Annotated in this window: 36 protein-coding genes and 2 pseudogenes (1 of these 38 only partly in view); 26 read left to right on the plus strand and 12 right to left on the minus strand. The window is 63.2% G+C overall.

The features are described 5' to 3' along the window. Together LHU53_RS16685 and LHU53_RS16690 are read right to left on the minus strand one after the other, a co-directional pair. A protein-coding gene (locus tag LHU53_RS16685) for a TonB-dependent siderophore receptor (RefSeq protein ID WP_227333925.1) crosses the window boundary here: on the minus strand, positions 1-1,242 show its 5' portion. It extends 729 nt beyond the left edge of the window; only the first 1,242 of its 1,971 coding nucleotides appear in the window; it begins with the start codon at positions 1,240-1,242; its stop codon lies off the left edge, out of view. A 147-nt stretch (positions 1,243-1,389) separates the two neighbouring features. Then, positions 1,390-2,088 carry a pirin family protein gene (locus LHU53_RS16690; protein WP_227333926.1) on the minus strand — a complete coding sequence of 233 codons (699 nt, stop codon included), beginning with the start codon at positions 2,086-2,088 and terminating at the stop codon, positions 1,390-1,392. Positions 2,089-2,197: 109 nt separating this feature from the next. On the opposite strand from LHU53_RS16690, the gene LHU53_RS16695 reads away from it, so the two are divergent. The 4 genes from LHU53_RS16695 to LHU53_RS16710 all read left to right on the plus strand — a co-directional run bounded on the left by LHU53_RS16695 (position 2,198) and on the right by LHU53_RS16710 (position 8,414). Continuing rightward, positions 2,198-3,133, plus strand: a complete 936-nt coding sequence (locus tag LHU53_RS16695) for a LysR family transcriptional regulator (protein ID WP_227333927.1) — start codon at positions 2,198-2,200, stop codon at positions 3,131-3,133. An 81-nt stretch (positions 3,134-3,214) separates the two neighbouring features. After that, positions 3,215-4,270, plus strand: a complete 1,056-nt coding sequence (locus LHU53_RS16700; RefSeq protein WP_227333928.1) for an NAD(P)/FAD-dependent oxidoreductase — start codon at positions 3,215-3,217, stop codon at positions 4,268-4,270. Beyond that, positions 4,267-5,226 (plus strand): tRNA glutamyl-Q(34) synthetase GluQRS, encoded by a 960-nt coding sequence (gluQRS, locus tag LHU53_RS16705; RefSeq protein ID WP_227333929.1) that lies wholly within the window; start codon positions 4,267-4,269, stop codon positions 5,224-5,226. The genes LHU53_RS16700 and gluQRS overlap by 4 nt, the downstream gene beginning before the upstream one ends. Next, positions 5,223-8,414 (plus strand): EAL domain-containing protein, encoded by a 3,192-nt coding sequence (locus tag LHU53_RS16710; RefSeq protein WP_227333930.1) that lies wholly within the window; start codon positions 5,223-5,225, stop codon positions 8,412-8,414. The genes gluQRS and LHU53_RS16710 overlap by 4 nt, the downstream gene beginning before the upstream one ends. A gap of 103 nt (positions 8,415-8,517) precedes the next feature. On the opposite strand, the gene LHU53_RS16715 is transcribed toward LHU53_RS16710, so the two are convergent. Continuing rightward, positions 8,518-11,184, minus strand: a complete 2,667-nt coding sequence (locus LHU53_RS16715) for an EAL domain-containing protein (protein ID WP_227333931.1) — start codon at positions 11,182-11,184, stop codon at positions 8,518-8,520. Between the two features lie 69 nt (positions 11,185-11,253). On the opposite strand from LHU53_RS16715, the gene trmB reads away from it, so the two are divergent. From trmB to LHU53_RS16750, 7 genes and pseudogenes are all read left to right on the plus strand, one after another. Then, a complete protein-coding gene (gene trmB / locus LHU53_RS16720) occupies positions 11,254-11,997 on the plus strand; it encodes a tRNA (guanosine(46)-N7)-methyltransferase TrmB (protein WP_227333932.1) in 744 nt (247 codons plus the stop codon). A 76-nt stretch (positions 11,998-12,073) separates the two neighbouring features. Continuing rightward, positions 12,074-12,889 (plus strand): pseudouridine synthase, encoded by an 816-nt coding sequence (locus LHU53_RS16725; protein WP_227333933.1) that lies wholly within the window; start codon positions 12,074-12,076, stop codon positions 12,887-12,889. Between the two features lie 395 nt (positions 12,890-13,284). Next, positions 13,285-15,303: pseudogene (locus tag LHU53_RS16730) on the plus strand (FAD-dependent oxidoreductase); the annotation flags it as partial. Between the two features lie 108 nt (positions 15,304-15,411). After that, positions 15,412-16,209: pseudogene (locus tag LHU53_RS16735) on the plus strand (crotonase/enoyl-CoA hydratase family protein); the annotation flags it as partial. 105 nt (positions 16,210-16,314) lie between these two features. After that, positions 16,315-16,899: a hypothetical protein gene (locus tag LHU53_RS16740; RefSeq protein ID WP_227333934.1), complete on the plus strand. Its 585-nt coding sequence runs from the start codon at positions 16,315-16,317 to the stop codon at positions 16,897-16,899. A gap of 196 nt (positions 16,900-17,095) precedes the next feature. Beyond that, positions 17,096-19,822, plus strand: a complete 2,727-nt coding sequence (gene ppdK, locus LHU53_RS16745) for a pyruvate, phosphate dikinase (protein ID WP_227333935.1) — start codon at positions 17,096-17,098, stop codon at positions 19,820-19,822. A 141-nt stretch (positions 19,823-19,963) separates the two neighbouring features. Beyond that, positions 19,964-20,566 (plus strand): DsbC family protein, encoded by a 603-nt coding sequence (locus LHU53_RS16750; protein ID WP_227333936.1) that lies wholly within the window; start codon positions 19,964-19,966, stop codon positions 20,564-20,566. A gap of 16 nt (positions 20,567-20,582) precedes the next feature. On the opposite strand, the gene LHU53_RS16755 is transcribed toward LHU53_RS16750, so the two are convergent. Continuing rightward, the gene (locus LHU53_RS16755) at positions 20,583-21,485 is read right to left on the minus strand and encodes a DHH family phosphoesterase (protein WP_370632336.1); all 903 of its coding nucleotides are present in this window, start codon (positions 21,483-21,485) and stop codon (positions 20,583-20,585) included. A 110-nt stretch (positions 21,486-21,595) separates the two neighbouring features. Here LHU53_RS16755 and LHU53_RS16760 point away from each other — a divergent pair, with 110 nt between their 5' ends. After that, positions 21,596-21,889, plus strand: a complete 294-nt coding sequence (locus tag LHU53_RS16760; protein ID WP_227333938.1) for a 2Fe-2S iron-sulfur cluster binding domain-containing protein — start codon at positions 21,596-21,598, stop codon at positions 21,887-21,889. Positions 21,890-21,917: 28 nt separating this feature from the next. On the opposite strand, the gene ylqF is transcribed toward LHU53_RS16760, so the two are convergent. From ylqF to LHU53_RS16790, 6 genes are all read right to left on the minus strand, one after another. Next, entirely contained in the window at positions 21,918-22,871 is a 954-nt protein-coding gene (gene ylqF / locus LHU53_RS16765; RefSeq protein ID WP_227333939.1) for a ribosome biogenesis GTPase YlqF, read from the minus strand. Further along, on the minus strand, positions 22,871-24,304 hold the full coding sequence (locus LHU53_RS16770) for a diguanylate cyclase (RefSeq protein ID WP_227333940.1): 1,434 nt from the start codon (positions 24,302-24,304) through the stop codon (positions 22,871-22,873). The genes ylqF and LHU53_RS16770 overlap by 1 nt, the downstream gene beginning before the upstream one ends. Beyond that, positions 24,297-24,701 (minus strand): alternative ribosome rescue aminoacyl-tRNA hydrolase ArfB, encoded by a 405-nt coding sequence (gene arfB, locus LHU53_RS16775; protein ID WP_227333941.1) that lies wholly within the window; start codon positions 24,699-24,701, stop codon positions 24,297-24,299. The genes LHU53_RS16770 and arfB overlap by 8 nt, the downstream gene beginning before the upstream one ends. A 42-nt stretch (positions 24,702-24,743) precedes the next feature. Then, a complete protein-coding gene (gene yegQ / locus LHU53_RS16780; protein ID WP_227333942.1) occupies positions 24,744-26,132 on the minus strand; it encodes a tRNA 5-hydroxyuridine modification protein YegQ in 1,389 nt (462 codons plus the stop codon). A 151-nt stretch (positions 26,133-26,283) separates the two neighbouring features. Next, complete coding sequence (gene aroC, locus LHU53_RS16785; RefSeq protein ID WP_227333943.1) at positions 26,284-27,378, minus strand: chorismate synthase; 1,095 nt, start codon at positions 27,376-27,378, stop codon at positions 26,284-26,286. Positions 27,379-27,429: 51 nt separating this feature from the next. Then, positions 27,430-27,900 carry a CBS domain-containing protein gene (locus tag LHU53_RS16790; protein ID WP_227333944.1) on the minus strand — a complete coding sequence of 157 codons (471 nt, stop codon included), beginning with the start codon at positions 27,898-27,900 and terminating at the stop codon, positions 27,430-27,432. A 143-nt stretch (positions 27,901-28,043) separates the two neighbouring features. Between LHU53_RS16790 and LHU53_RS16795 the strand changes: the two genes are divergently transcribed. Both LHU53_RS16795 and LHU53_RS16800 read left to right on the plus strand, forming a co-directional pair. Then, a complete protein-coding gene (locus LHU53_RS16795) occupies positions 28,044-29,339 on the plus strand; it encodes an O-acetylhomoserine aminocarboxypropyltransferase (RefSeq protein WP_227333945.1) in 1,296 nt (431 codons plus the stop codon). 445 nt (positions 29,340-29,784) lie between these two features. Continuing rightward, on the plus strand, positions 29,785-30,621 hold the full coding sequence (locus LHU53_RS16800; protein ID WP_227333946.1) for an alpha/beta fold hydrolase: 837 nt from the start codon (positions 29,785-29,787) through the stop codon (positions 30,619-30,621). Here LHU53_RS16800 and LHU53_RS16805 read toward each other — a convergent pair. Both LHU53_RS16805 and LHU53_RS16810 read right to left on the minus strand, forming a co-directional pair. Further along, positions 30,615-31,217 (minus strand): outer membrane beta-barrel protein, encoded by a 603-nt coding sequence (locus tag LHU53_RS16805; RefSeq protein WP_227333947.1) that lies wholly within the window; start codon positions 31,215-31,217, stop codon positions 30,615-30,617. The genes LHU53_RS16800 and LHU53_RS16805 overlap by 7 nt on opposite strands. Positions 31,218-31,385: 168 nt before the next feature. After that, positions 31,386-32,624, minus strand: a complete 1,239-nt coding sequence (locus LHU53_RS16810) for a YihY family inner membrane protein (protein WP_227333948.1) — start codon at positions 32,622-32,624, stop codon at positions 31,386-31,388. Positions 32,625-32,645: 21 nt separating this feature from the next. Here LHU53_RS16810 and LHU53_RS16815 point away from each other — a divergent pair, with 21 nt between their 5' ends. From LHU53_RS16815 to LHU53_RS16870, 12 genes are all read left to right on the plus strand, one after another. Further along, positions 32,646-33,074 carry a DUF2069 domain-containing protein gene (locus tag LHU53_RS16815; RefSeq protein ID WP_227333949.1) on the plus strand — a complete coding sequence of 143 codons (429 nt, stop codon included), beginning with the start codon at positions 32,646-32,648 and terminating at the stop codon, positions 33,072-33,074. Then, on the plus strand, positions 33,055-34,488 hold the full coding sequence (locus tag LHU53_RS16820; RefSeq protein WP_227333950.1) for an FAD-binding oxidoreductase: 1,434 nt from the start codon (positions 33,055-33,057) through the stop codon (positions 34,486-34,488). Before LHU53_RS16815 ends, LHU53_RS16820 begins: the two co-directional genes overlap by 20 nt. Before the next feature lie 32 nt (positions 34,489-34,520). Next, a complete protein-coding gene (locus LHU53_RS16825; RefSeq protein WP_227333951.1) occupies positions 34,521-35,354 on the plus strand; it encodes a thymidylate synthase in 834 nt (277 codons plus the stop codon). A gap of 3 nt (positions 35,355-35,357) precedes the next feature. Next, a complete protein-coding gene (locus tag LHU53_RS16830) occupies positions 35,358-36,539 on the plus strand; it encodes an MFS transporter (RefSeq protein ID WP_227333952.1) in 1,182 nt (393 codons plus the stop codon). Positions 36,540-36,603: 64 nt separating this feature from the next. Next, a complete protein-coding gene (locus LHU53_RS16835) occupies positions 36,604-37,104 on the plus strand; it encodes a dihydrofolate reductase (protein ID WP_227333953.1) in 501 nt (166 codons plus the stop codon). Positions 37,105-37,183: 79 nt separating this feature from the next. Then, the gene (gene xth / locus LHU53_RS16840) at positions 37,184-38,002 is read left to right on the plus strand and encodes an exodeoxyribonuclease III (protein WP_227333954.1); all 819 of its coding nucleotides are present in this window, start codon (positions 37,184-37,186) and stop codon (positions 38,000-38,002) included. Positions 38,003-38,079: 77 nt separating this feature from the next. Beyond that, complete coding sequence (locus LHU53_RS16845; protein WP_227333955.1) at positions 38,080-38,796, plus strand: TetR/AcrR family transcriptional regulator; 717 nt, start codon at positions 38,080-38,082, stop codon at positions 38,794-38,796. Further along, entirely contained in the window at positions 38,793-39,935 is a 1,143-nt protein-coding gene (locus tag LHU53_RS16850; RefSeq protein ID WP_227333956.1) for an efflux RND transporter periplasmic adaptor subunit, read from the plus strand. The genes LHU53_RS16845 and LHU53_RS16850 overlap by 4 nt, the downstream gene beginning before the upstream one ends. Beyond that, positions 39,936-43,130, plus strand: a complete 3,195-nt coding sequence (locus tag LHU53_RS16855) for an efflux RND transporter permease subunit (protein ID WP_227333957.1) — start codon at positions 39,936-39,938, stop codon at positions 43,128-43,130. Positions 43,131-43,231: 101 nt separating this feature from the next. After that, positions 43,232-43,894, plus strand: coding sequence for a protein-L-isoaspartate O-methyltransferase (locus LHU53_RS16860; protein ID WP_227333958.1), 663 nt, complete (start codon positions 43,232-43,234; stop codon positions 43,892-43,894). 2 nt (positions 43,895-43,896) lie between these two features. Beyond that, on the plus strand, positions 43,897-44,238 hold the full coding sequence (locus LHU53_RS16865; RefSeq protein ID WP_227333959.1) for a rhodanese-like domain-containing protein: 342 nt from the start codon (positions 43,897-43,899) through the stop codon (positions 44,236-44,238). A 25-nt stretch (positions 44,239-44,263) separates the two neighbouring features. Next, positions 44,264-45,586, plus strand: coding sequence for a TolC family outer membrane protein (locus LHU53_RS16870; protein ID WP_227333960.1), 1,323 nt, complete (start codon positions 44,264-44,266; stop codon positions 45,584-45,586). The last annotated feature ends 316 nt before the right edge of the window (positions 45,587-45,902 follow it).

Here is a 45,902-nt window from a genome sequence, read left to right on the forward strand (position 1 = left end):
AGTGTTGCCGGTGACGCTGCTTTTTTCGGCCAGGGCACCCGCATTGAGCAGCCAATCGGGCGCCAGCCGCCACTCCAGATTGCCAAACAGGCGCAAGAACTCGGTGTCAAAGGCTGCACTGGTGTTGTACAGCGGCGCCGAGACAATCCGTTCGCTTCGGTATTCGCCACCCAGCACACTGCGCAGTGTGTTGCTGTGGCGCTGGGTGTACTGCACCGACACCGCGTTGCTGCTGGCACGGCCGTCGGCATTGACGCTATAAAAATCACTTGGGGTGAACGCCTGAAAACACGCCGCTTTATAGGGGTCCTTCAAACCTGGGCAGAGGTTGAGCAGACCAACCGGAAACTCTTCCCGGTAACGCTCCTGGCTACGCGACAGCTTGAACGCCACATCTTCTTCGCTACTCAGCGCCAGCTTGTAATCCAGTTGGGCGTAGGCCGAATCAAAACCAAAGGGCCGTTGCGGGTCAAGCGCCCAATTGGGCTGACCGCGACCCGCATCCAGGTTCAGGGCCCCCAGTCGCAGCTGCACCTCGTGACCAGGCGCCGGGTACAGGTCTGAGCGGAAGTTCACCCGGCTCACCGAATTGCGGTCATAAGCGCCTTCCAGACCCTCATCGGCCCGGCGGTCAACACTCAGCCTGAAGCTGCCAGAGCCAACGCCCCAGCCCACGCTGGCCAGCGCGTCATGGATGCCGTTTTCGCCAGTGGTGACCGCCCCCCGCGCACCCAGAGAGTCAGCGGTGTGGCGCGTCACGATGTTGATCACCCCCAAAAAGGCGCGGGCGCCATAAGCCGCCGAGTTGGAGCCGCGCAACACCTCGATGCGCTCAATGTCGTCCAGCGCGACCGTCTGCAGGCCCGGCGCAATGCTCCCAATGAAAAACGGCGAGTATGCCGAGCGACCATCCACGAGCAACTCCACCCGGTTGGAATAGCGCCCGAAGATGCCGTGGTAACCCACCTGCGGCGCCACACTTTCAAACGCATTGCTGACCCGAAACCCCGGCACCAGCCGCATCAGATCGGCCACGTCGCGCGCGCCGGAGCGGCGGATCATGTCGCGGTCCAGGATCGTCACCGCACCGGGCGTTTCGTCGAGGCGCTGCGGCAGGCGCGACACGCTCAGCACAATCGGCATGTCGCTCAGGAAATCGTTTTCAGACACCGACGTGACATCCTGTGCCAGGGCCGGGGCGAGGGCCAGCAGCCCCCCCGCTGTGAGGACGGCTGCATACAAGAGAGCTCTCGCCCTGGCAAGGGCGGGTGAAGTGGGCCACATGGCGTTCCAATCGTTCTGGTTGTTTTCCCAGATTTTGCCCTGCGCCACCCCCTGCCAACTGACACACGTCACAGAAGGAACAGTTGTCAGCTCACAGGCCACTCTTCAGTCAGCCAGGGCAAACACCAGCACTTCGGCATCGACCGCGTCGCGCAGTGTGAGCGCGGCCTCGTCGGCCAGCAGCGCGGCGTCACCGGTATGCAGTGTCAGGCCATTCACCACCAGCTCGCCGCGCACCAGGTGCACATAGGCCTTGGTCACACCGTCCAGCGCCAGGGACGCGGTTTGACCGGCATTGAGCAGCCCCGCGTACAACCGGGCATCGGCGTGGAGCGTGACCGAGCCGTCTGCCCCGTCGGGTGACGCCACCAGCCGCAGGCGACCCTGCTTGTCAGCATCCGTGAACATCTTTTGCTCATAACCGGGCGCGATGCCCTGCACATGGGGCTCGATCCAGATTTGCAGGAAATGCGTGTCGGTAGCGGCATGGTTGAACTCGCTGTGCTGCACACCCCGGCCCGCACTCATGCGCTGCACCTCGCCCGGCTGGATGGTTTGCACGTTGCCCAGGCTGTCTTTGTGCGCCAGGGCGCCCGACATCACATAAGAGATGATCTCCATGTCGCGGTGACCATGCGTGCCAAAGCCCTTGCCGGGTGCAATGCGGTCTTCGTTGATCACCCGCAAATTGCCCCAGCCCATGTGCGCGGGATCGTGATAGCCGGCAAATGAGAAGCTGTGAAACGACTTGAGCCAGCCGTGGTCGGCGTAACCGCGTTCTTGCGAGGGTCTGAGCGTGATCATGGGGCACCTGTTCAAAGGGGAAAACTTGACTTTAACTTTGCCAGCGTGGTGGCGGGACCAAGCGCTTTGATGGCATCATTCAAACGTTTCGAACAAAAAACCACCCAACATGCAAATCGCCCGCAAAGTCCTGACCCCCGACGCACTGGCCATGTTGCAAACCATTGCCGACACCGGCAGTTTTGCGGCGGCCGCGCGGGCGCTGGGCATGGTACCCAGTGCGCTGACCTACCGCGTGCGGCAGATGGAAGACGCGCTGGATGTGTTGCTGTTTGACCGCAGCTCGCGCCAGGCGGTGGCCACCCCCGCCGGGCTGGAGCTGCTGCGCGAGGGTGAACGCCTGCTGCAAGAGATCGACGCCGTGGCCAACCGCGTCAAACGTGTGGCCACCGGCTGGGAGCCGCAGTTCACCATCGCGGTGGACAGCATCATCGCCAAGACCACCGTGCTGGAACTGTGTGAACGTTTCCTGGCCGACGCACCACCCACCCGCATCCGGCTGCGCGACGAAACCCTGTCCGGCACGCTGGAAGCACTCACCAGTGGCCAGGCTGACCTGGCGCTGGGTGTGGCCGACCTGACGCAAAACACCGGTCTGCACAGCCAGCCGCTGGGTGATGTGCCGTTTGTGTTTGCGGTGGCGCCGCACCACCCGCTGGCCGGTGCCGCCGAGCCGCTGTGTGATGAAGAACTGCGCCAGCACCGCGTGGTGGCCGTGGCCGACACCGTCAGCCGGGGTCGCGGCATGAGCATCGGGCTGCTGGGCGGCCAGGACGTGCTGACCGTGGCGACCATGCACGACAAGCTCGACGCGCAGATGCGCGGCCTGGGCTGCGGTTTTTTACCCGAATCGATGATCGTGGACCACCTGGCCACCGGGCGTCTGGTGGTCAAAACCACCACCCGGGCGCCCCGGGTGATCAGCGTCGACTACGTCTGGCGCGCCACCAGCACCACGCCCGGGCGCGCGCTGCAATGGTGGCTGAACGTGCTGAGCAGTCAAAACACCCGCGCGGCGCTGCTGCACCGGCACCGGGGCGTGTAAAGTCGGTCCCATCGGCGTCGACACGCTTTCCATCTCAAATACAACACGACGCCCGCGTTTTTTACCTCTGGAGAACAACACATGAACAAATCCCCCCGCATCCGCCAACACATCGCCATCATCGGCGCGGGCATGGCGGGTGTCACCTGCGCACGCACGTTGACGCAGGCCGGCCACACCGTCACCCTGTTTGAAAAAAGCGCGGGCCTGGGCGGGCGCATGGCCACCCGCGACAGCGCTTTTGGCTCGTTTGACCACGGCACCCAGTATTTCACCGCGCGTGACCCGCGTTTTGTGATGGCGCTGGAAACCTCGCCCACCCTGGTCAAGCGCTGGAGCGCCAACGCGGTGCAAGTGATTGACGAAACCGGCCAGGTCAGCACATCGGCCTCGCCGGTCAACGAAGCGCACTGGGTCGGCGTGCCGGGCATGACGGCGCTGGTGGCCGGTTGGGCGCAGGAGCTGAAGGCGCCCAGCCAGATTGAGCTGCAAACCCGGGTGACCCTGATCGAGCCCGATGCGGTCAAACCCGGCCACTGGCAACTGCGCACCGAAGGTCCGGATGATGCGCGCCACGTGTACTCTGGCTTCAGCGCTGTGTTGCTGGCCATCCCCAGTGCGCAAGCGCAAAGCTTGCTACAAACCTCGAAGCTGGCCGAGGCCTGGATACCGCGGCTGGGCGAGGTCGAGATGGCGCCGTGCTGGACGCTGATGCTGGCTTTTCCGCAGGCCATGCAACCCGATCTGTCCACGCTGGGCCCGCAGTGGAGCGCTGCACGCAGCAAACACCACCGCATTGCCTGGCTGGCGCGCGAGTCCAGCAAACCCGGCCGCAGCCCGATCGAGCGCTGGACCGTACAAGCCAGCGCCGAATGGTCCAAGGAACATCTGCAGGACGACCCGGCGCGGGTGGAAGCCAAATTGCTCAAGGCCTTTGGCGAGGTCACCGGCATCCACGCCGAACCCGCCCATGTGGACAGCCAGCGCTGGCTGTACGCCAAAACCTCCCGCCCGCTGGGCCAAAGCCACCTGTTCAACGCCGACCAGGGGCTGGGCGTGTGCGGTGACTGGTGCCTGGGTTACCGGGTGGAAAGCGCCTTTGTCTCCGGGCTGGAACTGGCACTCTCGGTGGTGTGAACCCCTACACCGGTCGCTTCGCGCCCTCGCCCACCGGGCCATTGCATGCAGGCTCGCTGGTGGCGGCGCTGGCCAGCTGGCTGGACGCCTGCGCCCACGGCGGCCGTTGGCTGGTGCGCATCGAAGATGTGGACACCACCCGCTGCCTGCCCGGGTTGGACCGCATCATCCTGGCCCAACTGGCGCAATGTGGCCTGCACAGCGACCTGCCTCCGCTCTACCAGTCACAACGCAGCGCCGCCTACCAGCAGGCGCTGGAGGCGCTGGTGCAGCGCGGCTTGGCCTACCCCTGCGCCTGCACCCGCCAACAGATCCAAGCCGCGCTGGCGCAACACGGCACCGCCAAACCACGCCATGGCGAGCTGATTTACCCCGGCACCTGCCGCAACGGCCTGCACGGCGCTACGGCGCGGGCGTGGCGGCTGCGCACCGACCTGGCGCCCCCAACATCAGCCCTGACATCGTCGGTAAGCTGGGTTGACCGACGCCTGGGCGCCCAGCAGCAGGACGTGGCCTTTGACGTAGGCGACTTTGTCTTGAAACGCGCCGACGGCTGCTTTGCCTACCAGCTCGCGGTGGTGGTGGACGACGCGGCACAAGGCATCACCGACGTGGTGCGCGGCGAAGACCTGGCCGACAACACCGCGCGGCAGATCCTGCTGCAACGCGCGCTGGGCCTGCCCACGCCGCGTTACCTGCACACACCGCTGGTGCGGGGTGACAACGGCGAAAAACTCTCCAAGCAGAACGGCGCGGCGGCGCTGAACCTGCAAGACCCTTTGACCGCGCTGAACCAGGCCGCCCAGGCGCTTGGCCTGCCGCCACAGGCGGGCCCGGTGCCTGAAGCGTTGTTGTTCTGGAACCGCCAGTGGCAGGCCCTGTGGCAAGGGCGACAGGTTGCGGTTCCCAAAATACAAACGCCTGCACATAATGCGCTCGGGAGTACTCCAAAATGACACACCCTCTGGAAGCGACACTGTCCTTTGCCCGCGAGCCTGCACACTCTGTGACCGAGGCCAGCGAAGCCATTGTCGGGTTGCTAGGCTACACGGCGCGGCAATTTCTGGACGGATCGGTGCAATGGCACCAGCTGGTGCATGCCGATGACCAGGACATCATCGATTGGCTCTTTTCCCCAGACCTGACCCCCAGCCAGGGCATCTTCAACATCCGACTGCGTCACGCCGATGGCCGCATTCGCTGCCTCAAAGGTCACTACACCCTGACGCTGCCTGCAGACCAACCCGGCGACCTGCAACTTCGCCTGACAGACGTCAGAACCTTGCACCATGGCAGCCCGGCCATCTTTCTTCCCAACTTCATGGCGATGATGGAGAACACGGATGACTTCATCTACTTCAAGGACCGCAACCACGTTTTCACCGCAGCCAGCCAGACACTGGTGAGCGTCACCAAGGCCGCCAGACACTGGACAGACCTGATCGGTAAAACCGATTACGACGTGTTTCCCGAGGCTTATGCCGATTTGTATTACCGCCTGGAGAAACAGGTGTTTGTCGGCAACCCCATTGCCCACGAAGTTCAGGGCTACCTGGCCAACGACGGCCACGCCGGCTGGGTGGACAACCGCAAGTACCCCATGACCGACGCCCAAGGCAACATCATCGGCCTGTTTGGCATTGCCCGAGACATATCCGACCTCAAACGCGCCGAAAATACGCTGCTGGAGAGCGAACACAGCTTCAAGACAATTTTTGAGCAACTGCCGTCCATCTCGGTCCAGGGCTATGACCGCCAACGCCGGGTCATTTTCTGGAACCAGGCCAGCCAAACGCTATACGGATACACCCGTGAACAGGCACTGGGAAGTCAACTCGAAGACTTGATCATCCCGGAGCCGATGCGCGACACCGTCATCGGTTTGGTGGACGCGTGGTCCCGTGGCGGCCCGGCCATTCCGTCGTCTGAATTGACCCTGCAGAGCGCCAGCGGTGCACCAGTGGAAGTGTTTTCCAGCCACGTCATGGTCAACAACCACTCCGGCGCACCAGAGTTGTATTGCATCGACATCGACATCTCCGAGCGGAAAAAGGCAGAGGGCGCCATGCGCGCCAGCGAAACGTTTTTGCGCACCATCATTGACGAGATTCCTGACCCCTTGGTGCTCAAGGACGAGCATGGCAAGTTTCTGCTGGGCAACCGGGCCGTGGCGAATTTGTACAACACCACGCCCGAGGCCATGGTTGGCAAGGACGACGGCGACTTTGGCGTGCCTGCCGAGCTGGCGGCGTTTTTCCGGCAAAACGTGCTGGACATCATGGCCAAGGGCGACACCCAAGTGGTGTTTGAGGACAGCCGCGACGCCACGACCGGCCAGACCCGCCACTTTCGCTCCATCAAAAAGCCTTTCAAGAACGCTGAAGGCCGCAACCAGATTCTGGTGATAGCGCAAGACGTGACCGACCTGGTCACCGCCCAGCGCCAGGTGGCCGAGAGCGAGCAGCGCCTGCAACACGTGCTGGGCATCACCCGTGAAGGCATCTGGGACTGGCATGTCCCCACCAACCACGTCCAGCACAACCCGCAGTGGTACCAGACACTGCTCTACGCCGAGTCCGAGATTGCGCCCACGATAGAAGCGTTCACAACACTCATCCACCCAGATGACCGGGAGGTGGTCCACACCCGGATCGGCCAGCTGATCAGCGGCGCCACGTCCGCCTACTATTCCGAACACCGCATGTTGCGCAAGGACGGCCAGGTGCTGTGGGTGCAAGACCGTGGCCAGGTGGTGGAGCGGGACCCGCAGGGCCAGCCGGTGCGGGTGATAGGCAGCTTTGCCGACATCAGCTACCAGAAAGAGCATCAGAACTTCCTGGAACGCATCGCGCACTACGACACCCTGACCGGGCTACCCAATCGCGTACTGCTGGCCGACCGCATGCAGCAGGCCATGGTGCAGGCCAAGCGCCGTGGCACCCTGATGGCGGTGGCCTACCTGGACCTGGACGGCTTCAAAGCCGTCAACGACCGCTACGGCCACACCGTGGGTGACCAGCTGCTCACCTGCCTGGCGGGCCAGCTGCGAGCCATCATGCGCGAAGGTGACACCATGGCCCGACTGGGCGGTGACGAATTTGTCGCCGTGTTTGTGGACTTGCCCGAAATGCACAGCAGTGTGATGCTGATCAACCGCCTGCTGGAGGTGGCCGCGCGGCCCGTTGTGCTCCATGACGCGAGCCTGAAGGTCTCGGCCAGCGTGGGCGTCAGCTTCTATCCGCAGTCGGACGACACCGACGCCGACCAGTTGCTGCGCCAAGCCGACCAGGCCATGTACAGCGCCAAACTGGCGGGCAAAAACCGCTATCAGCTGTTCGACGCCGAACACGACCGCAGCCAGCGGGTGCGCCATGAAACACTGCAGCGCATCACGCAGGCGATGGCAGATGAAGAATTTGTCCTGTATTACCAGCCCAAGGTCAACCTGCGCACAGGCGAGGTGTTTGGTGCCGAGGCGCTGATCCGCTGGCAACACCCCCAACAAGGCTTGTTGGCGCCGGGCCGGTTTCTGCCCGACATCGAGAGCCATGCCATCAGCCTGGAGCTGGGCGAATGGGTGCTGCATACCGCCATGAAGCAATTGGCGGCGTGGGTGGCACAGGGGCTGAATCTGTCAGTGAGTGTCAACATCTCCGCCCACCACCTGCAACAACGCGACTTCGCCAGCAAGCTGCACAGCCTGCTGGCAGCCTACCCCGGGGTACCGCGCGATCACCTGGAACTCGAGGTGCTGGAGACCACGGCACTGGAAGAGCTCGACAACGTGGCCAGCGTCATCCGCGACTGTGCCAGCATGGGGGTGGGCTGTGCGCTGGATGATTTCGGCACCGGTTACTCCAGCCTGACCTACCTGAAACGCCTGCCCGCGCAGGTGCTCAAGATCGACCAGAGTTTTGTGCGCGACATGCTTGACGACCCCGAAGCCCGTGCCATTGTGGAAGGGGTGCTCGGGCTGGCGCGTGCCTTTGACCGCTGGGCGGTTGCAGAAGGGGCCGAAACCTTGGCCCACTGCGAGATGTTGTTAAACATGGGGTGTGACCTGGCGCAGGGCTACGGCATCGCCCGACCCATGCCCGCCGACCAGATGCCCGCCTGGGTGGCAGACTGGACAAGCCGGGTTTGAAGATGCAAAAACGGCTGTCATCCTTGGCTGTCATCCGGGGCACCGACCCAGCATCCACGCATTCGGGGCATGGCGAGCAGATCGCAGCCCACCCTGACCGACATCAACGCACCAGTTGCTGGTGGCGCACAAACACTTCAAATTCAGGCACCGGCAGCGGCTTGCTGAAGTAATACCCCTGCACCTCGTCACAGCCCTGCAGGCGCAGAAAAGCCAGCTGGCCCGCCGTTTCAACGCCTTCGGCAATGGTTTTCACGCCCAGGCTGGTGGCCAGGTTGATGATGGCGGTGACGATGGCCTTGTCATCCGGGTTGTCGCTGATGTCACGCACAAAACTCTGGTCGATCTTGAGCTTGGAGACATTGAACTTCTTCAGGTAGTTCAAGCTGGAATAGCCGGTGCCAAAGTCGTCAATCGACAGGCGGATGCCCTGATCACGCAGCTGGTTCATCAGCGCAATGGCGGCCAGCGGGTTGTCCATGGCCATGGCCTCGGTGAGTTCCAGCTCCAGGTACTCGGGCGGCAAGCCAGCCTCGTCCAGAATCTGCGTCACCATGGCCACCAGATTGGGGTGGCGGAACTGCACCGCCGACAGGTTCACCGCCACCACCATCGGTGCCATGCCCGCCTCGATCCAGCGCTTGAGCTGTGTCACCGCGCTGCGCAACACCCATTCACCCATGACCAGAATCTGGCCACTGTCCTCGGCCACCGGAATGAACTCAGCAGGCGACAAGCTGCCCAGCTCCGGATGCCGCCAGCGCAGCAAGGCCTCCGCCCCGATGATGTGACCGTCCTGCAGCGACAGCAGCGGCTGGTAATGCAAGCTCATCTCGCCACGCGCCAGGGCAAAGTGCATGGCGTTGACCAACTGCAGCTTGCGCGCTGCGTGGGACTGCATCTCCTGGGTGAAAAATGCAAAATTGTTGTGACTGGCCTGCTTGACGCGGTACATCGCGGTGTCGGCGTTTTTGGACAAAGTCTCAAAGTCCAGCCCGTCATACGGGTACAGCGCGATCCCGATGGACAAGGTGCTGACCAGCTCAGTGGTGTCGATCTTGAACGGTTCGTGCATGACGGCCAGCAGCTTCATCGCAATCTGACTGGCACTCTCCTCGGTCACCGAGGGCAACAGCAAAATGAACTCATCGCCGCCCATGCGCGACAGCGTGTCACCAGCGCGCAACGCGGCGCTCAGGCGCTGGGCCAACTGGACCAGCAGGCGGTCGCCCGTGCTGTGGCCCAGGGTGTCGTTGACATTCTTGAAGTGGTCCAAATCCAGAAACATCAGCGCAAGGCCCTCGCCACTGCGCTGCGCCAGTTGGCGTGCAAAGTCAAAACGCGCCTGCAACTGGCTGCGGTTGGGCAGGCCGGTGAGCTGGTCAAAGTGGGCCAGCTGGGTGATGCGTTCGTCCGCGCGTTTCTTCTCGGTGATGTCGCGGGTGATGGACAGAAAACAGTCCACATGGTCCAGACGCACCACGGCAACCGACATCAGCACCGTGATCAGCGTGCCATCCTTGCGGCAAAACTCTGCCTCCAGGTTGTTACAACAGCCCTCACGCCGCAAGCTATCGAGCATGCGGGTACGGTCTTCCAGGCAACGCCAGATACCGAATTCCAGCGAGGTTTTGCCAATCACGTCAGCGCGGCTCCAGCCGGTGAGGCGCTCAAACCCTTCATTCACATCAACGTAGGTGCTGTCAGACAAACGATTGATGTTCACCGCATCCGGGCTGGTGTGAAACGCCTTGCGGTAGCGCTCTTCGCTGTCGGCCAGGCTCAGCAGCGTGCGCCGACGATCCACCTCATCGGCAAAACGGTCCAGCGCGAAGCTGATGTCCATCGCCATTTCGAGCAACAGCGAGCGGGCCGCCTCATCGAAGGCATGGGGCTCGCCGGCATAGACTGTCAACAGGCCCGCCAGCTGGCCACGGCGACGCAGCGGCAAGGACGCGGCAGAACCCCAACCATACAGCTTGGTCCGGGCGTGGCAGACCTGGGCGGTCGGGTCATTGGCAAAGTCCTGAAACCAATAGGGTTCACCGTCACGCAAGGCCCGGTCAGACGGCCCCAGACCCTGGGCGCTGTCCGTGTCTGAGGCGATGACCAGGCCACTGAGGGCGTCAGCGCCCTCCCCCGACCAGGCCGCTGGCTCAATCATGCCGGTGGTGGCATCCATCAGCCCGATCCAGGCCAGCTTCATGCCACCAAACGTCACGGCAGCATCACAAATGGCGGGAAACAGTTCGGCCTCCGACTGGCAACGCACAATGGTCTGGTTGCACTGGCTCAGGGCGGCATACAGCTGGGTCAGGCGCTGCAGCTTGCGCTCGGCCAGGATGTGGGACGTCACGTCACGCGACAACACAATGAAGCTGACCGGCTGCCCCGGGCCGTTGTCTTTGCGTGACACCGACAGCTCAAACCAGGTCACGCCGCCAGGCAGCTTCAACTCGATGCGATGCCCGTGTGAATAACCCCGGCTATTGGCCTCCTGCAGTGCGGCCATGCATGCTTCGGCGGTGGCGGCTGGCAGCACCTCACGCATCGTCCTGCCCAGGAAATCCGCAGCCGGCGCGGCCAGCAGATCGGTGCGCGGCGAGTGGTAGTCCAGGTACCGGCCCTGCGGGTCCACCTCAAACATCAAGTCCGGCAAGGCATCCAGAATGGCCAGCAAGTGGCTCTCGGCCCGCACCACGGGCACGGCGGCCTGTGCTGGCAGGCTCGGCGCGTCGGGCGCTTGATTGAAGTCAAAAGGGTCGGTCATGGTGGTCGGCCCATTTTCATCGCTTTTTCCGGCAAATCTACAATCCGGCGCATATTGACTGCCCACACCATGACCCAAGACGCCGCCCCAGACTCCGCCCCCACCCACGCCACGCCCGAGCGGCGCGCCATCCGCAGTTTTGTCAAGCGTACCGGGCGCACCACCGCCGGGCAGACCAAGGCGCTCAATGAACTGGGGCCGCGTTTTCTCGTGCCTTACCAGTCAAGCCCGCTGGATTTTGCAGCGGCTTTCCAACAACCCCAGTCACCCCAGCCACTGGTGCTGGAGATTGGTTTTGGCATGGGCGAGGCCACCGCCCACATTGCCGCGCTGCTGCCCGACACCCACTTCCTGTGCTGCGAGGTGCATGACCCCGGCGTGGGCGCGCTGCTCAAACGCATGGGCGAACAAGACCTGAAAAACATCCGCATTTGCGCGCACGACGCGGTGGAGGTCATCGACCACATGCTGCCGCTGCAGTGCCTGGACGGTGTGCACATCTTTTTTCCTGACCCGTGGCACAAGGCGCGCCACAACAAACGCCGCCTGATCCAAAGCCCGCTGATCGCCAAGCTGGCTGCGCGCATCAAGGTGGGCGGTTATATCCACTGCGCCACCGACTGGCAGGAATATGCCGAGCAAATCCTGCAAGTACTGAGCGCCGAACCCTTGCTGAAAAACACCGCGCTGGCCACCCACCCGGAATTGTTGGGCTACGCCCCCAAGCCACATTACCGCCCGCTCACCAAGTTTGAAAACCGCGGCCTGAAACTGGGCCACGGCGTGTGGGACATCGTTTTTGAGCGGGTTTAAGCCGCCTGTCCGCAACGGCATCGGCCCCAGTTGCGTCGCCCTGCCCGGTGGGCCGTGGCCGACCTTGATCGATTTTTTGACTCAGCGCTTTCCCAACGTCAGCCCGGCCACCTGGTTACAACGCATGGCCCAAGGTGATGTGCTGGACGAATCGGGCACCGGCATCACGCCAGAGCGCGCCAGCCAGCCGCCCTACCCGGCCCACACCCGCCTGTTTTATTACCGCGAGGTGCCGCATGAGCCGCCGATCCCGTTCGAGGCGTTGGTGCTGTACCAGGACAAGCATCTGCTGGTGGTGGACAAACCGCACTTTTTGCCGGTCGTGCCCTCCGGCGGCTACCTGAGTGAGACGGTGCTGGTGCGGCTCAAGCGCCAGCTGGGTCTGGACGACCTGGTGCCGATTCACCGCATTGACCGCGACACCGCCGGCTTGGTGATGTTCTCCAAGCGCCCTGAGTCGCGCGCCGCCTACAACGCGCTGTTCAGCCAGCACCGGGTTCAGAAAACTTACCACGCCATCGCACCCTGGCGTGCGGATATTCCGATGCCGCAGGTGCGCCAGAGCCGCATCCAGGAGGCCGGGCATTTCATGCTGCAGCACGAGGTGGATGGCCCGGTCAACGCAGTGACCCACATCAACGCGCTGGAGGTGCGCGGCACACTGGCGCGCTACGAGCTCAAACCCGTGACCGGCCAGCGGCATCAGTTGCGGGTGCACATGCTGGCGCTGGGCTTGCCGATTCTGAACGATGGTCTGTACCCGGTGCTGACGCCCGAGGGTCAGCTGGACCATGCCAAACCACTGCAACTGCTGGCCAGAGAGTTGGCCTTTACCGACCCGGTGAGTGGTCAGGCGCTGCATTTTGTGAGCCAGCGCGAGTTGGTGTTCTGAGCGACTTGGGGCACAAAGGCCCGCCGAACGGGGGTAACGTCAAATATCAATTGATGATGCCCACGTTTTCAGCATTGACCCGCGGCGCGCGTCGGGTGTCCAACTCCGCGGCTGTCCCCCGAAAGCGGCCTGCGGCCACTTTCTCCTCCTTGATTTGGCAAAACCCCAAGTCCACGCTGCGTCGGACACCCAACACACGCCGCTGACCACCGTTGGGGGCATTTCATAAATCGAGGTGTTCATGATGTTCACCTTGTTCGTTAGGGACGGCACTCTACGCGGCCTTTTCTCAAAGGCCACCAGCGCGCCTAAACTGCTTGGCTGTGGTTGCGATTGACAACCCCGCCCTGCGCTGCTCCGGCAACGCGACCTGAAAAATAACTGAGGACGACGTCATGACCCCCTACCCCCACCTGCTTTCGCCGCTGAACCTGGGCTTTACCACGCTGCCGAATCGCGTCCTCATGGGCTCGATGCACGTCGGGCTGGAAGAAGTCAAGGACGGTTTCAACCGCATGGCCGCGTTTTATGCCGAGCGTGTCAAAGGCGGTGTGGGTCTGATCGTGACCGGTGGCATCGCCCCCAATGACCGCGGCCGCCCGATGCCCGGTGGTGCCCGGCTGACCACCGAGGCGGAGGCCGACAAACACCGTGTCGTGACCCATGCGGTGCATGAAGCAGGTGGCAAGATCGCCATGCAGATCCTGCACTTTGGCCGCTACGCCTACCACGACCAACTGGTGGCGCCCAGCGCCCTGCAAGCGCCGATCAATCCGATGAAACCCAAGGCGCTCAGCACCGAGGAGGTCTACCAGACGGTGGACGACTTTGTGCGCTGCGCGGCGCTGGCCCAAAGCGCAGGGTACGACGGCGTGGAGATCATGGGCAGCGAGGGCTACCTGATCAATGAATTCATTGCCGCGCGCACCAATGCGCGCGACGACGAATGGGGCGGCAGTTATCACAACCGCATCCGGTTCCCGGTGGAAATTGTGCGCCGCACGCGCGAGGCCGTGGGCGCCAATTTCATCATCATCTTCCGCCTGTCGATGCTGGACCTGGTGGAAGGCGGCTCCACGCTGCCTGAAGTGGTTGAACTCGCCCAGGCGCTGGAGAAAGCGGGCGCCAGCATCCTCAACACCGGCATCGGCTGGCATGAGGCGCGCATTCCCACCATCGCCACCAAAGTCCCCCGCGCCGCCTGGGCCTGGGTGACCAAACAGCTCAAAGGCACGGTGACCATCCCGCTGGTGGCCACCAACCGCATCAACACGCCCGAGGTGGCCGAACAGCTGCTGGCGGACGGCTTTTGCGACATGGTCTCGATGGCGCGCCCGCTGCTGGCCGACCCCGAGTTTGTCAACAAGGCCGCGCAGGGCCGCGCCAACGAGATCAACACCTGCATCGGCTGCAACCAGGCCTGCCTGGACCACACCTTTGCGGGCAAGGTGACCAGTTGCCTGGTGAACCCGCGCGCCTGCCACGAAACGCTGATGCCCCTCACCCCCGCCGCCCGGCGCGACAAGATCGCCGTGGTCGGCGCGGGCCCGGCCGGCCTGGCCTTGGCCACCGCCGCCGCCCAGCGCGGGCTGGACGTGACGCTGTTTGACGGCGCCGCAGAGATTGGCGGCCAGTTCAACATCGCCAAACAGATTCCGGGCAAAGAGGAGTTTTTTGAGACCCTGCGCTATTTCGGCAAGCAGATTGAACTCACCGGCGTCAAACTGCAGCTGAACCACCGCGTCAGCGCGGCCGAACTCATCGCCGGCGGTTACAGCGACATCGTGTTGGCCACCGGCGTGACACCGCGCACCCCGCCGATTGACGGCATAAACCACGCCAAAGTGCTCGGTTATCTGGACGTGCTGCGTGACAAAAAGCCGGTGGGCCAGCACGTGGCGCTGATTGGTGCGGGTGGCATCGGGTTTGATACCGCAGAATTTTTGCTGCACAGCGGCGTGAGCCCAAGCCAGAGCGCCCTCAAGTTTTTCACCGAATGGGGCGTGGACACCACCTACGCCGAGCGCGGCGGCCTGAAAGAACCGCATCTCGAAGCCAACCCGCGCAAGGTGGTTCTGCTGCAGCGCAAGGCCAGCAAGGTCGGTGAGGGCTTGGGCAAAACCACCGGCTGGATTCACCGCACCTCGCTGAAAAACCGCCAAGTCGAGATGTTGGCCGGGGTGACTTACCGCCGGATCGACGACGATGGCTTGCACATCACGGTGGGTGAGCGCGAGATGACGCTGGCGGTGGACAACGTGGTGATCTGCGCCGGCCAAGAGCCGCAACGCGAATTGCAGGCCGAGTTGCTGGCGGCTGGCTGCCGCGTGCACCTGATTGGCGGCGCTGACAAGGCCGAGGAGCTGGACGCCAAACGCGCCATCCAACAAGGCACCGAACTGGCGATGAAGCTGGGGCAAGCCAGCGCACTTGCCACCAGCACGCCCACCCTGCCGTCACAGATTTTGCCCCTCTCGTCCACATCCGGCCCTGACAAAAGCAGCAGCATGGTGTACGACACCCTGAACGTCAGCCTGACTGACCACATCGCCACCATTCGCCTGAACCGCCCCGACAAGGCCAACGCCATGAACCTGGCCATGTGGCACGAGCTTCGCCGCGCCTTCCAGTGGGTCGATGCCACGCCCGAGGCCCGCGTGGCGATTCTGGAGGGCGAAGGCAAAGCCTTCACCGCCGGCATCGACCTGCAGATGATGATGGGCCTGGGGGACCAGATCCAGAACGACTGCGAAGCCCGCACCCGCGAAAACCTGCGTCAGGTGATCCTGGATTTGCAGGACACCCTGACTTCTCTTGAGCGCTGCCGCAAACCGGTGCTGGCCGCCATCCATGGCGCCTGTGTGGGCGGCGGCATCGACCTGATTTGTTGCGCCGACATGCGCTACTGCGCCAGTGATGCGAGCTTTTGCATCAAGGAAATCGACATCGGCATGACCGCCGACGTGGGCACCCTGCAGCGCCTGCCCAAACTGATTGGTGAAGGTTTGGCGCGCGAACTGGCCTACACCGCACGCCGGTTTGGCGCGGAAGAGGCCTTGCAGATGCGGCTGGTCAACCGCGTGTTTGACTCGCGCGTGGCCTTGCAAACCGGCGTGCGCGAGATCGCTGCCACCATCGCCGCCAAGTCGCCCTTGTCGATCAGGGGTGTGAAGGAAATGATCACGTATGCCCGAGACCACTCGGTGGCCGACGGCTTGAACTATGTGGCCACCTGGAACGCCGCCATGCTGCTCAGCAATGACCTGCAGGAAGCCATGATGGCCAACATGGGCAAGCGCCAACCGGTGTTCAAGGACTGAACCACCCAGGCAGCTTCTGGACTGGGCACTCTAGCGGGTTAGGGTGCGTTGACTAGGCTTCCTCCAGACAATAAAGGGACATCCAGTCACTCTTTAGGAGCCATCATGAGCACCAAAAAACTCGCCACTGTCACGTGCCACGTGATCAGTTCATACGGCAACACCGCGTCCAACGTGATCCACGCTTACCGCTCGGGCGGCGAGCGTGTGGTCAAGCTGCTGGACCGGCGCTGGAACGGCGCCTTGCGCCAGTCCCGCTCGCAACTGGCCGCCGGTGTGGCCAAAAATGCCACCACCTTCCAGCAGGCCATGCACAAATACTCGCTCAAGGGTCTGACACTGTCCTCGGGCGGCGCGCAGGGCCTCGTCAACCAGGTGGTCAAACTCGCCGATGCCGGGGTGACCACCTTGTCCGCTGGCGCGAACCGCCTGGAAGACAAAACCGGTGTGCACGTGTTGAGCACCCTGGCCCAGGCCGTGTTGCCTGGCGCGCGCCTGCTCGACACCCTGGCTGGCCGGATCGAGCAAACCTCGGCCAACCTGGCCACACGCATTGCGGGTGACAACGTGGTGATCAGCGTGGCCAAGCGCGCTGCCTCTGCAACACGCAAACCGCGCACGGCGGCCCGCACAGCAACCCGCAAGCCACGCCCGGCCGCCGCTGCTGCCGCAGCCGCAACAGCCGCCTGAGCGCACGGGATTCAACCTGCCAGACTGTCCCGTGGCTCAAATATGCACGGAATAGTCTGGCAATACTCCCACCCTTGACCCTGCCCGGACACAGGCACATACTGCACTGAGCGGGGCTTGTCTGCCTTGGTTCTGATGACGCCTGATGAGGCAGACCCCTTGACGGTTTCGACTTGTTCAACTCAGGGTCTGCATCATGAAAACCACACCCCAATACGTCTATCGCTTTGGCAGCAGCCGCACCGAGGGCAGCGCCGACATGAAAAACCTGCTCGGCGGCAAAGGGGCCAACCTAGCCGAGATGTGTCGCTTGGGGCTGACCGTGCCCGCAGGTTTCACCATCAGCACCGAGGCCTGCACTGCTTTTATCGAGCTGGGGCGCGACAAGGTTCTGACACTGATCCAAGACGAGGTGTTGCAGGGCGTCGCGTTTGTCGAGTTGGAGATGGGCCGCCGCTTTGGCAACGCGGCTGACCCGCTGCTGCTGTCGGTGCGCTCCGGCGCCCGCGCCTCCATGCCGGGCATGATGGACACCATCCTGAACCTGGGCCTCAACGACGATGCCGTGCTGGGCCTGGCGGCCCGCTCAGGCAACGACCGCTTTGCCTGGGATTCCTATCGCCGCTTCATCCAGATGTATGGCGACGTGGTGATGGGGCTCAAACCGCTGTCCAAGGAAGAACACGACCCGTTCGAGATCATCCTGGACACCCTGAAAGAAAAGCGGGGCGTCAAGCTCGACACCGATCTGACCGCGCCCGACCTCCAAGAACTGGTGCAACGCTTCAAGGCGTTGATCCGTGCCCGCACCGGCCACGACTTTCCGACCGACCCGTGGGATCAACTCTGGGGCGCCATCTGGGCGGTGTTCGAGAGCTGGAACACCCCGCGCGCGCTGGTTTACCGCGAGCTCAATGACATTCCCCAATCGTGGGGCACGGCGGTGAACGTGCAGGCCATGGTGTTTGGCAACCTGGGCGACCAAAGTGCCACCGGCGTGGCCTTCACGCGTGACGCGGGCACCGGGGAAGACCTGTTCAACGGCGAGTTTTTGGTCAACGCCCAGGGCGAAGACGTGGTGGCGGGCATCCGCACACCACAACAGATTTCGCTGGTGGGCTCACGCCGCTGGGCAGAGCTAGCGCAAGTGGGTGAGGCGGAGCGCGCCAGCCGGTTCCCTTCGCTGGAAGAACTCATGCCCGGTATTTACGCGCAGTTGCTGCACTTTGAGACCACGCTGGAGAACCATTTCAAGGACATGCAGGACATCGAGTTCACCATCCAGGAGGGCAAGTTATGGATGCTGCAAACCCGCAACGGCAAACGCACCGGCTCGGCCATGGTGCGCATCGCCATGGAGATGCTGGACCAAGGTTTGATCGACGAAAAAACAGCCATCCTGCGGGTGGCACCAGACCGGCTCAACGAGTTGTTACACCCGGTGTTTGACCGGCAGGCGCTCATTGATGCCACCCCCATCGCACGTGGCCTGCCCGCCTCGCCCGGCGCGGCCACCGGCCAGATCGTGTTTTTTGCCGATGAAGCCGAAGCCTGGGCCAAGAAGGGCAAGGCCGTGATTCTGGTGCGCCAGGAAACTTCGCCCGAGGACCTGCGCGGCATGAGTGTGGCCAAAGGCATCCTCACCGCGCGCGGTGGCATGACCTCGCACGCGGCGGTGGTGGCGCGCGGCATGGGCAAATGCTGCGTCTCGGGCGCTGGGGCAGTGCATGTGGACATGAAGGCACGCTGCATGCGCATCGGCACCACCGATTACCTGGAAGGCGAGTGGATCTCCCTCAACGGCACCACTGGCGAGGTCTATCTGGGCAAGATTGCCACCCGCGACGCCGAACTGAGCGGCGATTTTGGCAAACTGATGGCGCTGACCGACCAGCACAGACGCATGGAAGTGCGCACCAACGCCGACACGCCCGACGAGGCCCGCATGGCACGCAGTTTTGGCGCCACCGGCATTGGCCTGTGCCGCACCGAACACATGTTTTTTGAAGGTGAACGCATCACTGCCGTGCGCGAAATGATCCTGGCCGACAACGAGGCCGAGCGGCGCAAGGCACTCACCAAACTGCTGCCCATGCAGCGCGGCGACTTCGAGGGCCTGTTTGAAGCGATGAGCGGCCTGCCGGTGACGATTCGCCTGCTGGACCCGCCGCTGCACGAGTTTTTGCCGCACGACGAGGCCAACCAGCGCCTGATGGCAGCCGACATGAACGTCTCGCTGGGCAAAGTCAAGATGCGGGTGGAAGAGTTGCACGAGTTCAACCCGATGATGGGCCACCGGGGTTGTCGGCTGGGCATCAGTTACCCGGAAATCACCGAGATGCAGGCGAGAGCCGTGTTTGAGGCGGGTCTCAACATGCGCGCCAAAGGCATCGACGTGAAGGCTGAAATCATGGTGCCGCTGGTGGGCACCGTGCGCGAGTTCAACCTGCAGGCCGACGTGATCCGCCGCACCGCGGCCACCGTGTTTACCGAGCGCGGCGAGACCCTGCCCTATATGTTGGGCACCATGATCGAAACGCCACGCGCCGCGCTGGTGGCCGACAGCATCGGTGCGCAGGCCGAGTTTTTCTCGTTTGGCACCAACGACCTGACGCAGATGACCCTGGGTTTCTCGCGCGACGATGCGGGCACCTTCCTGCCCGACTACATCAAGCACGGGGTCTACGAGCACGACCCGTTTCGCAGCATCGACCAGGTGGGTGTGGGTGCGCTGGTGCAGATGGCGGTGCAAAAAGGCCGCAGTGCGCGCCCCGACATCGAGGTCGGCGTGTGTGGTGAACACGGTGGTGACCCGGCCTCGGTGGCCTTTTTCCACCGCGCCGGGCTGGACTATGTGAGCTGTTCACCCTACCGGGTGCCGATTGCCCGGCTGGCGGCGGCCCAGGCGGCGATCACCGGTTAGGGCATCCGCCCTCTCCTTTTGGGAGAGGGCTTGGGTGAGGGATGCGTACACAGCTTGCTCTGCGACATTCCCCCGCGTCAGCGTGTTGAAATGGGTCGCCAATTTATACTGCCCGCCACTTTCAACACCCACCGACACACCATGAATGTCCGACCGCTCACCCTGCCCCTGATGACTGCCCTGGCCTTGACGCTGGCTGCCTGCTCCAAAACGGGCGAACCGCCTGCCAGCACCACCGCAACAGCCGCACCCGCCGCTGCCACGGCCCCCATGAGTGGCTCGTTGTATGACACCGCCGCCACCGGCAAGGGCTTCACCGTGGGCGCGATGATGAGTGCGCAACCGGTCTACGTGTTGTTCGAGCCCCAGTGCCCGCACTGCGGTCGCTTGTGGGAAGCCTCCAAAGAGCTGCAAAGCAAGGTGAAGTTTGTCTGGATTCCGGTGGCCTTCAACCAGGGCAAGAGCCTGGCGCAGGCCGCGACCCTGTTGTCAGCCACCAACCCGCTGGAGACCATGAACGAGCATGAAAAATCGCTGCTCGGCGGCACCGGCGGCATTTCGGCCTCCAGCAGCATCCCGCCCGATCTGGAGGCCGGCATCAAAGCCAACACCCAGTTGTTGACGACGCTGGGGCAGGATTCGGTGCCTTTTTTGGTGGCCAAGAACCGTCGCACGGGTGAAATTGTCAGCCACAGCGGCGCTATGGACACCGCGGCGCTGGCCCAGCTGCTGGGCGTGGAATAAGCGCGGCTGGGGCGGCTTACGCGTTGAGGGTGCCGCCCAGCAAGTCGGGCAGCCGTTCACGCGTCATCTTGAAACCACAGGCTTGGGCGTGACCGCCACCGCCCATGCTCTCAGCCAGCGGGATACAACTGAAGCCTGAGCGCGACCGCAGACCACACTTGACCAGGCCTGACTTGTCCACCGCCCACAGCAAAGCAAAGGTTCCCGACTTCTCACACAGGATGTCACCCACCAGGCTATGAAACACACTGGGCACATTGGCCATCAGGCCCGGCACACCGTTGAAGGTGAGCGGCTGCGCCGCTTCCGCCATGCCCTGCGCCAGTTTGACGAACTTCTCGTCCATGGCCCGACCGCGCTCAATGAACAGCTGCAAGTCTGCACCCTGCAGACCGGCAATCACCTGCCAGCGGGCAAAGTCAAACGCCTCCATGTCCAGCGCCGCAAGAAACCCTGCGCTCTCGGGGTATTGCCAGACCCAGATGTCGCGGTCTTCCACGTACTTGACCAGGTCAGGCACCGGCAGCTGCGGGTGAAAAAACTCCCAGGCCAGGCGCGAACCCGACTTGCCCATGTCAAAGTGCACCACACCACAGCGGCACTGAAAACCGGTCAGCTTTTCGGCCGCACTCAAATGGTGGTCCAGCACCACCAGTTTGGCCGCCACCGCCTCGATCTGGCGCAGCAGCGGCTCGGCAAAAGAAAAATCCAGAATGTAGACCGCGCGCCCCGACACATCGGGCAAATCTGCCAGGGTTTTCACGTCGCCATGGTCCAGCGCCAAAAACTCGGCCTGACCGTCGTAGTACAACCAGGCCGCCAATGCGGCGGCGAAACCGTCAGGACAACTGCGGCCGTGGTAGATCACCAGGGGCCTGGGATCTTTTTTGTCAGGGGAAACCGATAAATTCAAAGGCATGGTGATCACTCTTTCAAACATCCGACAAACATCAACGCTATTCTATGAGTAGCTAGCTACCCAGCATCAATCGCCACTGATCGCGCTTCCACTCACACCTGACCCACCCCATGAGCACGCCCCATGCCCCGCCATTTTTCACCGGCCACACCCTGCCTGACGGCCAACCCTTTGACGCCTGGACCGAGCAGCCCCTGCTGATGTCGCTGGAAGCGGGCGGTCTGGATTGGCCCAGCTCCTGCCGCAACGGCACCTGCCGTACCTGTATCGGCAAGCTCGAAAGCGGTCAGATTCGTTATGAGACCGCCTGGCCCGGGGTCAGCGCCGAGGAAAAAGCCGCGGGCTACCTGCTGCCCTGTGTGGCTTACCCGTGTTCAGATGTGACCCTGCGCCGGCTGGACTGACGCACGCGCTTGGGCGCAGCCACCCAAGTCAGCGCGAAGCTGGCCGTGGCACCTGCTTGAAGCGGATTTTGCGGTCCAGCTCGATGGCGTCTTTTTTCAGCTGGCGCTGCGCGTCCAGCGTCTGCCCGGCTGCCAACCACCGGGCAAATTCTTCCGGGGTTTCCAGCGTGATGCGGCCCATGACGGCCGAGCGGAAGTCGTAAATCACGATCTCTGCGGCTTTTTGCCAGTTGACCGCTTTGCCACCTTGCAAGGCGCCGCGCTGGCGGCCAATGGCTTCGAGCGCCTGCTCGTCGGTCATGGCGGCCACATCGGTGATCTTGAAACGGGCCGCCAGCAACTGCGGGTAATGGGTCTTCAGGGTGTCGAGCAATTCCAGCGCCACCTCCTGCTCGTCAAAGGCGTTGCGGCCCACCGCGCCGCTGGCGGCCAGGTTGTAGCCGCTTTTGGCCACGATGATGCGCGGCCAGAGCATGCCCGGCGTGTCGTACAGGTAAAAGTCGGGCGCCATCGCAATGCGCTGCTCCAGCTTGGTGACACCCGCCTCGTCCCCGGTTTTGGCGGCGCGTTTGCCCGCCAGCGTGTTGATCAGGGTGGATTTGCCCACGTTGGGAATGCCGCAAATCAGCACCCGCATCGGCTTGGCCAAGCCACCGCGGTTGGGCGCCAACTCGTGGCAGGCGGCAATCAGCGCCTTGGCCGGTGCGCTCACGCTGGCGTCCAGCGCGATGGCGCGGGTACCCGGCAAAGCGTTGTAATGCGCCAGCCACAGCGCGGTGCGCTCGGGGTCGGCCAGGTCCTGCTTGTTCAAGACCTTGAGCGCCGGTTTGCCCTGGGTCAGCGTGGCCAGCATCGGGTTGGCGCTGGACCCCGGCAGGCGCGCGTCGAGCAGTTCGATCACCACGTCGATGGCCTTGATACGCTCGGCAATGGCCTTTTGCGTCAGGTGCATGTGGCCCGGAAACCATTGAATCATCGCCATCAGGCGTACTCCCCATGTTGGCACACCACCACCCGGTCGCGGCCTGTATTTTTGGCGCGGTAGAGCGCCGCATCCACCTGCTTGAACATGCCACCAGGCGCGTCTTGCGGCGCCAGCGAGGCGACCCCGGCACTGAGGGTGACGGGCCGTCCCAGCCCAAAATCATGCTGCCGCACGGCCTGCGCCAGCCGCTCCGCCAGGGATTTGGCCTGCTCGGCCGAGGTGTCCGGGCACAGCAGCAAAAACTCTTCGCCACCCCAGCGGATGACGTGGTCGATGGTGCGGGCGCACTGCTTGAGCAGACCCGCCGTCTCTTGCAGCACCCGGTCACCGACCGGGTGACCCAATTCGTCGTTGATGCGCTTGAAATAGTCAACGTCCAGCAGCACCACCGACAAGGCCATGCCATGGCGGCGCGAGCGCGCCAGTTCGCGCTCGTACAACGCGTCGAAATCATGCCGGTTGCGCAGGCCAGTGAGCGCGTCGGTCAACGTGGCCTGCTGCAGCTGCAGATTGAGCTTGCGCAGGCGCCGGATCCAGAACGCACTGGTCAGCAGCACCGCCAGCAACACCCCGGCCAGCGCCCGAAGCCACCGGGTGTCCAGCGCTGTGACCACATTCAGGCGCACATGCTCGTCCACCACCGCCTGCCGCTCGGCGGGGGTGATGCTTTGCACCGCCTGGTTGAGGCGGTCGCGCAGCTCAGGTTGCGATTTGCTGACGCCAATGCGCAGCTGGTTGGCGTAGCCCGGCAGCTGCCCGGCAATCTTCAAATTGAACCAGCCTTCGCGCTTGATGGTGCTGGCGGCCACGATGAGCGAGCGCAGGGTCAGGTCCGCACGGCGCTCATTGACGGCGGCCAGCGCTTGCGCTTCTGTGTCCACCAGCATCAGCTTGAGCTGCGGAAAATCGCGGCGCAAGCGTTCTTCGACCGACGTGCCTTTGGGCAGCACCAGGGTTTGCCCCTGCAAGGCGGCCGGGTCGGCAATGAACGGGTGCTCTTCGCGGCTGATGAAGACGTTTTCGTCGGTCAGCAAGGGGGCGGTGAACAGCAGCCAGGCATCACGCTTGGGGCTTTGGTTCAGAAAACTCAGCAGCTGGCAACGTCCGGCTTGGGAGGCCGCCAGGCTCTCTTCCCAATTGGCGGTGGGCACCAGCGTCAGACTCAGACCGCTGCGCTGTGCCACCAGCTTCAGCAAATCGGCAGCAATACCCACATGTTGGCCTTGCGCGTCGATCTGCTCGAACGGCGGCCAATCGGGGTCAACGCAATAGGTGACTTCACCGGGTAAATGGGGAGCCGCAGCGCCCTGGGCCGCCAGCGGACTGGACGCCAAAGACGTTGGTGCGGGGGCGGAGGCCAACACCGAGGCGCACAGCAGCCAGCCCAGCGCCACGCTGCACACACGCCAAGGGCGGCAGACCTTAGTCATCTGTCACACCCCGGCGCTGCGCCTTCAGGGCGCTGTTCTGGCGCTTGGCCTGCTGGCGGCGCAGTTGCGAGGCGCGCGTGGGCCGGGTGGCTTGGCGCACCTTGGGTGGCTGGGCCACGCTGTTGACCAGCTCGTGCAGGCGCGTCAGGGCGTCAAAACGGTTGGACTCCTGGGTGCGGTGGTTTTGCGCCTTGAGCACCAGCACGCCGTCCTGGGTGATACGGCTGTCGTGCAGGGCCAGCAGGCGCGTTTTCACGTCGTCAGGCAGGCTGCTGGCGGGGATGTCAAAACGCAGGTGGATTGCGCTGGAGACCTTGTTGACGTTCTGCCCACCTGCGCCCTGGGCGCGGATGGCGGTGATCTCCACCTCGGTCAATGCAATCTGCAACGCTCTCATAAATACAGCTATTGGCGCTTGAAAGATGGACGCCTTGAGTGCTTACAAAGCCAACGGGCCAGCGGGTAGCGGCTGGGCGCTTGGCTGCTGCGGCGCAGCCTCGGGCGGGTTGACATACCGCGCCACAAAGGCACCCACCGCGCTCTCGGGCAGCGGCAGCCACACGGTGTGACCACTGCCAGGTGCCACGGTCATCGGCTGGGCGTCCACATTTTCCATCGACGTGAGCAAGACATCGCTGTTGCCAGCCGGGTGGATGATTTCCAGCCAGTCCCCGACGGCAAAGCGGTTGCGGACATTGACCTTCATCAGGCCGCGCGCCGCGTCAAATTCAAGCGCATCCCCCACATACAGGCTGCGGCCCGACTCAGAGTAACCGCGCAGGTAGTTTTGCGTGGCCTCAGGGGTGTGGCGCTGGAAAAAGCCGCTGGTGTAACCGCGGTTGGCCAAACCTTCGAGCTGACCCAGCAAGGCCGGGTCCAGTTCGCGCCCGGCCACCGCGTCGTCGATGGCGCGGCGGTAACTCTGCACCGTGCGCGCCACGTAGTACGGACTTTTGGTGCGGCCTTCGATCTTGAGTGAATCCACCCCAATCTCGACCAGACGCTTGACGTGTTCGATGGCGCGCAGGTCCTTGCTGTTCATCACATAGGTGCCGTGTTCGTCTTCTTCGATCGGCATGTAGCTGCCTTCGCGCTGGCTCTCTTCGATCATGTAGACCTCATCGGCAGCGGGTGAGCGCGCGATGGCGCCCTGTTCCCGCTCGTGTGCGGCTTGCTGGGTCAGCACGTCGCCCGAGGCATCCACCACAGCTTTTTGGGTTTTGTAGTCCCAGCGGCAGGAATTGGTGCAGCTGCCCTGGTTCGCGTCGCGGTGGTTGAAATAGCCTGAGAGCAAGCAGCGGCCCGAGTAGGCGATGCACAGCGCGCCATGCACAAAGACTTCCAGCTCCATGTCGGGGCAGGCCTGGCGGATTTCTTCCACCTGGTCCAGCGACAACTCGCGCGACAAAATGATGCGCTTCAAGCCCACCTTTTGCCAGAATTTGACGGCTGCCGAGTTGACGGTGTTGGACTGCACCGAGAGGTGGATTTCCATCTCGGGCCAAGTTTCACGCACCATCATGATCAGGCCGGGGTCGGACATGATCATCGCATCGGGCTTCAAGGCGATCACCGGCGCCATGTTGTCGATGTAGTGCCGGATCTTGTTGCCATGCGGGAAGATGTTACTCACCAGGAAAAACCTGGCACCTTTGGCATGCGCCGTGTCGATGCCCTGTTTGAGCACCTCGATGTCACCAAAGTCGTTGTTGCGCACCCGTAAGGAATAACGCGGCTGGCCCGCATAGATCGCGGTGGCACCAAAGGCCAGCGCGGTTTCCAGCATGGCAAGCGAGCCGGCCGGGGCCAGCAATTCAGGGATTTTCATGGTCAAACACTCGCTCAAAAGGTGGGGGGGTCTGGTGCGTGCCGGAAGTCGTCAACTCTCATCAATAGAGCTATCTACTTAGCAGGTATAAGGGCCAGAGCCCGATTTGTCATCAATGATTCAGCGCCAGCCGAGGTGGCCGTCCCGCGATTCAAGCCTGTGCGGCAATCGGCGACAGGCTGTGCACCACGTCACCACACTGGGCGCGGTGGCGCAATGCGTGGTCCATCACCACCAGCGCCAGCATGGCTTCGAGTATCGGTGTGGCGCGAATGCCCACACAGGGGTCGTGGCGCCCTTTGGTGACGACTTCTGTGCTGTGCCCGGTGGTGTCAATCGACTCGCGCGGGCTCAGGATCGAGCTGGTCGGTTTGATCGCCACCGACACTTCCAAATCTTGCCCGCTGGTGATGCCACCCAGCGTGCCACCGGCGTTGTTGCCCTTGAAACCGGCGGGTGAGAGTGAATCACCGTGGCTGCTGCCCAACTGGGCCACGCTGGCAAACCCGGCGCCAATCTCGACACCCTTGACGGCGTTGATGCCCATCATGGCGTAGGCAATGTCGGCGTCCATCTTGTCAAACAGCGGCTCACCCAGGCCAACCGGCACGTTGGACGCACTCACTCGCAACCTGGCGCCGCAGGAGTCGCCCCGCTTGCGCAGCGCGGCCATGTAGTCCTCCAGCTTGGAGACATCGGCCACCGGGGCAAAAAACGGGTTGTTCGACACATGCTCCCACGACTCGAAGGCAATCGGCAATTCACCGACCTGGGTCATACAGCCACGAAAGACGGTGCCGTATTTCTCGGCCAGCCACTTCTTGGCCACCGCACCGGCGGCCACCATGGGCGCGGTCAGGCGCGCGCTGCTGCGGCCACCACCACGCGGGTCGCGGATGCCGTATTTCTGGAAATAAGCGTAGTCGGCATGGCCGGGGCGGAAGGTTTGGACGATGTTGCCGTAATCTTTGCTGCGCTGGTCGGTGTTCTTGATCAGCAGGCAGATCGGTGTGCCGGTGGTTTTGCCCTCGTAGACGCCGGATAGGATTTCCACCGCATCGGGCTCGTTGCGCTGGGTGACAAAGGCGCTGGTGCCGGGGCGACGGCGGTCCAGATCGGGCTGGATGTCGGCCTCACTCAAGGCCAGCCCAGGCGGGCAGCCGTCAATCACACAGCCAATGGCCGGGCCGTGGGATTCACCAAAGTTGGTGACTGCGAAAAGTTGTCCAAAAGTGTTACCGCTCATGGGCGCGGATTATCCCAGAGCGACTTGCGCGGTGCGCAGCACACCCAAAAACTACAGCGTCGGCGCTTTGGCGGGGTCTTCGCCCTCGCCTTCGGGCCAGTCGTGGATGTAGGCCTTGAGCATCTTGTTCTCGAAGTTCTGGCTGTCCACCACGGCGCGGGCCACATCGTGGAAGCTGATCACGCCCATGAGCATCTTTTTGTCCATCACCGGCATGTAGCGGGCGTGGCGGTCCAGCATCATGCGGCGCACTTCGTCCATGTCGGTCTGGGTGGTGCAGGTCAGCGGTGCGTCGTCCATGGCGGTGCGCACAATGGTGGTGCCGATGTTGCCGCCGGTTTTGACCAGGATCTGCGTGAGCTCGCGCACGGTGAGCATGCCCACCAGGTCGCCGTGCTCCATGACCACCAGAGAGCCGATGTCGCGGTCAGCCATCAGCGCCAGCGCTTTCATGAGGGGCTCGGCGGGAGACACTGTGTAAAGGGTGCTGCCCTTGATGCGCAGAATGTCGGCAACTTTCATGTGGTTCCTGGTCCTATGGGGGTTGGGTTGGCGGTCAGCGCGCCATCTTAATGGCAAATACGTTGGCGTCAATCCGGGCTCCTGCGGTGGCTGGTGGCGCAAAATGTCGGCTGCTCACGCCCCCTTTCAGACAAGGACCCGCCATGCCCGGCTACGCAGACCCTGGTTTTGACACCCTCGCCCTGCATGCAGGTGCCGCCCCCGACCCCACCACCGGTGCCCGCGCAGTGCCGATTCACCTGAGCACCTCGTTTGTTTTCGAGAGCAGCGACCACGCCCAGGCGCTCTTTAATCTGGAGCGCGCCGGCCACGTCTACAGCCGCATCAGCAACCCAACCAATGCAGTGCTGGAGCAGCGCATCAGCGCGCTGGAAGGTGGCATCGGTGCCATCAGTACCGCCAGCGGCCAGGCGGCCCTGCACCTGAGCATCGCCACGCTGATGGGTACTGGCAGCCATATCTTGGCGTCAACCGCGCTGTATGGCGGCAGCCAGAACCTGCTGCACTACACGCTGCGCCGTTTTGGCATCGACACCACCTTTGTGAAACCGGGTGACATCGACGGCTGGCGTGCGGCGGTGCGGCCCAATACCCGGCTGTTCTTCGGCGAAACCGTGGGCAATCCGGGGCTGGATGTGCTGGACATCCCCACGGTTGCCGCCATCGCGCATGAGGCGGGGGTGCCGCTGCTGGTCGACTCGACGCTGACCACGCCCTGGCTGATCAAACCGTTTGAGCTGGGTGCCGACCTGGTTTACCACTCGGCCACCAAGTTTTTGAGCGGCCACGGCACGGTGATTGGCGGGCTGGTGGTGGATGGCGGCAGTTTTGACTGGGACAAGTCCGGCAAATTCCCCGAGCTGACGCAAGCCTACGACGGCTTTCACAACATGGTGTTTTCAGAGGAATCGACCGTGGGCGCGTTTTTGCTGCGCGCGCGGCGCGAGGGCTTACGCGACTTTGGCGCGTGTTTGAGCCCGCACTCGGCCTGGCTGATCTTGCAGGGCATGGAAACCTTGTCGTTGCGCATGGCGCGGCACATGGAGAACACGCACAAAGTCGTCGAGTTTCTGGCCAATCAGCCGCTGGTGACCCGTGTGGGGCACCCGCTGTTGGAAAGTCACCCCAGCCATGCGCTGGCGGCCAAATTGTTGCCACGCGGCGCTGGGTCGGTGTTCAGTTTCGATTTGAAAGGCAGCCGCGAGCAGGGCAAGGCCTTTGTCGAAGCGCTCAAGATTTTCAGCCATCTGGCCAATGTGGGCGATTGCCGCAGCCTGGTGATTCACCCGGCCAGCACCACGCATTTCCGCATGACCGACGAGGCGTTGGCGGCGGGTGGCATCACCCAGGGGACGATTCGGCTGTCGATTGGCTTGGAGGATGCGGACGACTTGATTGACGATTTGAAGCGGGCGCTAAAGGTAGCTGAGCGGGTTTGAGTGACACTCATACTTTGTTTGCATACCAAATCCATGCAGTCATTGGAGCGTTTAAGCCTTGTGTGGCAGCGGGTGGGGTATGGGGGTGCGCCTCATACGCGTTGCTTTTTGAAATCGGCGCACCCCCATACCCCACCCACTGCGGCACGCGCTCCAGTTCGCGAGCTTTCAACAGCCGGGATACCTGAGTGGCTGGACCTCATCTGTGCGCGCACCAAACGACCGTCACAGGTCATGTGGGCTCAGGCAGGGGGCCGATTTCAAAAAGCAACGCGTATGAGGCCCCCTGCCTGAGCCCGCATGGCCCACCCCAAGCACCAGAACGTCCAAGAATGGCCCCGGTCTTCAACCCCAGTCCAGATTGCAAAGCGTCAAATAACGACGATAAACACAACCGTCAGCCCCTGACGTCAAAGGGCTAAAGGCACATTTCAAGGCACACCCCATGTATCTGACCGTCAACCAGGCCCAAATCTACTGCTACACCGGCGGCAAGGCGTTTGACGCGGCAAAGCCGACCGTCGTGTTCATCCACGGCGTGCTCAACGACCACAGCGTCTGGATTTTGCAGAGCCGTTATCTGGCGCACCACGGCTTCAATGTGCTGGCCATTGACCTGCCCGGCCACGGCAAAAGCGCGGGTGAGGCACCCAGCTCGGTGGAAGAAGCGGCCGATGTCATTGCTGCACTGCTGGACGCGGCGGGCGTGCAGACGGCGGCGTTGGTGGGCCACAGCTGGGGCTCGCTGATTGCGCTGGAAGCGGCAGCGCGGTTGAAAGAGCGCGTCAGCCACCTGGTGCTGGTGGGCACCGCTCACCCGATGCGTGTGTCGCCCGCGTTGCTGGAGGCGTCCAACCACAACCCTGAGCAGGCGATCAAACTGGTGAACGTGTTCTCGCGCAGCACCCTGGCGCCGCCGCCGTCCGCGCTGGGGCCGGGCACCTGGGTGTATGGCGCCTCCATCGCGCTGGCGCGGCGTGTGCTGGCCAGCAATTCCAAAGTGAACGTGTTTCATCGGGGCTTTGTGGCCTGTGACCGCTATGCCAACGGCGAGTTGGCCATGGCGCAGATCACCTGCCCGGTGTTGTTTGTGCTCGGTGCGCTGGACCAGATGACGCCCCCCAAAGCCGCCCAAAGCCTGATCACGGCCGCGCGCGTCCAAGAAAAAAGCGCCCAGGTCATCCAGTTGCCCGTGGGGCACAACCAGATGACCGAGGCGCCTGAGCCGCTGTTAGCTGCACTCACCGGGTTTTTGACGACCCGGCCGGTGGCTCATCAATAGCGGTAACGCACGCCGATGGAGGTCATGCCAATGCGCTCATCAGCGCCACCGGCGAACTTCATTTTGTGGGACTCGTATTGCAGCAGGGCGGACCATTGCGGGGTGAACGCATATTCCACACCCATGCCGTAGGACACGCCAAAGCCGTTTTCAGAACCGGTGGCAACGCCTGAAGCGGGGCTGGCAGACACGTCGGTGTCACTGTAGGTGGTACCGATCTTGCCCAGCACATTGAACTCAGGCGTGATCGGGAATTTGCCGACCAAGCTCAGGTTGATGCCGCGGGCACGTGTTTCGCCGCCAGCGCGGTTGATGGAGCCAAAGTCGGTGTAGCCAAGTTCCAAGCCCAGGTTTTCGTTGAAGTAGCTACCGATGTGGGCGCTGTAGGCGGTGTCGCCATCGTCGCGGTCCGGGAAACCGAAGCCGTTGTCCACTGAGTAGTCAGAGCGGCCGATGTTGAAGTCGGCGTAGCTGGCGCCCACAGCGACCATCGGGCCGGTGCGGGTGGTGTTGGTTTGGGCTTGTGCGCCCGCAGCCAGGGTGAAGGAGGCAGCCACAGCCAGCAGGCCGGTGGTGATGCGCAGGGATTTTTTCATGGGGATTCCTTGGTCGTTGCGTGATCGTCATGGCGGTTAGCCACAGCGCTGGCGCCACAAACAGGATGTGTCTGTGAACGTTGGGCAAGCGTAGTCGGCGCCGCAGATCAGGTCTGTTCGCCCGCACACAGACGCTTTTTTGCAACAGTGGCCAAAAAATAGGAACTTTTACAGCGCACTGCGCAGGTTCAACACGGGCCAATGGCCGTTTTGCCATAAATGCTCGGTGCTGGCTTCACGTTGCAGCAGCAAGGCATTGAACAGCGGCTCCAGCAACGCCGTATCCGGGTCGGCCAGCAACACCAGGCGCGCGCCAGCGTCTGGCTGTTCTTCCTCCAGCTGGCCCACCCAGTCCATCTCCAGGAGCGTTTCCACCACGGGTTCGAGCTGCAACTGGTCAACCCGCAGCAAGCCGCTGAGCTGCGCCAGGCTCAGCCCTTTTACCGGGGTGTGGCGCACGCGTTCCAGTTGTTGCAACGTTTCCAGCGCCAGCAAAAACTGCCAGCCGTGGGCGCGGGCACGGCGCTGCACACCGGTCAGCAAGCTGGGCAAATAGGCCGCAATCACCGCCCCCAGCAGCACAATCACCCAGGCCACATAAATCCAGACCAGCAAAATCGGCACCGTGGCAAAGGCACCGTACAGCACCGAATACGTCGGCACCTTGCCCAGGTACAGCACCAGCAGGCTCTTGGCCAGCTCAAACCCGGCCGACACAAACAAGCCGCCCGCCAGCGCGTGGCCCCAGCGCACATGGGTGTTGGGCACATAGTGGTACAGCGCGCCCATGCCGCCTGCCAGCAGCAAAAATTGCAGCGCATCCAGCAAAAATTGCAGCCCGCCAGGCAAAGCGCCCACCAGCCCCTTGGAGGCCGACAAGGCGTAGGACGTGAGGCTCAGGCTGCCCGCCAGCAGCAGCGGCCCCAGCGTCATCAGCGCCCAGTACACCAGCACGCGCTGGCCCAGTGGGCGCGGCTTGCGTACCCGCCAGATGCCGTTCAAGGTGCGGTCAATCGTCAGGATCAGCGCCAGCGCCGTCATCACCAGCACGCCCAGCCCCACGCTGCCCAAGCGGCTGGCCTTGCCGGCAAACTGCGTCAGGTAGCCCAGCACCTGGCGCGCAATGCTGTCGGGGATCAGGCTCTGAATCAGCCATTGCTGAAGGATCAACTGAAACTTGGCAAACATCGGAAACGCGGTGAACACCGCCAGCAGCACGGTGAACAGCGGCACCAGCGCAATGGTGGTGGTGAAGGTCAGGCTGCTGGCGGTGAGCCCTAGGCGGTCTTCACGGAAGCGCTCGCGCAGGGTCCAGGCGGTGTTTTTCCAGGGAAAACGGCTCAGCTGCTCCAAAAGTGCCTCCAGCGTCGGGATGCGGCTGGGTCGGTGGGGCGTCGGATCGGTCATGGCCGCTATGATGCCATCCCGATGCAAACACCCAACCCGCTTCCTCCAAACCGTCCGTCCCCGTCCGTCGCGCTGACCCGTTATCTGGCGGTGGGCAGCCTGCTGGGCCTGATCATCCTGGGCCTGGCCTGGGAACTGGTGCTGGCCCCCGTGCGCCCGGGTGGCTCGCTGCTGGCGCTGAAGGTGCTGCCGCTGTGTTTCCCGCTGTTTGGCCTGCTGAAAAACCGCATGTACACCCACCGCTGGGTCACGCTGATGGTGTGGCTGTATTTCACCGAAGGTGTGGTGCGCGCCTACAGTGACCGCCCGCCCAGCAACTACCTGGCCATGGTGGAGATTGCGCTGTGCCTGCTGCTGTTTGCTGCCAGCGCGATGCACATCCGCTGGCGCTTTCGTGACCTAAAAAACGCCGCCGTGGCGTCCGCGCCCGATGCAAAGCCTCTTCCGTGACTTGAAAGCACTGGTCGGTGACGCCCATGTGCTCACCGACGGTGATTTGAGCGCCTGGGAGCAAGACTGGCGCCGACGTGCGCGCGGTCGCTGTCTGGCGGTGGTGCGCCCCGGCAACACCGCAGAAGTTGCCAGCGTCGTCAAAGCCTGCGCCGCGTATCAAGCCCAGCACCCCGCGTGTGGCTTGAGCCTGGTGCCGCAAGGCGGCAACACCTCGCTGGTGGTGGGCGCCACGCCGGATGATTCGGGCCAGCAAATTGTGCTGAGTCTGCAGCGTCTGAACACGGTGCGCGCGGTGGATGCGGCCAATTTGACGATCACCGCAGAAGCCGGTTGCATCCTGCAAACGGTGCAAGCGCGTGCGCAGGCCGAAGGTTTTTTGTTCCCGCTGAGCCTGGCGGCCGAAGGTTCTTGCACACTGGGTGGCAACTTGGGCAGCAACGCCGGCGGCACCCAGGTGCTGCGTTTTGGCAACGCGCGTGAGTTGTGCCTGGGCCTGGAAGTGGTCACCGCGCAAGGTGAGGTCTGGAACGGTTTGAGTGGCCTGCGCAAGGACAACACCGGCTACGACCTGCGGCACCTGTTCATCGGGTCGGAGGGCACGCTGGGCGTCATCACCGCCGCCACCATGAAGCTGTACCCGTTGCCCGCCGCGCAGTTGACCGCCTGGGCCGTGGTGCCGTCGATGCAAGCCGCCGTGACCTTGCTGGGCCTGGCGCACCTCCATTTGGGCGCCGGGCTGACCGGGTTTGAGGTGATGGGCCAGTTTGCCTTGAGCCTCGTGGACAAACATTTCAGCCACTTGCGCGTGCCGCTGTGGACCGAGGGGCCGTTTTGTGTGCTGCTGGAAAACTCGGACCACGCGTCCGAAGCCCACGCGCGCAACCAATTTGAGGGCTTGTTGGAGGCCGCGATGGCGGACGGCTGCGTTACCAATGCGGTGATCGCCGAGAGCCTGGCGCAGGCCAAAACGTTGTGGCATATCCGCGAGAGCATCTCGCTGGCGCAGTCACAAGAAGGCCTGAACATCAAACACGACATCTCGCTGCCGGTCTCCAGCATCCCCGCGTTTGTGCAGGCCACGGATGCCGCACTGGCGCAGGCCATCCCCGGCGTGCGACTGGTGAACTTTGGTCATTTGGGCGACGGCAACCTGCATTACAACGTGCAGGCGCCGGTGGGCAGCGACCCGGCAGCCTTCTTACGCGACTTTGAACCCGCAGTGAACCGGCTGGTGTTTGACTCGGTGGTTCAATTTGGCGGCTCGATCTCGGCCGAACATGGCGTGGGCAGCCTCAAGGTCGACCATCTGACCCATTACAAATCCCCCGTGGCGCTGGGGCTGATGCGCGCCATCAAGCGTGCGCTGGACCCGCACAATCTGATGAACCCAGGGCGGGTGATCACTATTTGAGGTCGCGGGGTTTGTAGGAAAATCGCGACCCTATGACCTCTGCCCCCATCCACTCCCAATACGAAACCTTCCTGCGCCACGTCAACACCCACGGCGTGTTCAAACCTGACCGCACGGGCACCGGCACCAAGAGTGTGTTTGGTTACCAGATGCGCTTTGATTTGAACGAGGGTTTTCCGCTGGTCACCACCAAAAAGGTGTTTCTGCGCGCCATCATTGTGGAGCTGCTGTGGTTCCTGCGCGGCGACAGCAACGTCAAATGGCTGCAGGAACGTGGCTGCACCATCTGGGACGAATGGGCCCGCCCGGACGGCGACCTCGGCCCGGTCTATGGCGTGCAGTGGCGCAGCTGGCCCACGCCTGATGGCGGCCACATCGACCAGATCCAGCAGGTGATCGACACGCTCAAAACCAACCCCGACAGCCGCCGCATCATCGTGAGCGCCTGGAACGTGGCCGAACTGGACCAGATGGCGCTGATGCCGTGCCACGCGTTCTTCCAGTTTTATGTGGCACCACCCACCACACCGGGCGGGCGCGGCAAACTCAGTTGCCAGTTGTACCAGCGCAGTGCGGACATCTTTCTGGGTGTGCCCTTCAACATTGCCAGCTACGCGCTGCTGACCCACATGGTGGCGCAGCAGTGTGACCTGGACGTGGGTGACTTCATCTGGACCGGCGGCGACTGCCATATCTACAGCAACCACCAGGCGCAGGTTGACTTGCAGCTGAGCCGCGAGCCTTTGGCCTACCCCACGCTGCTGATCAAACGCCGGCCTGCCAGCATCTTTGACTACCAGTTTGAAGACTTTGAGGTGCAGGGCTACAGCTGTCACCCCGCCATCAAGGCGCCCGTCGCCGTTTAAATCGTGCCTTTGACGAACAAGGTGCCCCTCGCGCACCTGGCCCTGCTGACCATCATTTACCTGGCTTTCATCAGCCTGGGTTTGCCTGACGGCGTGTTGGGGGTGGCGTGGACGGCGATGCAGCGCGACCTGAACCAGCCGCTGGCTGCGGTGGGGTTGTTGACGATCACACTCACCCTCAGTTCCGGGCTGAGCACGGTGGTCAGTGGCCGGGTGCTGGCCAAGCTAGGCACCGGGCCGGTGGTGATGATCAGCGGTTTCCTGACCGGCCTGGCGCTGCTGGGGTTTGCTTATTCGCCCGGTTTTGGCTGGTTGTGGCTGCTCTGCGTGCCGCTGGGGCTGGGCGCTGGCGCGGTGGACGCCGGGCTGAACTACTTTGTGGCGGCGCATTATTCGTCGCGCCACATGAACTGGTTGCATGGTTGCTGGGGCATTGGCGCCACGCTGGGGCCGTTCATCATGGGGGCCGCGCTGGCGTCACCAGGCTGGCAAAGCGGCTACCAGACGATTGCCAGCCTGCAGCTCGCGTTGGCGGTGGTACTGCTGTTGTCGCTGTCGTTATGGCGCCGCGAAAACGCCAAGCCACCGGCCGAAGTTCACAGCGCGGCGCAGCAGGCGCGGCTGAAGCCGGTGTCCATCACCGCCACCTGGCTGGCGCCGCTGGGCTTTTTGCTTTACGTGGCGGCGGAAGCGGGAACGGGGTTGTGGGCGGCCAGCATTCTGGTCAACAGCCGTGGCACCAACGCCGCCACCGCCGGGTGGTGGGTGGCGATGTTTTTTGGCGCCATCACCGCCGGGCGCTTTGGCGTGGGGCTGGTGGCCAACCGGCTGGGCAACCGGCGCTTAATCCGCCTGGGCATTCTGACCGCGGTGGCGGGTGGTGGGGTGTTTGCCATTCCCGGCCTGCCAGCCGCGCTGTCGCTGGCGGGTCTGGTGCTGATGGGCCTGGGCTGTGCGCCGATTTACCCCTCGATGATGCATGAAACCGCAAGCCGCTTCCCGGCGGACCTGACGGCCAAAGTCATTGGCCGTCAGGTTGGTTTGTCTTATGTGGGCAGCGCCGGTGTGCCTGCTGCCTGTGGTTTGCTGGCGGCGTATGCCGGGTTGCCGATGGTGATGCCAGCGCTGGTGTTGGTGCTGCTGGCCCTGCTGCTGGTCACCGAGCGGCTGAACCGGCTGACCTGATCAGGCAGCAGCGCAGGCTGACAATACCTGCCCAACCCACCCACGCCCTACGGAGCCCCACCTGATGCAACTCAAACTCATCTTTGCCCGCGCCAGCAACGGTGTGATCGGCCACAACAACGCCCTGCCCTGGCACTTGCCCGAAGACCTGGCGCACTTCAAACGCACCACTCTGGGCTGCCCGGTCATCATGGGGCGCAAAACCTGGGACTCGCTGCCGGCCAAATTCCGCCCGCTACCGGGCAGGCTCAACGTGGTGGTCACGCGCCAGCCCGACTGGCAGGCCACGGGTGCATTGGTCGCCCATTCCGTTGACCAAGCCTGCCAGCTGTGCCCGCCCGACAGCACCGCCTGGGTGATTGGCGGCGCCGAGTTGTACGCCTTGGCCGAACCCCTGGCCACCGAGGCCGTGGTCACCGAGATCGACCAGGCCTTTGACGGCGACGCCTTGGCCCCAGCGCTGGGACCGCAGTGGTTTGAAACCAGACGCCTGCCGCAAACGGCTGCCAACGGCATGACCTTCAGCTTGGTGACCTACCGGCGCCAGCCCCCGTTGACAGTGTGACATCCTGGCCATCCCCCCTGAAAATCAGGACGACCGTGCCGACAACACGTCGCCCCGCCCACCAACCCACCGATTCAGCATGAAACTCGCCACCTGGAACATCAACTCGATCACCGTACGCCTGCCCCAGGTGCTGGACTGGCTGGCTGCCAACCCGGTGGATGTGCTGGCACTGCAAGAGCTCAAACTCACCGACGACAAGTTTCCGCACGATGCCTTCGCCCAGGCGGGTTACAGCAGCCAATGCTTCGGCCAGAAAACCTACAACGGTGTGGCGCTGCTGTCGCGCACACCCGCCAGCGCGGTGGTGAAGAATATTCCGGGCTTTGACGACGACATGGCACGCGTGATCAGTGCCAGCTTTACGCTGGACCCCGCCGCGCCCGCAGGTGGGTCAAGCAACCCGGCCAGCGTGCGCGTCATCGGCGCCTACTTTCCCAACGGCCAGGAGCCCGGCAGCGACAAGTTTGAGTACAAGATGGCGTGGCTGAGTGGCCTGCGCGCCTGGCTGCGCACCGAGCTGCAAACCTACCCGAATCTGGTGCTGATGGGCGACTTCAACATCACCTTTGACGACGCCGACGTGTGGGACCCCGAAGGTATGCGCGACCAGATCCACTGCACCGACGAGGAGCGTTACCACCTGCAGGCCCTCATCGCGATGGGTTTGACCGACACGCACCGCCTGTTTGCCCAACCGCCCAAAAGCTACTCGTGGTGGGACTACCGCGACATGGCGTTTAGGCGCAACCGTGGGCTGCGCATTGACCACATTCTGGTTAGCCACGCGCTCAAGCCACGCGTGCAGGCCTGCCACATCGACAAAACCCCGCGCAAGAACGAGCGCCCCAGCGACCACGCGCCGGTGGTGGTGGAGCTGGCGCCCAACGCCGCCTGAGCGCCCCAGCGCACAGCCGTCCGCATTGACAGGGTGTCAACCAAACGTTACATTGCTAACCGATCAGTCATTAACTCATGCCCTTGTCTTTTGCCGCAGATGCCACCCTGACCAACGCTGCTTCCGCCCGACGCGTCCGCCGCAAAGATGCGCGTCCCGGTGAGTTGCTGGCAGCCGCGCTGGATCTGTTTGTGGAAAAGGGCTATGCGGCCACCCGTGTCGAAGAGGTGGCCAGCCACGCAGGGGTGTCCAAAGGCACCTTGTTCCTGTACTTTCCCAGCAAGGAAGAGCTGTTCAAAGCCGTGGTGCGCGAGCACATTTCCGGGCACTTTGCGCTCTGGAGCGATGAAATCGAGCGTTTTGAGGGCAGTTCACACGAGATGCTGCGCTACTGCCTGAACAGCTGGTGGCAACACATCGGCGCCACCAAGGCCTCGGGCATCCCCAAGCTGATGATGAGCGAGGCGCGCAACTTTCCCGAGCTGGGGGCGTTTTACCAGCAAGAGGTGATTGAGCCCGGCAGCGCGCTCATCACCCGCATCCTGCAGCACGGCATCAGCCGCGGCGAATTCCGGCCGATGGACCTGAAATACGGCGTCTACATGGTGCTGACACCGATGATGTTTCTGGCCATGTGGACCCATTCGCTGGACGCCTGCTGCGCCCCGCCCGCCCGCATCGAGCCTGACAAATACCTGGCCGCACAACTTGACCTGTTGTTGTGCGGCTTCAGCGCTGCCGGTGTCCCGCCGGCGCTGGCACCTCTTTCAAATTCGGAGCACCCCACTGCATGAAACCCTGGATCAAATGGACGGCTATTGGCCTGGTGATCGCCATCCTGGCGGGCGGCACCGTGCGCACCCTGTCGGCGCGCAAGGACAAAGCGGCCGCGCTGGAAGCCCAGCAAACGGCGCAGCAGACGCAGGTGTCGATCGACCTGGTAAGCAGCGACATGATGACCGCCACCCAGCGCGAGCTGCCGTTGAATGTGGCCATTTCAGGCACGGTGTCGGCGGTAGACACCGCCACCATCAAGGCCAAAGTCGCCGGTGAGTTGCAAGGCCTGAAGGTGCGCGAAGGTGACCCGGTGCGGGCGGGCCAGGTGCTGGGCCAGATCGACCCGACCGAGCCGGATGCGCGGCTGCGCCAGGCACGCCAGCAGGCCCAGGCGGCCAAGGCCCAGGTGGACATTGCCCAGCGCACCCACGACAACAACCAGGCGCTGGTGGCCCAGGGCTTCATCTCCAGCACCGCGCTGAACGTGTCGCAAGCCAATCTGGCCGCGGCGCTGGCCACTTACGCCGCAGCCCAGTCAGCCGCCGATGTGTCGGCCAAGACGGTCAACGACGCGGTGCTGCGCTCACCGATAGACGGCTTCGTGTCGCAGCGGCTGGCCCAGAGCGGCGAACGGCTGGGCATTGATGCCCATGTGCTGGAGGTGGTGAACCTGAACCGGCTGGAGATGCAGGCCGAGCTGACCGTGGGAGACGCGCAGCAGGTCAAGGTGGGGCAAACCGCCCAGCTGCGCATCCAGGGTCTGGCCGAGCCGGTGGCCGCGCGCGTGGCGCGCATCAACCCCAGCGCCTCGGTTGGCAGCCGGGCGGTGGTGATTTATCTGGCGATCGCGCCGGGCAGTGCCTTGCGCCATGGCTTGTTTGCCGAAGGGCTGCTGGCCACCGGTACCGTGACCACGCTGGCCGTTCCCCTGAGCGCCGTGCGCACCGACAAACCCAAGCCTTATGTGCAGGTGGTGCAAGGCGACGTGGTGCAACACGTCACGGTGGCGCTGGGTGCGCGCAGCGAAGTCGACGGCCAGACGCTGGTGGGCGTCACCGGGCTGGCGCCAGGGGCCACCGTGCTGGCTGGCACGGTCGGGGTGTTGCGTGAAGGCACGCGGGTGAAGGTGGCGGCGGCGGCGCAAGGGGCAGTTTGAATGTGGTTTACCCGAGTCAGCCTGACCAACCCGGTTTTTGCCACCATGATGATGCTGGCGCTGGTGGTGCTGGGCCTGTTTTCCATCCAGCGCCTGCAGGTCGATCAGTTTCCCAACATCGACTTTCCGGTGGTGGTGATCAGCACCGACTACCCCGGTGCCTCGCCCGAGATTGTGGAGAGTGAAGTCACCAAAAAGATCGAGGAAGGTGTCAACGCCATTGCCGGTATCAACGCCCTGACCTCGCGCTCGATGGAAGGCCAGTCGGTGGTGATCATCGAATTCGGCCTGCACATGGATGGCCGCAAAGCCGCCGATGACGTGCGCGAAAAGGTGGCGTCGATCCGGCCGCAGCTGCGCACCGAGGTCAAAGAGCCGCGGGTGCTGCGCTTCGATCCGGCCAGCCGGGCGGTCTGGTCGTTGGCCGTGATGCCTGACGACGCGGTGCCCGGCCAGGCGATGAACCCGGTGGAGTTGACCAACTGGGCCGAGCAGGTGTTCAAAAAGCGGCTGGAAAACGTGCGCGGCGTCGGCTCGGTCACGCTGGTGGGCGGCAGCAAACGCGAGATCAACATCTACCTGAACCCGGCTGCGCTGGAGGCCTTTGGCATCACGCCCGAGCAGGTGGTGACCGCAGTGCGCAACGAGAACCAGGACTACCCGGCAGGCACCATCCGCTCAGCCGAGCAGGACCGCGTCATCCAGATCGCGGCCCGGGTGCAGCGGCCGGAGGACTTCGGGCGCATCATCATTGCCCGCAAAAACGGCGCACCGGTGCGGGTGGACCAGGTGGCCACCGTGTCGGACGGCGCCCAGGAGATCGAGAGCCTGGCGCTGTACAACGGCCAGCGCACGCTGCTGCTGAACGTGCAAAAGTCACAAGACGAGAACACCATCGCGGTGGTGGACGGCCTCAAAAACACCTTGCAAACCATGCAGTCGCAGCTGCCACCCGGCGTGAAACTGACCCAGATCACCGACAACTCGCGGCAAATCCGCGTCTCGGTGGCCAATGTGAAGCAGACGCTGATTGAAGGCGCCGGGCTCACCGTGCTGATCGTGTTTTTGTTCCTGAACTCCTGGCGCTCCACCATCATCACCGGGCTGACACTGCCGATTGCCTTGATCGGCACGTTTTTCTTCATGAACCTGTTTGGCTTCACCATCAACATGATCACCATGATGGCGCTCTCCCTGTGTGTGGGCCTGCTGATTGACGACGCCATCGTGGTGCGCGAAAACATCGTGCGCCATGTGCAGATGGGCAAGGGGGCGTTTCAGGCGGCGATGGATGGCACCCAGGAGATTGGCCTGGCGGTGTTTGCCACCACACTGTCCATCGTGGCGGTGTTTTTGCCGATTGGTTTCATGGGCGGCATCATCGGCAAGTTTTTCCACGAGTTTGGCCTGACCATCGTGGCGGCGGTGCTGATTTCGATGTTTGTCAGCTTCACACTCGACCCGATGCTGTCAAGCATCTGGCACGACCCGAGCATCGAGCCGCATGGCCAGCGCCACCGTCCGGTGTCGTTTTATGACCGCACCGTCGGCCGCATCACCGCCCTGTTTGACCACGCCACCGACGCACTGATCGACCTGTACCAGGCCATCCTGCGCCGGGCGCTGGTGCACAAGCTGGGCACGCTCGGGCTGGCCGTGGTGGTGTTTGCCACCAGCATCGTCATGGTGCCGCTGCTGGGCACCGAGTTTGTGCCCAAGTCCGACTTTTCCGAGACCAGCGTCACCTTCAACACGCCGGTGGGCTCGTCGTTGGAGGTCACTGAAGAGCGCGCGCGCCAGGTGGAAGGCATCATCCGGTCCTTTCCCGAGGTCAACTACACCCTGACCACCATCAACACGGGCAACGCCGTCGGCAAAATTTACGCCAGCATCTACATCCGGCTGGTGGACCGCGATCTGCGCAGCCGCAGTCTGGAGGAGATGTCGGTGATCTTGCGCCAGCGCCTGCGCCAAGTCCCCGGCATCACCGTCACCCACGTGGGGCTGCTGGACCCGATCGGCGGCCAGAAGCAGATTGCGTTCTCGATCCAGGGCGCCGACATGGCTGAGCTGGCCCGCCTGACCGACATCGCGCTGGACAAGATCCGCAACGTGCCGGGCCTGGTGGACCTGGACTCATCCCTCAAACCCGACAAACCCACGCTGGATGTGCAGGTGCACCGCGACGCCGCGTCCGACCTGGGCCTGAGCGTGGCGCAGATCGGCAACGCCCTGCGCACACTGGTGGCCGGCCAAACCGTGGGCAACTGGCGCGCGCCAGATGACCAGACCTACGACGTGAATGTGCGCCTGGCACCCGACGCCCGCAACCAGCCGACTGACCTGGACAACCTGCCGTTCACGCTGGGAACCAACGCCGACGGCAGCACGCGTGTGGTGCGCCTGGGCCAGGTCGCCAGCGTGGTGGCCTCAACCGGCTCGAACCAGATCAACCGACGCGACCTGACCCGCGAGGTGGCCATCTCCGGCAACGTCTCCGGCCGGGCTGCCGGCCAGGTGTCGGCTGACATCAAGTCCGCCATGGACAGCATCGCTTTGCCACCGGGCTACAGCTACAAGTTCAGCGGCTCCACCAAAGACATGGGCGAGGCGTTCAACTACGCCGTCTCGGCGCTGGTGCTGGCGATTGTGTTCATCTACATGATCCTGGCCAGCCAGTTTAAGAGCTTCTTCCAGCCGCTGGCACTCATGACCGCGCTGCCACTGACGCTGATTGGGGTGGTGCTGGCGCTGATGTTGTTCAACTCCACGCTGTCGATGTTCTCGGTGATTGGTGTCGTGATGCTGATGGGGCTGGTCACCAAAAACGCCATTTTGCTGGTGGACTTTGCCATCCGCGCCCGCGAATCCACGCTGGATGACGACGGTCATCCGCAACCCGGCCTGTCGCGCCACGAGGCCCTGCTACTGGCCGCGCGGGTGCGGCTGCGCCCGATTTTGATGACCACGCTGGCGATGATTTTCGGCATGGTGCCGCTGGCCTTTGCCATGACCGAGGGCTCGGAAATGCGCGCCCCGATGGGCCAGGCAGTGATTGGCGGGGTGATCACCTCGTCGCTGCTCACGCTGGTGGTGGTGCCGGTGATGTACTGTTACATGGATGATCTGGCCAGTTGGCTGCGGCGCGTGCTGGGCCCCAAAACCGTGCCAAGCCTGCCATCCCAAACGGGTTAAGACAAGGTAAATCCCGGTAAAGCCATGGCGCAGACCCGGGTCTTTCAACCCATGCCAGTTAAAATTGGTGAAGACCCTTAACATACCCCCCGGAGTAAAAGATGAATCTGCTAAACATCGAACAAGCCCGCTTCAACATGATCGAGCAACAGATCCGCCCGTGGGATGTGTCTGATGCTGCGGTGCTGGAGCTGTTGAACGTGGTCAAACGCGAAGACTTTGTGCCCGCCGCCTACAAAGCCATGGCGTTTGCCGACATGGCCGTGCCCCTGCCTGCTGAGCAGGTGATGCTGCCGCCCCGCATCCAGGCCCGTTTGCTGCAAGACGCCGCCGTCCAGCCCACCGACAAGGTACTGGAGATCGGCACGGGCAGCGGGTTCACCACCGCCATGCTGGCCAGTCAGGCGCAGCGTGTGATTTCGCTGGAGATCAACCCCGAACTGGCCGACCTGGCCCGCGCCAACCTGCAGCGCGCCAACATCCACAACGCCGAAGTGCGCTGTGCCGATGGTGCTCGAGGCGCAGCCGCTGATGCCCCTTTTGATGTGATTTTTCTCGGTGGCTCGGTGAGTGAGGTACCACAGGCGCTGCTGAGCCAGCTCAAGGTGGGCGGCCGTCTGGTGGCGATCGTGGGAACCGAGCCGATCATGCACGCACAAGTGATCACCCGCACCAGCGAGAGCAACTTCAAAACCGACGAAAAATGGGACGACAACGCCCCACGCTTGGTCAACTTCCCGCAGCCTTCCAGCTTCAAGTTCTGAAGATGATTGACCAGGTCCGCCCCGCGCAACTCCCGGCCTGGCTGGCCTCAGTCCGAGAATTCGGCAGTCCGGTCGTGCTGGACGTGCGCGAGCCGTCCGAGCTGCAGTTGGCCAGCATCCAGGCCGACGGCTTTGAGCTGCTTGCCATCCCGATGGGCGTGATTCCGCCACGGCTCAGCGAATTGAACCCGAGCCAGCCCGTGGCCTGCTTGTGTCACCACGGCGGCCGCAGCATGCAGGTGGCCTCGTTCCTGAAAGCGCGTGGCTTCGAGCATGTGGCCAACATCGCGGGCGGCATCAACGCCTGGTCCGCCGAGGTGGACCCGACGGTGCCACGTTACTGATTTTTGCTTTACCCACGGGACCCCCATGAACACTCTGCGCCTGCTTCCCCTCACGCTCGCCATCACAGCAGCGATGACCCTCCCCGCACAGGCGCAAAGTTTGGTGGATTTGTACCAGTCGGCCAAGGTCTATGACGCCAGCTACCAGTCGGCCAAGTCACAATATGACGCGACGCTGGCCAGGGGTGAGCAGGCCAAGGCCGGGCTGCTGCCCACAGTCGGCCTGGGGCTGGGTGCCAACCGGACCGACGTCAGCAGCAACACCGCCCAGTTTGACCGCGGCGGCTTCGGCAACCAGAGCGCCACCCTGAGCGCCTCCCAGCCCTTGTACCGCCCGGCCAACGTGGCCACCGCCGAACAAGGCAAAAAGCAGGCGGCGCTGGCCCAGGCGCAGCTGCTGGCGGCGGATCAGGATTTGATCGTTCGCGTCAGCCAGGCCTACTTTGACGTGCTGGCCGCACAGGACAGCCTGGACTTTGTCAAGGCGCAGAAGTCAGCCGTGTCCGAGCAACTGGCCTCGGCCAAGCGCAACTTTGAAGTCGGCACCTCCACCATCACCGACACCCGCGAAGCGCAAGCCCGGTTTGATCTGGTGCTGGCACAGGAGATTGCGGCAGAAAACGACCTGCGTGTCAAAAAATTGGCGCTGGATCAAGTCTCCGGGCGGATGGGCGCAGCACCCAACCCGCTGCTGGCGCCCGTGGCCCTGCCCGCCGTCGTGCCTGAAGACGTCACCCCCTGGGTGACCCAATCTGAAGAAATACACCCCGTGGTGCAGCAGGCGCGACTGGCGCTGGAAGTCGCCCAGCTTGAAACGCAAAAGGCCCAGGCCGGCCACAAACCCACGCTGGACTTGACCGGCAGCTACAACATCACGCAGAACAACGGCTCTACCAACACATCAGCGGACTACCGCACCAACGCCGCCACGGTGGGTTTGAACTTCAACCTGCCGCTGTTTGCCGGTTTTGCGATCCAGAACCGCATCAAGGAAACCGTGGCGCTGGAAGAAAAATCACGCGCCGATCTGGATGCCGCCACCCGCAATGTGGCCCAAGGCACCCGCGCCGCCTTTTTTGGCGTGCAATCCGGCTTGGGCCAAGTGAAAGCACTTGAAGCCGCCGAAGCCTCCAGCCAGAGCGCCCTGGATGCCACCAAGTTGGGGTACCAAGTGGGCGTGCGCATCAACATCGACGTGCTCAACGCCCAAACCACCCTGTTTGACACCAAAGCGCGGCTGGCCAAGGCGCGTTACGACGTGCTGCTGGGCAACCTGAAACTGCGCCAGGCGAATGGGTCGCTCAAGGAAAATGATCTGAACGCTGTGAACGCGTTGCTCGTCAAGTAACCGTCACCACCTTGCGCCTGGGTGCCAGCGCTTGGCGCATCCATCAGCAATTTCGCTTTCAATTGGTCGGAATTTGAGTTTGAACAGGTCATTGACCTTTTAGCTCAACAACATGGTCATAGCCTTTACGTTGCCATCTACACCGCCACTGTTGCACTTTGAACGAATAATGTCCACTGCACCCTCACTGTAAGCGGGCAGCCACCCCATCTTGACCACAGTACCAAAGCTGTGGCAGTTGCCGGAAATCAAACAACTTGAATTTGCGGCTGCCAGCGATGAGGCAAGAGTTCATGAATCTGACTGGCACGCTGAG

The sequence above is a fragment of the Rhodoferax sp. U2-2l genome (assembly GCF_020594515.1).
Taxonomy (GTDB): domain Bacteria; phylum Pseudomonadota; class Gammaproteobacteria; order Burkholderiales; family Burkholderiaceae_C; genus Rhodoferax.

Coding starts and splice junctions, on each gene's coding strand:
- LHU53_RS16690 (WP_227333926.1), bottom strand. CDS start 2,088: ATGATCACGCTCAGACCCTCGCAAGAACGCGGTTACGCCGACCACGGC.
- LHU53_RS16695 (WP_227333927.1), top strand. CDS start 2,198: ATGCAAATCGCCCGCAAAGTCCTGACCCCCGACGCACTGGCCATGTTG.
- LHU53_RS16700 (WP_227333928.1), top strand. CDS start 3,215: ATGAACAAATCCCCCCGCATCCGCCAACACATCGCCATCATCGGCGCG.
- LHU53_RS16710 (WP_227333930.1), top strand. CDS start 5,223: ATGACACACCCTCTGGAAGCGACACTGTCCTTTGCCCGCGAGCCTGCA.
- LHU53_RS16715 (WP_227333931.1), bottom strand. CDS start 11,184: ATGACCGACCCTTTTGACTTCAATCAAGCGCCCGACGCGCCGAGCCTG.
- trmB (WP_227333932.1), top strand. CDS start 11,254: ATGACCCAAGACGCCGCCCCAGACTCCGCCCCCACCCACGCCACGCCC.
- LHU53_RS16740 (WP_227333934.1), top strand. CDS start 16,315: ATGAGCACCAAAAAACTCGCCACTGTCACGTGCCACGTGATCAGTTCA.
- ppdK (WP_227333935.1), top strand. CDS start 17,096: ATGAAAACCACACCCCAATACGTCTATCGCTTTGGCAGCAGCCGCACC.
- LHU53_RS16750 (WP_227333936.1), top strand. CDS start 19,964: ATGAATGTCCGACCGCTCACCCTGCCCCTGATGACTGCCCTGGCCTTG.
- LHU53_RS16755 (WP_370632336.1), bottom strand. CDS start 21,485: ATGCCTTTGAATTTATCGGTTTCCCCTGACAAAAAAGATCCCAGGCCC.
- LHU53_RS16760 (WP_227333938.1), top strand. CDS start 21,596: ATGAGCACGCCCCATGCCCCGCCATTTTTCACCGGCCACACCCTGCCT.
- ylqF (WP_227333939.1), bottom strand. CDS start 22,871: ATGGCGATGATTCAATGGTTTCCGGGCCACATGCACCTGACGCAAAAG.
- LHU53_RS16770 (WP_227333940.1), bottom strand. CDS start 24,304: ATGACTAAGGTCTGCCGCCCTTGGCGTGTGTGCAGCGTGGCGCTGGGC.
- arfB (WP_227333941.1), bottom strand. CDS start 24,701: ATGAGAGCGTTGCAGATTGCATTGACCGAGGTGGAGATCACCGCCATC.
- yegQ (WP_227333942.1), bottom strand. CDS start 26,132: ATGAAAATCCCTGAATTGCTGGCCCCGGCCGGCTCGCTTGCCATGCTG.
- aroC (WP_227333943.1), bottom strand. CDS start 27,378: ATGAGCGGTAACACTTTTGGACAACTTTTCGCAGTCACCAACTTTGGT.
- LHU53_RS16790 (WP_227333944.1), bottom strand. CDS start 27,900: ATGAAAGTTGCCGACATTCTGCGCATCAAGGGCAGCACCCTTTACACA.
- LHU53_RS16795 (WP_227333945.1), top strand. CDS start 28,044: ATGCCCGGCTACGCAGACCCTGGTTTTGACACCCTCGCCCTGCATGCA.
- LHU53_RS16800 (WP_227333946.1), top strand. CDS start 29,785: ATGTATCTGACCGTCAACCAGGCCCAAATCTACTGCTACACCGGCGGC.
- LHU53_RS16805 (WP_227333947.1), bottom strand. CDS start 31,217: ATGAAAAAATCCCTGCGCATCACCACCGGCCTGCTGGCTGTGGCTGCC.
- LHU53_RS16810 (WP_227333948.1), bottom strand. CDS start 32,624: ATGACCGATCCGACGCCCCACCGACCCAGCCGCATCCCGACGCTGGAG.
- LHU53_RS16815 (WP_227333949.1), top strand. CDS start 32,646: ATGCAAACACCCAACCCGCTTCCTCCAAACCGTCCGTCCCCGTCCGTC.
- LHU53_RS16820 (WP_227333950.1), top strand. CDS start 33,055: ATGCAAAGCCTCTTCCGTGACTTGAAAGCACTGGTCGGTGACGCCCAT.
- LHU53_RS16825 (WP_227333951.1), top strand. CDS start 34,521: ATGACCTCTGCCCCCATCCACTCCCAATACGAAACCTTCCTGCGCCAC.
- LHU53_RS16835 (WP_227333953.1), top strand. CDS start 36,604: ATGCAACTCAAACTCATCTTTGCCCGCGCCAGCAACGGTGTGATCGGC.
- xth (WP_227333954.1), top strand. CDS start 37,184: ATGAAACTCGCCACCTGGAACATCAACTCGATCACCGTACGCCTGCCC.
- LHU53_RS16845 (WP_227333955.1), top strand. CDS start 38,080: ATGCCCTTGTCTTTTGCCGCAGATGCCACCCTGACCAACGCTGCTTCC.
- LHU53_RS16850 (WP_227333956.1), top strand. CDS start 38,793: ATGAAACCCTGGATCAAATGGACGGCTATTGGCCTGGTGATCGCCATC.
- LHU53_RS16855 (WP_227333957.1), top strand. CDS start 39,936: ATGTGGTTTACCCGAGTCAGCCTGACCAACCCGGTTTTTGCCACCATG.
- LHU53_RS16860 (WP_227333958.1), top strand. CDS start 43,232: ATGAATCTGCTAAACATCGAACAAGCCCGCTTCAACATGATCGAGCAA.
- LHU53_RS16865 (WP_227333959.1), top strand. CDS start 43,897: ATGATTGACCAGGTCCGCCCCGCGCAACTCCCGGCCTGGCTGGCCTCA.
- LHU53_RS16870 (WP_227333960.1), top strand. CDS start 44,264: ATGAACACTCTGCGCCTGCTTCCCCTCACGCTCGCCATCACAGCAGCG.